This window comes from Leuconostoc sp. UCMA20149 (genome assembly GCF_030400235.1).
Taxonomy (GTDB): Bacteria; Bacillota; Bacilli; order Lactobacillales; family Lactobacillaceae; genus Leuconostoc; species Leuconostoc pseudomesenteroides.
Genome location: NZ_VJYC01000007.1, coordinates 1 through 57671, shown reverse-complemented (window position 1 = coordinate 57671; position 57671 = coordinate 1). Strand labels below are relative to the sequence as shown.

Below are 57671 nucleotides of genomic sequence, written 5' to 3'. Positions count from 1 at the left end.
ACGTCGGTGGTATCGGCTTCAAATCAGCACCAGTTTTATGACCACGCTGTGAAATGATTAAACCATTCATAAAAGATTCCAACATTGTGATTGAAACTTTTTCATCTCGCTTAGCTTCTGGTGTCTGTTTGGTTAACAAATCATGTAATTGTTGCTCATCAATTGTGACACCGCCCAAATCAAAAATCGTGATCATATCAGCATTTTTAATATTAAGTGCGTAGCGCAATCGAATAATAATATCGTTGTTATTCATCATTTCTCCAAATTAGTAAGGATGATTATCATATTCTTCCCAAGCTTCATGCGCGTCTTGAATGCGCTTAAACATCTTTTCCATTTCATTTAATGTGAAACTTGTCAATACCGGACGTCCGTGTGGGCAATTATAAGGGTTCTCTGTCTGCGCCAATGATTGCAAAAGTGTACGTGCCTGCAAATCACTCAGATGCATATTGGCCCGAATTGAACGTTTGCAACTCATCATAATGGCTGTTCGTTCACGAAATTCTGCAATGGTTAAATGACCATCCCTTAAAATCCAGTCTACCATCTCTTTAATCGTATCTTCTTCTTGACCTTTGACAAACCACGTTGGATGTTCACGAATAATCACTGTTGTCGCCCCAAAAGGTTCTAGATGTAATCCAACCTGTTCTAAATCGGTTTCATGATCAGCAATTTTCAACATATCTGCTGCCGAATATGTAATCGTAATTGGTACTAACAAACGTTGCTTATCCTGCCCCACAAGCCCAATTTCTTCTCGATAATATTCATATTTAACACGCTCTTGAGCAGCATGTTGATCAATAAGATACAACCCTTCACTACTTTGAGCAAATAGAAATGTACCGTGCATTTGTCCAATATAATCTAATTCTGGAAAACCACTCTGGCTTTTGGGCGCGACATCAAGGATTTGTTGATCAGCAATCATCTGGGCGTGATAGCTCGGCATCTCTTCGGCAATCTGGTTGACTGGTTCACTGTCAAAAATTAATATTCCCTCTTCATGTTGATACTTCTCGGCAAAAGACTTTACTGCTGAATCCGTTAATTGACGTTTGTCCCTTATGGCAACAACCGCTTCATCATCTATTTTTGCTGGCGCAACTATCGGTGGCTTTTCACTTGACGTCCACGGTGCTAGTTGTTTAGCTTTGGGCGCTGGCTGATGAGTCTCCTGAGGTTTACCGTACAAATTTTCATAGGCATCGGGAATTAAATTTTCATCGGCCAATCTGTCTTTAATCGTTTTGATAATTAAATCAGCCAATTCAGTCTCTTTTGATAATCGTACCTCAGACTTTTGCGGGTGAACATTGACATCAATCAACAACGGACTAGTGCTGACATTTACTACACCCATTGGAAAACGACCAACCATCAATTTAGAACCATAGCCACGAATAACAGCATTCGAAACTGCAAAATTTTTAATGAATCGACCATTTATTAAAATGGTTAAATAATCTCGTGATCCTCGTGTCAATTCTGGTAATGAAATGAAGCCAGTCACGTTGAAATCATCATCTTCACCACCAATTTCAACCATTTTTTGCGCAACATCACGACCATAAATAGCAGCTACCACTTGTTGCTGGTTACCATTACCAGTTGTTTGCAACAAATTCCGACCATCGGCTGTCACAGTGAAAGCAATATTAGCATAAGACAAAGCAATACGATTCATAATGTCTGCAATACGCGCTAATTCTGTTTGTGGGCGTTTGAGATATTTCAAACGCGCTGGCGTGTTGTAAAACAAATCTCTAACCGTTACCACCGTTCCGCGACGTCCATTAGCAGGTGTTGCTGACACTTGCTTCCCGCCCTTGATATGATACATGAGCCCGGTGTTTGAAGCGGCAGTGGTTGTATTCAATGTAACGTCTGCAATTGCGGCAATTGATGGTAAGGCTTCACCTCGAAATCCCAGCGACATGATATTAAATAAATCATGGCGATCGTTAATTTTACTTGTTGCATGTCTGGTAAATGCCAGTGGCACATCTTCAGGGTCAATGCCATCACCATTATCAACGACGCGAATCATTGATTCACCGGCATCTTCAACTAAAATTTCAATTTGAGTGGCACCCGCATCTATGGCATTTTCAACCAGCTCTTTGACAACACTAGCCGGTCTCTCAATCACTTCACCCGCTGCAATTTGGTTGGCTAAAAGATTAGATAATTCATGTATACGTGTCATAATTTATGACCTCAATTTCTTCAAATCTGCTAACAAATTCAGTGCGTCCAAGGGCGTCATTGTGGCAATTGTAATCTGATCTAATTTTGCTAACAACTTTTCAGTGTTCTGATCTACCGCGTCCACATTAAACAACGCTACTTGCTGACTCGCAGGTGTTTCACTGGTAGGTTGACTGGTTATGCTGCCTTGCTCTAATCCGCTCAAAATGTTGGTAGCATTTGCAATTAATGTTTCTGGCAATCCAGCCAAGGCTGCCACGTGAATACCATATGATTTGTCAGCTGGTCCCACTTGAATTTGATGTAGAAAATGAAGCTTACCTGCTTCATCCTCAACCGCGCCAACATGAACATTAACGATACTTGCATGTTGATTGGCTAGTGCCGTTAGTTCATGATAGTGAGTGGAAAAAAGTGTTTTGGCGTGGACATGGGCATCCAAATATTCAATAATTGCTTGCGCAAGTGCCATGCCATCGTAAGTAGCCGTCCCACGACCTAACTCGTCAAATAAAATCAAGGAATGCGCAGTGGCTTCTTGCAACGCCAAATTGGCTTCAGCCATTTCCACCATGAATGTTGACTGACCCATTGCCATATCATCGTTTGCCCCGATTCGGGTAAAAATTTGATCAAACACTGGCAACACAGCGCTGTCAGCGGGGACGAAACTGCCCATTTGTGCTAACATCACAATCAACGCCAATTCTCTCATGTACGTTGATTTTCCGGCCATATTTGGTCCTGTAATTAACTGCATACTGGTATCTTGATCAAGCAAAACATCGTTGGCAACAAACTCACCAGTGGCTAATAACGATTCGACGACAGGATGACGGCCTTGTTTGATATCAATGACATTGTCATTCGTAAACGTTGGTCTAACAAAACGATGGCTGTCCGCTACATCTGCTAAACTTGCTAACACATCTAAACGCGCTACTTGGCGTGCTAAGGTCTGAAGGCGATTGATGTTAGCCTTGACCCGCTCTCGCACTGTAACAAACAATTCGTATTCACGTTCCGCTCGCTTAAGCTGAGCTTCGTTAATCAGGCTTTCGTGTTCTTTTAATTCAGGTGTGACAAAGCGTTCTGCGTTCGTCAAGGTTTGACGCCGTTCATAGCGTCCTTCAGGTAACTTAGCAACGTTGGCTCGCGACACTTCAATGAAAAAGCCAAAGTTTTTATTGTATTTCACTTTTAATGTGTTGATGCCTGTTGTAGCACGTTCATCCGTTTCTAACTGTGCTAACCATTGTTGGTTTTCTGTTAACACACGACGATAATCGTCAATTTTACTATCGAAACCTGTGTTAATCAGATCACCCTCACGAACACTAACTGGCGGATCATCAACGATTGCTTCATCAATTAAACCTGCTAAGTCAGCCATTGCATCTAATTCACCACCGGCCGAGCTCAAGATAATATCACCCTCAGCCAAAACTGATTTCATCCCCGGAATAGCAGATAACGATCGCTTCAACTGCACCAGTTCACGGGGATTCATTGTTCCCATTGCCGCACGTGCCGCCAATCGTTCCAAATCATAAACTGATTTTAAATGGTCTTGTAGCGCACCACGAACAAAAAAAGCAGATTGAAAGGCCGAAACAACATCTAATCGATGGTTAATGTCATCAATATCGCGTAATGGTTTCAATAACCATTGTTTTAATAGGCGTCCACCCATCGCCGTTTTGGTTTCATCAATTAAACCTAATAATGAACCAGATTTTTTATGGGTTCTAGCATTTTCGACCAAATCCAAATTCGTACGGGTATCTTGATTGAATTTAAGGTAGGCAAGACGCTCATAACTCTCAGCGGGGACAATATGTTCAAGATTGCGTCGTTGCGTATCAAATAAGTAGTTCAATAAAAGCGCTGTAACACTTGCTTCACTTGCATTGGCTAATCCCTTGGTTAAAAAGCTCACAGTAGCATTCGCTTCAGCCGATTCTTGAGTTGATACTACCAACCCTTCTTCACCTAATTGATTAGCCAGCTGTAAGGTGATTGTTTGTTCATCATTTTTTAACAGCACCACTTCTTTAACTTCAAGAGAACGTAACTCATCTATCACATCTTCAAAACGCTTAATCGTTGTTACTTTTAACTCACCGGTTGATAAATCAATGTAACTGAGACTGAAACGCTGGTCATCTGGTAAAATTGCTGCTAAATAGTTATTTTGCTTATCATTGCCTGCTCCACCAAGCATCTTAGTACCAGGTGTTATCAGTTGAACAACATCACGTTTCACCATACCTTGTGCAACGGCTGGATCTTCCATTTGCTCAACAATGGCGACTTTATAGCCTTGATCGACTAGAATATCAATATAATTTTGTGCCGCATGGTGGGGAATGCCAGCCATCGGCACTGGGTTTTCAGCATTTTTATTACGTGCCGTTAACGTTAATTCTAGTAATTTTGCACCCAAAACAGCGTCATCTTCAAACAACTCGTAAAAATCTCCCAAACGATAAAAAACGAATGCGTCAGGATATTGCTTTTTGATTTCATGATACTGCACCATCATCGGTGTATCAGCGGTTTTGCCCATAATCAATGCCTCTTTTCATAACTATAATTTTACCATACGATATTTTACAACTTGCTAATAAAAACGCTCACATACACCAAATGATGCCACGTGAACGATTGACTTGTCTTGTCAAATTATGATTTTACACCGCGCTTAAAGACAGTGACACTCTCAATATGCGTTGTCTGTGGAAATTGGTCGAGCGGTTGAATGTCGCCATCAATCACGTAACCATTTGCTAAAATTTCGACAGCATCACGTGCTAAAGTAGCTGGATTACAACTGATGTAAACAAAAGTCTCAGGTGCCATGGTACTAACTGCTTCAATCAATTCAGAAGTTAGCCCTTTTCGTGGTGGATCAACAAACACAACATCAGGTTTTAAGCCTTCATTTGCCCACTTTACCATTTGTTCTGGTGCATCAGCCAACACAAACTCTACATTACCAATATGATTATTATGTGCATTCTTTTCTGCATCAGCAACAGCACCTTCAATCACTTCAACACCATAAACTTTTTTCACCTGATCAGCAACTGATAAAGTAATGGTTCCAATACCAGAATATGCATCAACGACTGTATCCGTGGCTTTCAATCCGGCTTTTTTGGCCGCTAAAGTATAGAGTACAGATGTTGTCTGTGGATTAACCTGGTAGAAAGAATTTGGTCCAATCACAAAATCTTTGCCCATTAACTGATCGTGAATATCATCCGCACCCCAGATTGTTTCATTCCAATCACCCATAATCACATTAGTATCATGGTTATTAATATTATGAATAAAACTCTTTAGTTCTGGTAACTTTGCTCGTAATTTGTCGGCAATTTCTTCGGCTTCAGGCAAACGTTTGGTATTAGTAACAATAACGACCATCAATTCGTGTGAGTAATAACCACGGCGAGCCATAATGTGCCGGACGACACCTTTTTTGGTATGTTCATCATAAGCAGATACATTGTAGTCTCGCAGAATATCTCGTGTTACACGAACTGCTTCATCCACTTTTGGATCTTGAATGTAAAAATTATCAACTGGTACGAGTTTATGTGAGCCTCGCCGATAAAATCCGGTTGTCAGTTGACCATCAATCATTTGCACCGGAACCTGCGCCTTATTACGATAAGCCGTAGGATTGGTCATCCCAATAGTTGGTGCAACAGTAACTGGTACGTTAACCTTTTTGAATAATTGTTCAATTTGACGCTGTTTAAACTTAAGTTGCGCATCATACTTTAAATTGGCTAATGGCGCAATTCCTGTTGTAATTGCAACTTGATCAACGTCGGACACACGATCTGGCGAAACAGTTACACGCTTGATAACACGTCCAAATGCATAATTCTTAAGAACTTTCGTCACAACAACACGGATGGTCTCTCCAGGAATCGCGTCAACAACAAAAATTGGAAAACTATCAATTTTGATGACGCCCATGCCTTGATAAGTAATATCAATTACTTCAGCTTCAACTTCTTGGTTCTTACTAACTGGTACTTTTTTTGGATAAACTCGATTAGCTTTCGCCATGATAATAACTACTTTCTCGCGCCTTTTGATACGCACTTAAATAAAATTGCAACAGGAACACGTTTGCTAAATAATCAATTCTCTAATTTTTCTGCAGCTTCAACAAACTTGCGTTTGGCATCACTAACAACTGTCTCAGACATGCCTGAACGGTTAGCCACAAACTCGATATGTTGCTGCAAATCAGTAAATACCATCGGTGCATCTCCACCATATTCACCATCAATATTGACTTTCATTTGGGCATTATTTAGTGGCAAAATTTCAACTTTATTTGTCTTTTTATAAATCAAATTTGGGTTGTTAATATGCTTACCACCATTAATCATTTGGGCAACCATTTGTAGTATTTGTCCCAAATTTGATTCTTTAATAATGAGCAATGTGAACCGACCATCATCGAGTTGTGCATCAGGTACAATTGATTCAAATCCACCGACCGAATTGGTTAATGCCAAAAAAATCATGGAAATACTACCGGAATATTCACCGTCGTCATATTGCACCGTCGCATTAACCGGTTTGATCCGAGTCAACAATTCTGCACCTTTGACCAAATAAGCAAGATAACCATACAAAGATTTCATCAATGATGGCACTGCATAAGTCACTTCACTAATGGTCCCTAGTGCCGCAATATTCATGAAATATTTTGTCTTGTCATCTTTATCAATTTGACCAATATCCATTTTAATGGTCTCATTTTGTAAAATAACCTTGGCGGCTTCTAGTGGTTCGTCACGAGGTAATTTTAAAGCACGCGCATAATCATTAGTTGTTCCCGCTGGAATGACAGCCATCATAGGACGTTGCTTCAAGGGCGACAAGCCATTCACAACCTCGTTAATCGTACCGTCCCCACCAGCAGCAACAATCAAATCAAAGCCTTCTTCTGCAGCTCGTTTAGCTTCCTTAGCAGCACTCATCGGCTCAGGTGTTGTCGCAAAAGCAGATGTTTCGTAACCAGCCTTTTCGTAGACAGATAAAATATCTAGCATTTCACGTTTAATTGCTTCTCGACCAGAAGTCGGATTATAGATGATTCTTGCTCGTTTCATAGTTAAGCATGTTAACCGACATAGTAACGTCAGTCACATGTTTCCTTTCTGAGAAATATATGTACATGAAGCAATGCATTTGCTTCACTAAATTAACAGTTGGTTTAGCGTTTGTTTAATTCTGCCAACAATAACTTGTTCAAAACACCTGGGTTAGCCTGTCCCTTTGACATTTTCATCAATTGACCAATCAAATAACCCGTAGCACGATCTTTTCCACCCTTAAAGTCTTCGATTGATTGTGGATTGTTATCCAACACTTCAGTAATCCAAGCTAACAATACATCGGGATCACTTAGTTGCACTAAGCCATGCGCTTTTGCGAATGCCTCAGGCTCTTCACCTGTCATGATCGCTTCAAAAACTTGTTTGGCTTGTTTGGTTGAAATTGTACCATCTTCAATCAATTTCACCATGCCCGCCAAATGTTCTGGGGTCAGCTCTGTATCTTGCAATTCTACTTGATGTTTGTTCATATAAGCATTGACATCACCAATCAAATAATTCGCTGCACGTTTAGCATCAGCACCAGCGGCAATTGTATCATCATAAAAATTAGCCATAGCCAGTGTCTGCGTTAACACTTCAGCATCATACGGCTCAATACCAAGGTCGTTCACATAGTGGTCGCGGCGCTCACCAGCTGACTTGGGTAAGCTTGCTGCAACTTCATCAATCCATGTTTGATCGATAACCACTGGTGACAAATCAGGTTCTGGAAAATAGCGGTAATCATCAGCGCCTTCTTTGACACGCATTAAAATCGTTGACTTTGTAGGTTCATCATATCGTCGTGTTTCCTGACGAATTTCACCACCAGCGCGGAGCACTTCAGCTTGACGCTTTTCTTCAAATATCAATGCATTACGAACATAGTTAAACGAGTTGATATTTTTCATTTCAACCTTGGTTCCGTAAGTATCTGATCCGTATGGTCGAATTGAGATATTGACATCGGCACGCATTTGCCCCTCTTGCATTTTGGCTTCAGACACGCCTGTGAACAAAACGGCTTGACGTAATTGTTCAAGGTAAGCATATGCTTCTTCTGGTGAGGCAATATCTGGCTCAGACACAATTTCAATCAACGGTGTCCCTTGACGATTCAAATCAACATATGAATAACCGTCGCTACCGTGTGTGTTTTTTCCAGCATCCTCTTCAACGTGCATTTCTTTAATGCGAACACGTTTCACTGTACCATCGTCCAAAGTCACATCCAAATAACCATTTGTACCAATGGGGGTTTGTGACTGTGTTGTCTGATAAGCCTTGGGATTATCAGGGTAGAAATAGTTCTTACGGTCCCAACGAATAAATGGTGAAACAGTTGCGTTTAACGCCAGTGCCACACGCATACCGTATTCCAGCGCGCCTTTATTGGCAACAGGCAAAACACCTGGATAGCCAAAATCAATCACGTTCGTATTTTCATTAGGCTCATCACCATAATGTACCGGTGAGGGTGACAACAGCTTAGAGTTTGTTTGCATTTCAACGTGGACTTCAAGTCCAATTGTTGTTTCAAAATTTCCAGTTCCCATTTGTGTGCCCCTCCTTTTTAATACTTTGTCGCAATGTCAGGCTGCTGATCAAACAAGTGACTTGCTTGCTCGTAAGCATAACCAGTTTGATAAACAGTTTGTTCATCAAAAGGTTTACCAATGATTTGCAAACCGACTGGTAGCCCGTCAACAAAACCAGCGTTCACTGACAATCCTGGTAATCCTGCCAAATTAACCGGAATGGTTAATACATCTGCCAAATACATAGCTGTTGGATCGTCGACTTCCTCACCCAATCCATAGGCAACAGTTGGCGCAGTTGGTCCAACGATTACATCGTACTTTTCAAAGACTTTGTTAAAATCTTCAATTAATAACGTTCTAATCTTGGCAGCTTTTTTGAAGAAAGCGTCATAAGCACCAGCTGATAGAGAGAAAGTTCCTAACATGATACGACGCTTTACCTCATCCCCAAATCCTTCTGAACGTGTTTTAACATATAAATCTTCCAAGTTCTTAACATCATCAGCTCGGAAACCATAGCGTACACCATCATATCGTTGTAAGTTTGATGAAGCTTCTGAAGACATAATAATATAATAGGCTGCGACACCATATTTTGTGTGTGGTAGACTGACTTCATCCACCGTAGCACCTAAAGCCTCCAATTGAGCGATGGCAGCCTTAACTTGCTGTGCCACTTTAGGATCAATACCTTCTCCAAAATATTCTTTTGGTACAGCAATTTTCAAGCCCTTAACATCACCCGTTAATTTCTTAGAAAAGTCAGGTACTTCACGCTGAGATGCTGTTGAATCGTGGGCGTCAAAACCAGCAATTGCACTCAAAACAGCAGCATTGTCCTGAACTGTCCGTGTGAAAGGACCAATTTGGTCCAACGATGATGCCATTGCGAACAGTCCCCAACGTGATACGCGACCATAAGTTGGTTTCATGCCAACAATACCATTAAAGGCAGCTGGCTGGCGAATGGAACCACCAGTGTCTGAGCCTAAAGCAAATGGTACTTGTCCACCCGCAACGGCAGATGCAGAACCACCTGATGACCCACCAGGCACCTTACTATGGTCCCATGCATTCGTTGTTTTCTTGTAATAAGAAGTTTCCGTTGAGCCACCCATCGCAAACTCATCCATATTCGTTTTACCGACTGAAACGGCACCATTATTGAATAACTTTTCAACCACTGTGGCATTATAGATTGGTTTAAAGCCTTCCAAAATATGAGAGGCCCCCGTTGTTTGAATACCCTTGGTAGCCAAGTTATCTTTTAACCCAACTGGAATACCTGTCAACACATTGTCAAAATTGCCTTTTTCATCAATTAATTTTGCTTGTGCTAGCGCTTCATCAGGGTTAGTTGAAATAAATGCTTGTAATTGTTCATCTGTAGCGGCAATATTATCAAGCGTGGCTTCGGTCAACTCCGTTGCCGTGATTTCTTTATTAACCAACTGCTCATGCAATGAGGCTAAATCATGTTCAAAATAATTAAATGTCATATTTATTCACCCTCGCCATCTAGAATTGCTGGCACTTTAATTAATCCAGCTGCCGCCAAAGGCGCATTCTCCAACAGTTCTTGCTTTTGTCCCCAATTATTTGCGACATCATCTCGCAAGTGATTGACAGTCTCGGTAACAGAATAAGTCGGCTCGACATTATCCGTATTAACTTCACTCAAGGTATCAAAAATATTTAAAATATCACTCAATTGTGTCGTGAATTGGTCTAATTCAGTGTCATTAAACGCCAATTTAGCCAAACCGGCGACATGAGCAACTTCGTCACGTGTTATTGTTGTTTCAGCCATGTGTGAGATAGTTCCTTCCAAATTTATATACTGTATTATTTTACCACACTCTATCAGGTCATTGCCCTTGCATTTCAAGACACTTCATGTATAATTGAATACGTTGTATAAACAACACGACCAAATACTTTGTTTGACGTCTCACCGTCGTTTTACACAGTTTTTGGTGACATTTTAGAAAGGTGGATATGATTATGGCCCTTACACAAGAACGTAAGAACGAAATCATTAAGGAATATGCCCGCCACGAAGGCGATACAGGTTCAGCGGAAGTACAAATCGCAGTTTTGACTGCTGATATTAACGAGTTGAACGTACACATGGCAGCTCACAAACATGATTTCCACTCACAACGTGGTTTGATGAAGAAAATTGGTAGCCGTCGTAACTTATTACGTTACCTCCGCAATACTGATATTCAACGTTATCGTGAATTAATCCAACGCTTAGGCTTGCGTCGTTAATCTTCGGATTACTTGAAAGCCTCGTATCAAATTTAAGGAGAAAAGACATATGCCTGTTATTGAATCAGCAATTCAACGTGTTCGTCTTACGAAAAAGCAACATGATCGTAACGAACCCCAAATCAGTGCTTACCGTACAGCTGTTAAAAAGTTTGAAAAAGCTTCAGTTGCCGGAGCAGATAATTTGGCAGAATTATATAAGGCTGCTTCTTCAGCAATTGATCACGCCTACTCAAAAGGTTTGATTAAGAAGAACAAGGCTTCACGTGAAAAGTCACGTCTAGCTAAGTACGTTAAGTAATTAACGACCAGTCAAAAAAAGACATGACATTATTCAATGTCATGTCTTTTTTGTGTCTAACGTGTTTCCCCACGTTTTTTATTTGCTTTACGTGTTGCACGCATTTCTTGACGCTGCGCAATACGCCGATCCATTTGATCTTGACGTTTGATTGCATTTTTTATGCGCCTTTTATAACCAGGTTTAACTATTTTTTTCTTTTTCTTGACCATACCAACCATGGTTGGATCCAGTTTCTTAGTGGTTGCAACACGTTGCTTACGAGCCCGACGATCTTTCACATCAACAATTTCATTGTCTTTAATTTGTTTTGCTTTAAAATCAATGCCCAGTGACTCCAGTTCAGCCACTTCATCTTCTTCATCCGGACCATATAGTGTAATCGCCAAGCCAGGCAATCCATTTCTCCCGGTACGGCCGACGCGATGAACAAAAAATTCTAGCTCATCTGGAATATCATCATTAATAACATGAGAGACCCCTTCAATATCAATACCGCGAGCCGCCAAATCAGTAGCTACCACGTACTGATATTCTAGGTTTTGAATTGCTTTCATCACACGGCGGCGTTCACGTGGCTCAATATCACCATGTATTTCAGCTATTTTCAAACCGTGACCACGCAAATAACTTGCAATTTCCTTTGCACGCTCTTTTGTATTTGCAAACACTAATGCCAAATAGGGATTCCCTATCGTGAGAACCTGTAATAAGACATCATTTTTATCTTTTGATTTCGTCGCTAATAACCAATTATCGATTGTATCAGCAATCACTGTCGAGACTGGAATCGCTTCAAAATGCGGATTATCGAGGTATTTCTTTAAAAATGGCTTGAGCTTTTCCGGCATTGTCGCACTAAAAACAAGTGTTTGCAATGTCTCTGGCATTGCGCCTGCAATATAATCAACTTCACTCAAAAATCCCATATCAAGCGTCATGTCGGCTTCATCCACAACTAATGTACGGACTGCATGTAATTTCAAAGCACCTGATTCAACCAAATCTTTAATACGGCCAGGTGTACCAATCACAATTTGTGGCTGTTGATGTTCTAAATGCTTGATTTGTCGCTGCTTATCAGTGCCACCGACAAATTCAGAAATAGTAATATTCTGGTTGAACTGTTCAGCAAATAATTTAGTTGCAAGTGTAATTTGAGCTGCTAATTCACGCGAAGGCGTCGTAATAACAGCTTGAACATAATTTTTTTTCTGTTCCAATGCGTTGAGAATTGGAATCAAAAAAGTATGGGTTTTACCCGAACCTGTTTGTGATTGTCCAACTACATCACGTCCTTGCAAAATATCAGGTATTAACTTCGCCTGAACTGGGGTTGGTTCATAAAACCCAATCGCACTTAATGCTGTAATAATTTCGGGTTTTAAATTAAATTGTCCAAATTGGTTTGCTTTTTCAGCCATCAATCTTCCTTTTCTACACCATACTTTTCTATAAGTGCACTATCCACAATTTTCACTAGTCGCGCAATATCATTCTTATCTTGTGCCCATGCGCCCGAAGCCATTGGATGCCCACCACCATCAAATTGATTTGCAATTTGATTAATCACAATGGTTTTGGACCGTAAACGTACACGGAAATTACCTTCATCTTGTTCTTCAAAAATTGCCCACGCTTTCACACAGTCAATTTTTGAAGGCAGTGGCACAACGAATGCTGTTCCAGACTCTTGCAAATTAAATTTTTTAACCAAGTCTTTGGTCATGACAATATAAGCGAAACCTGAAGGCAAAATGGTCAAATTTTGTAATACATAACCAGACAACTTGGCCGCATTTTCGGAAATCGTCTCCATGTGATGATGAACAGTCTCATAGTCAAAATGATATTTAAATAACTCGGATACAACGCGGAACGTTTCAGAATCCATGCCGTACATAAAGCGACCAGTGTCACCAACAATACCAATATACAGCAATCGGGCTGCCTCTTGTGTCATCACAAGCCCTTGGTCCTTCAGCAACTCGTAAAACTCATAAATCATCGTACTTGTAGCAGAATGACCCTCTTTCACCCATTGCCAATCGCCATACTGATCATCATTTGGATGGTGATCGATTTTGATAATTTCTAAACCATTAGACCAACGCTGATCATCTACTCGCGGTGCATTTGCTGTATCCGTTACGATCACCAAAGCCTTATTATAGGTTGCATCAGAAATTGTGTCCATAAAAGGCTCAGTCTCACTCATCCAAGCCAATCCTGGCACAGGCTTCCCAACAGCATAAATATTTTTTTCAGGAAAACTAGCTTTCAGTATCGCTTTTAGGCCTAATTGCGAGCCAAAGGCATCTGGATCAGGTCGCTGATGTCGATGGATAATAATGGTTTCATAACGTTTAATTTGTTCTAATATTTGCTCTTCAATACGTGCCATGTCTATTCTTTCTCAAATACTATTTCCTACAATTGTATCATTAAAATAGCGACATTTCCTCAAAAGTCGCAGATTGTAGATTACTCATTGAAACGCCTAGCAAACGCACTGAAAATTCGGTACCAATATTATCTTCAAACGTTGCTTGTGAAGCCATCACCAGTGTCGCTTCATTCAATTGCCAAGGGGCATCTTGTGTAATCGCACGTGTTATTGTGTTAAATTGATCATCCCTAATTTTGATATTTAAAGTACGTCCAATCAGTTTTTGTCGTTTCAAGCTCATAATTAAGCTACTCACTAGCTTTTTGAATTCAATTTGAACGGCATTGTTGTCATGCAATGCATGGTCAAACGTTTCTTCTTTACCAATCGACTGTCGCTGTCTTTGCCATTCAACTGCACCAAAATGAACACCGCGAGCTTGCCAATACAAACGTTCGCCCATTTTGCCAAACTCAGTTTTGAGTGTTTCTTGTGACATCTGACGTAAATCTAAACCATTTTCAATACCCAATTCATCAAACTTTTCTTTTGTTTTTTTACCGACTCCGCGAAAAGCACTTATTGGTAAGTAATCTAAAAACTGAAGTTGGTTCTCATGATCAATCACAGTGACGCCATTAGGTTTATTATATTCTGATCCTAATTTGGCTAATAACTTATTGTGAGAAACCCCAATAGAACTCGTTAGTTGTGTTTCTTTTAATATCTGGTGCCTTATTTCAGCAGCCAAAGTTGCACCACTTAAAATATTTTCCGTTACATCCAAGTAGGCCTCATCAAAAGCCACAGGTTCAACTTTAGTGGTAAACCGACGAAAAATATCATGAATTTGTGCGGAAACAACTTTATATTTGGGAAAGTTTGGCGAGAGAAATATGCCATTGGGTGCCAATCGTTTTGCTTCAAAAGCACTCATCGCAGAATGAATGCCCAGCTGACGCGCAACATAATTAGCAGTAGCAACCACCCCATGTCCGTTATTTTGAGTTGGATCCCTTGCAATAATTAAGGGCTTAGAACGTAATTCTGGCTGATCTCTCATTTCAATTTGCGCATAAAATGCATCTAAATCAACATGTAATATTTTACGTTTATCAATTGTTGTCAAGAATTCTGCCATGATTATATTTTATCACGGGAACACTTGTTCTTGCAGCTTATTTAGTACAATCTTTATGCTTAGTTCAACACAAAACGTTCAAACAAGATTTCTGGGTCTTGTTGTGTGGACTTCAAGAGTCTTTCCATATTTAGCATACCTAAATAACCGGAACGTATAGTTGTTAATTGGTGATTTTTTAAGATTTGCTTTGCTAATTTGACGCGATAAGGGTGTACTTTGAGTTGTGAGGCAATTGTTGCATCATTACCAGACAAACCCGCGACCTGCAATAATAGCCGAAATTGTCCTATTAGTACAGCATTGATACGCAAAGGAATTTCATTATTGTCTATCAATTCACGATATATTGTTACAGCTGCCTTTGAATGATTTTTTATGACAGCCTCAACCAATGTAAAAGCCGTTGCTGTCAAAGTATTTGGCACAAGGTTGATGACTCCCTCTAAATCAATTATTTTAGTTTTATTAGCATACGCAATTAGTTTAGGTAATTCGTTTTGCATGTTCGAATAATGTGCATTGGTCCGCATGACCAGTTCACTAAGCGCATCGGGTGTAATCTGGTAATCACGTTGCGCCAATTCAGACACGATTGCTTGTTTTGATTGCCGTTCATCTAAGGATGGTAATTCAACTACCTCAGACATTTTCAGTACTAATTTTGTTAGTTTTTTTCGTTTATCCAATTTAATATCATTTGCAAAAAAAACAACAATGTTCTCAGACAGCGGCTTTTCAAGGAGTTGCAATAATAAATCACTATCATGGTCAGATATTTTGCCCGTTGCCGTTAAAAACAGTGGTTTGTTTACTACAATAACGCGACGTTCACCAAAAAAAGGGGCTGACATCGCGTCATTAATCACCATATCAAGCGGTTGGTCAGCGAGATTAAATTGTGAATAATTCATATCGCGATCTTCAAGTGCTACCAATTGTTTAAACGCAGCAACTGTCCTGCGTAACAGAATCTCTTCTTCACCAGTGACAACATAAAAATTTGCCATAGCATTATTATCAATTTGTTGTTGTAACTGCTTAAAATTCATGCGGTAATTTCACCTTAAAATATCCATTTTTACCTCTATAAACATATTTAATCATACCATGTATTTGCGTATTAAAAACCGACATTTGGTTTTTTTGAACTGTCTCTAAGGTTTCCTGATGTGGATGATGATAATGATTATTTCTACCAGCAGAAATAATGCCAATACTTGGTCGCCATTTGGAAAAGGTTATTGGATCGGTAGATGTTCTAGAGCCATGATGTCCTAGTTTGACCAAATCAACCCTCATTTCAGGATGTCTTTCCGCAAGCAATCGCTCCCCTGTCCGGTCCAAATCCCCAGCTGTCAAAACTCTCATGCCACCCAAAACGCCATATAATGCGATTGAGTCTTCATTGCCAGCTTGCCCAACCGTTAACGGGTGATATATGTGCAACGGTAAATCATTCACCTGGTTTGATTCAGTGACCTCAAATACTTCTGTTTTCTTTAGATAAGGTAAAATTTGGACTTTAAAACTTTGCTGTGATCTCATACCCGCGGGCATCAATATTTTTTTGACGTGCATAAGACGTAATATTTCTTTAGCATCCCCAATATGATCTTGATCATGATGTGTTAATATCAAATGATCAATCGTATCAATTCCTAAACTATGCAGATAATTAACAATCACAGTCTCACCTTTTGATCTTTCATATTGTTTGACTTGCCAAGATTGTTTCTCCCCAAATGTTACTTGGCCCCCGGTATCGACAACCGTTACTGTATGATTAAGAGGTGTTCGAATTAAGGCTGCATCACCTTGACCAATATCAAATGTCGTAAATTCACCCGTGAGCGGTCGCTTGATAATGAGTATCGTCGATGCCAATAACAAGAGCCAAATTAGTCGCGCACGAGAAACAATTATTTTTTCTCGACAGAACATGCAAAATCCAAACACAATTAGCAAGGTTGTACTTAATTCCGGTATTTTACCAATAACAATATTGCCAGGCAAAACGGCCAACCAATCGATCAATGCTGCAAAAAAATGAATGATTGCATTAGCACTATCAACAATTATTGGAAAACGCTGTCCAAAATATCCTAACATGACTAATGGCACAATAATTGTTCCAAAAACAGGAACAGCAAAAATATTCACAACTGTTTGTAAAATATGCCATGTGAGTTGCTGTTGAACAATTAATGGAAAACTGATGACACTCATTAAAAGATTAGTACGCCAAAAAGATAATTTTTTTGCAAAAGATAAACAGAACGTGAGTAAAAACGACAGTTGTCCACCCAAAGTTAATAATATTTGCGGTGAAAATATCAAACTAATTAATAAACTAATTGCCCAAATATCGTACGATTTAAATCTATGATGGTGTAAATCTTGCCATAATATTAGTTCACCAGCAACAATGGCGCGGATCAAAACCGCCGGTTCCCCAGCAAAAACAAAATAAATCATTAAAAGACCTGATAAAAGTACAATCGTAATTTCTTTAGTAATCCATAGTCGTTTTGCTAAAGCCATTATCATCATGATTAAAAAGGACACGTGAAAGCCAGAAACACTAAACAAGTGAATTAATCCTAATGTCTGTACACCAGGATTGTCGCCATATAATGCTTGTGGTGTCACGCCCAAAATCAAGGCCTGTGCATATTCGCGAAGTGGTTTAGGTAGCGACTCGGTGTCATGTATTGCCCGACTATGCCAAGCATGAAGCTGATATCGTATGCCATTTAATATATCATGTGACACCATATTTTCAACCTGCCAAGTCGTCACAGTGAATTGGTGTGTCATATTTTTCGTTTCATAGAATTCTTGCGAATCAAATTGATTAAAGTTTGTGGCTGATCGAATGCGCGTAAGATCACCAGTGGCGCTAAACGTCAAAACATGATCTTGCTTGAGCCATTCTTCTTTGCTTTGTTTATTAGGAAGCGTCCAGTACAATTTAACAGCCTCACCACTGTCTAATGTAGCAGTCGAACTCAAATTATCGCCGTCAATGCTGACGTTATCCGGAAAAATCACACCTGTTAATTGCACATTTTTTTGGTCGGGTATCTCTGCTTGGTTTTTCAAATTCCTAGCATCATGAAAAAAATAAATCATGAATGGCGTTATTAAAACAATAACCATTAGAAAAAAACGTAAATGACGTTGCCATAATATTAGAATCAACGTACCTAATAACATTATCCAACTTGACAGACATGGTCTATAGATAACGCCACCAAGAGACGCCACTAAAAGCGAAAATAATAACAACTTTGCATTTTGCATTAGATTGCCAGTTGCTCTTTAATTGCTTCAAAACGTTTTGTACCAATACCAGAAATTGATTTAAGCTCTTCAATCGATTTAAACCCACCATGTTCCTGACGATAATCAAGAATCTGATCAGCTTTTTTTTCACCAATTCCTTCCAAGTTTTGAAGTTCTTCTTTAGTAGCAGTATTAAGATTGATAGTTGTTTTGGTTTGACTTGAAGCCACTGTCTCATTGGCAAAATTTGTTGGTACTTGCTCACCCTTAATAGGAACATACAAGACCTGTCCATCAGTTAACCTCTGTGCCAAATTCACTTGGGTCATATCCGCTTCAGTGCGCTGCCCGCCAGCCTTTAAAATAGCACTTTGGACTCTATCAGATGTATCAACTTGATAAACACCTGGTTTATTAACTGCACCTTTGACATCTACCATAATAACTGCTGATGTTTGTTTGCTAGTCGATTTTACTTGGCTCTCAGACTTCGGTATTGACTGAGATGTCTGAGTACTACTGAAACTCTGAATACCTTTCTCAGATTGTTCGTGTCCTGGCCATAGTAAATAAACTGTTCCGATTACAATAATAAGAATACCGACACCTATTGGTTTAACCAAGGTTGTTTTTGTCTTAATTACCTCAAATATATCTAACATTTTTCACCTCATACTTATAGTACGAAATCAAAATAAAAAAGCTTAGTGAAGTTGGCATATCCAAGAACACTAAGTCTTTATTTAGTACTGTCAGTGGTTTTAATAATTTTACCTGATTTAAGATAATTGACAGCATCATCAAATGTTTGAACCGGAATAACTTTTAGATTTGGTGCATACTTTTTGGCCGTATCACGTGCTAACATGTAATTTGTTTTGTGCTGCTCTTCATATTTCAACAATTCTTTAGTAGGTTTAATGTATGGTGCAAAGAAAACAGTTGATCCTGCTTCCTTAGCAGCCATAATTTTCTTATCAATACCACCAATTTCGCCGACATAACCATTAGCGTTCATTGTACCAGTACCAGAAATGTTACGTCCATTCGCCAACTTATCGCCGGTCAGTTGATCATAAATTTGTAGTGTGAACATAAGACCGCCAGATGGGCCACCGATTTGACCGGGATCAACACTCACTTTAGGCGTGGTTGTCACAGCTACATTGTCAGTTAAGACAATACCAATCCCGGCTCGTCCGTTAGGATATTCAGGTGTCTTGGTGCCAGGCAGCTTAATCGTAGTGCCTTCTGCTTGACCGCTTTTACCATCACGGGTATATGAAACCGTGACGGTTGTGCCTTTTTTCTTATTAGCCAAATACTTAATAAAACCATCTGAATTTTCATAATGGTGACCATCAATTGCCGTAATCGTGTCACCAACTTTGATCGTTTTTTTAAAATGCGAAGTCTTTGAAACGCTCAACACATATATACCACGGTATTTAGTAGTAATGGGCTTACTTGCCTTATTGAAGGCAACCTGTTCAGCATTAGCTATCGCACTTTGCATATAAAAGTCCTGAACTTTACTGAAAGTAGCAGAAGACTCACCGCCCGTCACATCTGCTTCACTCGCATATGACAAATGTGGATTAATTTTGGTTTGTAAAAATTTAAAACCATTGGCTTGGGTCAAGAAGACTGACGTAATTCTGTATTGTCCTTTGGCTGTATCTTTCTTACCATCAATCGTCACAAAACGAGACAAATCATCTGCTTCACCTGGTGACTCTATATAACCGTTCAATGGCCACACACCAGCAACAATCCCAGCTAAAACTAGAACAGAAACGACGGCAACAATTATTTTATTCTTTTTGCGCATTCAGTCGCTCCTTCAAAGCTGCCACAACAACAGGTGGCACAAATTTTGCCATATTTTCGGCACCCATACTCCCAATCTCTTTGACCATCGAGCTGGATATATTTTGGTTTTCTGGTTTGGCTAACAACAGCACTGTTTCAACGTCAGCTAAAGCACTATTAACCCCTGCAATGTCACGCTCATACTCAAAATCTTTACCATTACGCAAACCACGGACAATATATTTAGCACCAATTTCAGCCATAAATTGTACCGTCAATCCTGACATAATAGCCACTTCAACATTGGGTAAATCTCTGACAGCCTCAGTGATCAAGGCCTGTTTTTCTGCTGGCGTGAACAAGGCTGACTTACTAGTGTTATTGCCAACCCCTACGACCACTTTTTCAAATAAATAACTTGCCCGTGTAATGATGTTCAAATGTCCATTCGTTAATGGATCAAAACTACCTGGAAACAGTGCAATACTCATATCTTATCCCTCATATTGATAGATTGTCACGACGGTAATACCATAATGCTTTTGCTGAATAATTCTAAACTTTTTATCTGCTTCTGGCAAGTTAGCCGCATCATTGCTTTCAGCCAAAATAACGGCATCCGTATTAAGTAAACCCATCTCAGCCATTTTTGACATATCAGAAGCAATCGTTTCCTTGGCATAGGGGGGATCCAAAAAAACTAAATCAAATTGTTTATTCTCTGTAGCAAATTTTGACAGCGCTTGTTGAGCTGGTGCTTTTAAAATTGTGAATTGATTTTCATGGTGTGTCTTTTTAACGTTTTCAGACATGACTTTGATGGCCTGAAACTGGCGGTCAACTAATGTTGCGTGCGTCATGCCACGCGAAACTGCTTCAATACTTAATCCACCAGTACCGCCATACAAATCTAGCACCTCCCCCTCATCTAGGTAGGGCATCAACATACTAAACATTGCCTCTTTAACTTTGTCTGTTGTGGGTCTAGTTTTATCACCACTAACTGCCTCTAAACGCGTACCACGAAAATTACCTGAAATGACTCGCATAATTTATCAGTCACGGACTGGCTGTGCATCGTCCGTGATTCCCCCTTCGTCATAATTTTCAAAGAAAATATCATCATGCATATCACCTAATTCAGGGTCAATATCTGGCCGCGGCGAGGTAACAACACGCTTCACAAATTTGTATTGTTGTAACTTACTGACAACTTCACCAACATTTTCTTCATTCAAATAAAGTCCGACCAAAGACATTTTCCTCGAAATATATGTAATTTGGCCAAACTTTTTAAGTTGTTGTGCATGACGGACATGACTTAAATAGACATAAACGGCTCGTCGCTCTTGTATTTGAAATGTCATTGATAATCCTTTCTAGCAACTACATCGTTTGGATGGATGTCAACTGCTTTTTTCTGATGAGCAGCAATATTGAGTGTGAGCCCGATAGCTGCACTAAAGGCAATATAAGATGATCCACCACCAGAAATGAAAGGAAAGACCACCCCTGTGATTGGCAAAACGCCAATCACACCGCCCAAGTTGACGAATGCTTGGACAAACAACAACATCGCCACACCATACAAAATTAGCCGCTGATACTGATTTTTCTGGCGAATACCTAGAAGAATCAGTCGCGTTACCAAAATTAGAATTAGCATCAATACAATAACGGTTACAACAGCTCCTAATTCTTCAGTCATCACAGCCATAATAAAGTCAGTGTTTGACTCAGGTAAGTAAGGCTTAATAAGAGAATTGCCCAATCCCACACCAAATAATCCCCCATGAGCGATAGCATAATAACCATACAAAAGCTGCCGGCTCTGATCCGGATCAGCCCAAGGATTCACAAAATTAATCAAACGTAAAATACTATAATGTGTACTACCTGTCAGGTGAAATACTTTATTAACCAGGTTAATAATGGGCTGTAGCAAAGCAAATAGTGCACTGATGCCAATAAACCAGATAACCATTATTTTTCTTGAAACACCAGACGCCAATACCATTACAAAAACGATACCAATCGCAATTAGCATATTACCATTATCCGGCATAATCAACAACAAAAACAAAGATAACACAGGTGGCCCCCATATTTTCATTTGGGCAAGTGGTTGGCGTGAAATTTTCACCCCTGCCTGCCAAGGCACTCGTGTCAGAATATGGGCACAATACAAAATTAAAATCAGTTTCAAAAATTCAGCAGGTTGCAATGTCATAAACCCTAGCGGAATCCAACCATGCGCACCATTGACGGCTGGCATGATACGGGCAATGACAAGTAATGCAATAATGCCATACATCAGTATTTTAAGCCACTGTGGTCTGCGCCAATTATTAAGATTAAGATGAAATAATGTAAACGCACCAATCCAGCCAATAATAACAAAAACTAATTGCTTATAAAAATTAAGCATTGCCGAGTTAGTTAGGCTCGCTGAAAAAACCATCACGACACCTAACGCACTCAAAATACCAAATGGGACAGCAATCCAATAATCTAATTGTCTTAATTTTTTAAACATCAATCGCCCATAATTGTCTTCATGTTAGTGTCATCCAAGCTTTGAGCTATCGCAATAACAAATGCTTTGGCTGCCTCAAAATCTTTAATTGACCATACTGTTTGATGTGTGTGAATATATCGTGAAGCAACACCCAAAGCAACTGAAGGTACACCATTTAATTCACTCTGAGCAGCCGCCGCATCTGTTCCGCCCTTGGAAACAAAATACTGATAAGGAATGTGATGATCTTCAGCAGTAGATAGCAAAAATTCTTTTAAGCGTAGTGGCATAACCACTGTTGGATCAAATACCCGCAACAAAGTACCTTGATCTAGAACACCTTGATGGCCCGTTGAACCTGCTACATCGTCAGCAGCACTAGAATCAATTGCAAAGAAAATGTCTGGCTTCATTAAATTAACCGCACCATGTGCGCCTCGTAGGCCAACTTCTTCTTGTACATCTGCGCCCATAATTAATGTGTTTGGTGTTTTAACATTTTGTAAGTCTTCTAAGGCCTCCAAAACCGTCACAACACCAAAGCGATTATCCCATGACTTTGACATCACACGTTTCTGATTTGCAGCCATAACCGTCTCAACACGTGGTACAACAAAATCACCGGGACGCACACCAAATGCCAACGCCTCATTGTTGTCAACAAAGCCAGCATCAAACAAAATATCATCAACAGTTGGCAATTTTGGTCCATTAGCACTACCCCGCAATAGATGTGGTGATACTGAACTAGAAACAACTGGGTATTGTCCTTTGCTGGTAAATAACGTAAAGCGTTGTGAACTAATTACTGCTGGATTCCAGCCACCGACAGCAGCAACCTTTAAAGCACCGGAAGGTAGGATTTCAGTTACAATAAATCCGACTTCATCTAAATGAGCTGCAAACATAACCCGCGGGCCATCACCATTTTTAACACCGTATATGCCCCCCAGACCTTCCTGTGCCACTTCATCAACCAATGGTGTCAATTCTGCTCGAAACGCCTTTCTAATTTCGTGTTCTTGTCCCGATGTTCCTTGTAGTTCTGTATACTTTTTAATTCGTTCCCATGTCGTTGTTTTCATTTGAGATAATGCCTTTCACTAAAATTCGTATCATATTCATACAATATTGGCTCGCCATTGCCAATTTCTAAACCATCAATATCGTCGTCACTAATGTCTTCAATATATTTAATCAGCGCTCGCAAAGTACTGCCATGCGCTACCATCAAAACATTTTGTCCAGCTTTAAGCTTTGGCAATATGTTGGAAGTCCAGTATGGAATTAAGCGGTCACTAGCCATTTTCAAGCTTTCACCACGAGGTTCGATATTTACTGAATATCGGCGATTAGGATTGACCTGTTCTAATAACGGCGGAATAGCCGTATAGCTTCGCCGCCATAAAGCAACCTGATTAACACCGTATTTTTCACGCGCACTATCTTTGTTCAATCCGCGTAAGGCACCATAGTGGCGTTCGTTTAAACGCCAAGTTTTGTTAATTGGTACCCACGCCTGCTGCATTTCATCCATGATGATATAAGCTGTAATAATTGCACGCTGTAAATAAGAAGTATATACATTATCCAATGTCAATTGATAACGCGACAAAACCTGACCCACTTGATGTGCCTGAGTTTTCCCTTTTGCAGTTAGTGGTACATCTGTCCAACCGGTAAATTCATTATCACGATTAGCCGTTGATTCTCCGTGACGTACCAGCACCAATTTAGCTACCATCCTGAACTCCTTTTTTTACACTTTCTATATTATAACGTTTTTGAGTTGACGTCGCTACACAGCAATCCATATATTACGAATCTCAAACCTTGATATTATCTCTACTTTTAATTACGAAATAAACACTTTTAAAAATTTCAAAAACAACGTGCAAAATGCTAGCTAATACAGCATGATTCCGTTAGAATAGATATTCAGAACATATATCAATTTTTGGAGTGATTGAGGATGAGAGATCTAACACAGGGCTCACCTGCTAAACAAATTTTATTTTTTACAATTCCTTTGGTTATTGGGAATCTGTTTCAACAACTCTATAATTTTTCTGACACGCTGATTGTCGGTCAGACACTTGGTGTCAAAGCATTAGCCGCCGTTGGTGCTACTGGTTCAATCATGTTTTTAATCTTAGGATTTGTACAAGGATTCACAGCTGGTTTATCCATTATTACAGCACAACGCTATGGTGCTCGTGATATCGCTGGTGTGCGAAAAAGTATGGCATCTACTTTACTCGTTTCAGCTATTACAACTATTGTGGTTACAATTGCTAGTTTGGTGATTGTTTATCCTTTGCTCAAGTTGATGCAAACCCCAGCAGAAATCTTAAACCAAGCTTTTATTTTTATTGCTATTATTTTAGCAGGTATTTTTGCCACAATGGGATATAACGTTACTGCCAACGCATTGCGCGCTGTTGGTGATTCACGTTCTCCTCTCATCTACCTAATTATCGGCATGATTGCCAACATTATTTTAGAATTGTGGTTTATTTTGGGGCTTAAATTAGGTGTCGGTGGTGCGGCCTTAGCGACTGTTTTAGCGCAATTAATTTCTACTGTTTTTAGTTTTTGGCATATCTACAAGTATTCACCACTACTACAAGTGTCACGCTCAGATCTCAAATGGGATAGCAAAGACATTCGCATTCATCTTCATGCGGGATTACCCATGGGCTTTCAAAGTTCCATCATCGCAATTGGCGCCCTTGTACTACAAGGGGCTCTCAATACTTTGGGAACAGATGCAGTCGCTGCAACAACTGCCGCACAACGAATTGATCAAGTAGCCACGCTACCACTGATGTCTTTTGGTATTACAATGGCAACTTTTGCAGCTCAGAATTACGGGGCTAAACAGTTTGACCGTATTTTAGTTGGGGTCAAACAGGCTCTATTCATGAGCATGGGATTTGGTCTTTTCATGGGTATTATTGAAATTCTATTTGGTGATCTCGCAGTAATGCTGTTTGTTGGTTCGGGCCAACATGAAGTTTTGAACCTAGCACAACAATATTTCTGGGCAAATGGTGCCTTTTATTACATCTTATCGGCTCTGTTTATTATCCGGTATGTATTACAGGGTCTAAACGATGCCAAAACACCAACTTATGCCGGTATTGCGGAGTTAATTATGCGCACAGTAGCTGCCGTTGTTCTTGTAGGACCCTTTGGCTTCTTTGGTGCTAGTCTCGCCAATGTTTTGGCTTGGGCCGGATCGTTAGTCGTTATGATTCCAGCCTATCGCAAAATCGTTAAAAATTTGAAGCAACAAACAAACGTCAGTATAGCCGAACAATAAATCGGTAAAGTTCGTTTTAAAAGCGTTTTCATTACTTTTTAAAATACAATGTTCGTTATTTTATGCAATTTTATTACCTTTTCTACTTTAATTGTGCGCCAATGACTGCTAGAATAAGACAGTACGTTTTACGTAACTAATTATTTGGGAGGCAATCATGTCAACGATTGCACATTATTTCAAGTTTGAGGAGCTCAATACGAACTTTCGTACTGAATTCATCGCCGGTCTCACTACCTTTGCGTCTATGGCCTATATTTTATTCGTCAACCCCACTGTTTTGGGGGCTGCTGGCATGGACAAGGGTGCAGTTTTCACAGCCACTGCCATTGCTTCAGCCGTAGCCACAATTTTCATGGGCGTTGTTGCACTTTACCCAATTGCGATAGCACCAGGATTGGGTGTCAATGCATTCTTTGCTTATTCAGTTGTGATTGGTATGGGTATTAAATGGCAAACTGCAATGGCAGGTGTCTTTGTTGCAGCAATCATCTTTGTCATTTTGACATTATTCAAGATTCGCGAAAAAATTATTAATATTATTCCAAAAAACTTAAAGCTAGCGATTGCATCTGGGATTGGGCTATTCATTGCTTTTATCGGTTTACACGACGCTGGATTAATCGTTGCCAACAAAGATACTATGGTTGCTTTAGGTCATTTAACAGCACCAACCTCCTTGTTATCAATTTTTGGTATTATTGTCACTTTTGTCTTGATGAGCCGTAAAACACCCGCAGCAATTTTCTTTGGTATGATTTTAACTTCTATTGCCGGTATTTTAACCGGCTTAATCAAATTACCGTCCGCTATTATTTCACCAGCACCATCTTTGGCACCAACTTTTGGTGAAGGTGTCATGCATATTGGTGATATCAATTCAATTCAGTTAATTACAGTCGTCATCACTTTTCTACTCGTGACATTTTTTGACACAGCCGGTACAATGATTGGTTTAGCAACACAAGCTGGTTTTATGGAAAATAACAAAATGCCTCGTGTTGGCCGTGCTTTGATGGCAGATGCCGTTGGTATGACGGTAGGTGCAGTCATTGGGACTTCACCTACCTCAGCTTATGTTGAGTCGTCTGCCGGAATTGCCGTAGGCGGTCGTTCAGGTTTAACATCTGTATTTACAGGTATCTTCTTCTTGTTTGCATTACTATTTTCGCCATTGCTTTCTGTGGTCACTTCACAAGTCACTGCGCCAGCCTTGGTTGTTGTAGGTGTATTAATGGCTGAAAACCTAAGAGAAATTGATTGGGAAGACTTAGCGATTGCTGCACCAGCATTTCTGATTGTCATTGGTATGCCACTGACTTACTCGATTTCAGATGGTATTGCACTAGGATTTATCTTATACCCTATTACAATGATCGCAACTGGTCGTGCTAAGAAAGTTCATCCTCTAATGTACATTTTAGCAGTCATTTTCATTGCATTTCTTCTCATTATTGCTAGTTAAAATCTATTCAAAGAGACCATCATGTTTGATAATTAAATCAAACATGATGGTCTCTTTTTGGTATATTATCGCAAATTTTTACGACAGTTATCAAAATCAATTTGAGATTTTCTCTCGTAAATCACGCGCATTAGCCAGAGCAGTATCGGTAACATTATCTCCCGATAACATCATTGCAATGGCATGTATACGTCCTGTTTCATCAAGCGGTGTGACTTGAGTAAGTGTGCGATCTTTTTCGGTTGTTTTTGCGATCAAAAAATGGTGAGTTGCAGCCGCTGCGACCTGTGGCAAATGAGTAATTGCTAATACTTGTGATCCTTTGGCAATTGTTTGCATTTTTTTTGCAATGGCTTGGGCCACGCGACCAGAAACACCGGTATCAGCTTCGTCAAATACAATCGAAACGATTCGTTGTTGTTTGGTGAACGTCGTTTTCAACGCCAGCATTAAACGCGCAACTTCACCACCGGACGCAATTTTGACCAATGGTGCCATGCCTTCGCCCTTGTTGGTTTGAACGTAAAAAATAACCTTGTCACTCCCAGAGGCAATAAAACCTTCAATCGGCTCAAAATGGACCGCAAATTCTGCCCCGTTCATTAATAAATCTTGTAACTGTTGGTTAACATCATGCTCAAGCCGGCGGGCTGTTTGCTGACGAACTTCGTGAAGTTTGATTGCCTTCTGTCTTAAAATCTGTCGCAAATCATTTTGTTTAATCTGCAATTGTTCCACATTGTAACTATCATCGTTCACAACACTTAGTTCTTTTTCAATTTTAGCCTGAAATGCTAGCACATCACTGACAGTGGCGCCGTATTTACGTTCAAGTGTGTGAATCAACTGCAAACGATCATCTATACGAATTAATTCTGACTCATCATAAGTTAAATCATTAAATTGTTCCGCCACATCTCGTGCAACTTCCTGTGCAGTATAATAAGCATCTGAAATAGTTTGAGATAGTTCTGCATAAACCGTATCATAGGCTGAAATATCCTGTAACTGCTGCATTGCTTCAGCCAACAAATCAACTGCACCACCTTGTTCATCGTTAAGCGCAGTTTGAACATTCTGTAAATGATCAGCTATTTTTTTGAAATTATTTAATTTGCCCCTTGCATCAAGTAATTGATTTTCCTCGTCAGGTTGAAGGTCAGCTTCTTGAAGTTCATCTTGTTGAAATTTTAATAAATCAAGTCGTTGGGTAATTTCACGTCGCGAGGATTGTAATTTCCGAATACGTGCCGTAATTGCCCTAAAGTCCTGAAAAGTACGACCATAATCTGAACGTACTTGAGACAATTTTTCGCCGCCAAATGCATCCAATAATGGCAAATGTTCATCTTGATTGAGCAACTGTTGTGTGTCATTTTGACCTTGAATGTCAACTAAGAAGCTGCCAATCATTGCCAATGTTTTTAAGTTAACAAGAACACTGTTAACGCGAATTGTGCTGCGACCATTTTGCGTTAATTCGCGATAAATAATTAATTCATTATCATCAAAATCAATGCCAGCTTCCGTCAATAATTTATAAAGCTGTTCATTTTTTGGCAAGCTGAAGATAGCTTGTAAGGTGGCCTTTTTGCTTCCATGCCGCACCATCTCAGAACTTGCTCGGCCACCGGTTAGCATCGACAAAGCATCAATAATAATTGATTTTCCGGCGCCAGTCTCACCGGTCAAAACACTCATACCTGTCTCAAACTGTAATTCAATTTTTTCTATAATAGCAAAATTTTCAATAATAAGATCTTCTAGCATAAGTTAATTGGTATCGCAGATACATTTCCTTTCTACTATTTTTCTAATAATTTTTGAACCATGCTGGTAACTTGGATTGATGGCACCCCGTCCTTTAATAATACGAGTACAGAACCGTCATCGCTTAGTGTCCCAAATATTTCTGGAAACTGAACCTGCTCAAATAAGTTTGCTACCAACTGACCATTGCCAGGTTGCACTTTTATCATGACCATACCCCGTTGCGCACTTTGGCTCAAAAAGGCTTGTTGTAATATACGACGTAATCGTTGCAAATGTGGTCGATCATCTTGTTTCGGCAAATGATATAAAAATCCACCATGTGAATTTGGCACTTTAATCAATCCTAATTCATTTATATCGCGCGAAATAGTCGCTTGGGTGACCATTTCTCCTAATGTTTCAAAATGTGCAACAATATCCTCTTGACGACCGACAGCATGTTCTTGAATGAGTTGAACCAATGCTTTTTGGCGAGCTTTTTTATTCATTGGCATCTCCTGTGTGATTTAGCTGTTGGTAAGTTGATATCAGCAATTGATCAATATCAATATCATCAGCGATTTTTGGTTCTTCTACGCGTTGCAGCACAGCCAAAAATTCAATGTTTCCCTGTCCACCTTTAATTGGTGAAAAAGTCAAGTGTTCAACTGAAAAACCTTCACGCACCATCATGGTAATTGTCTGCTGCAACACTTCGCGGTGAACTGATGAATCCTTGATAATACCATTTTTACCAACATGTTCACGTCCAGCCTCAAATTGCGGTTTGATCAGCGCGACAACCTGCCCGTTCTTCGCAATAATGTCAGCGAGTGGCGGTAAAATGAGCCCCAGAGAAATAAATGAAACGTCGATTGTAGCAAAATCTGGTTGTCCAAACGTAAAATCAGTCAATTTGGCGTAACGAAAATTAGTATTCTCCATGACTTTAACGCGCGCATCTCGACGCAATTTCCATACCAACTGATTGGTCCCAACGTCTAAAGCATAAACTAATTTAGCACCATTTTGCAACGAGACATCCGTAAAACCACCAGTTGATGAACCAATGTCTAAGACAATTTTATCTTGTACAGATAAATCGTAAGTGTTCAAAGCTTTTTCCAGTTTTAAACCACCACGGGATACATACTTCAACTTTTCACCCTTGAAATGTAGTTCGGTTGTGACTGGTATTTTTTGCCCCGCCTTATCTAAACGCTCCTCATTTTCGCCAAGAATTTCACCAGCCATAACAGCGCGTTTTGCTTGTTCACGTGATTCGAAAAGACCCTGTTGGACTAGTAATACATCGACACGTTCTTTATCAACACTCATGATTTATCTCCAATAAAAGTGATTAATTCTGATAACAACTCTGGATGAAAACGCTGGTCATTCAATTTAATGTCATTCAAAATTTTATAGGCATCATTCAAATAATCATCGCGCATCCGCTCAGCAGTCGTCACGCCAACTAGATGTGGTAACGCATTGACTGATTCAGTTGTATCTTGCTGAAAATCATCCAGATCATCCTGAATTTGAAAGGCCAATCCAAGCTTTTCTCCAAAGTCAGCTATTTTCGTTACCAAGTCAGGATTAAAAGTCTCATCATTTGCGCTACCTTTAACCAAAAGCGCGCCTGCTTGCGCAGCGTAACGCAATAAAGCCGCGGTTTTAGGTTGATAAATTAATGATAATAGACTTTCTTGGTCAAAATCACTCTCGGCACCGTCGTGATTCTGCATGTCATGTATTTGTCCAAGCACCATACCGTTTGCTCCTGCGGCTTGCGATAAATACTGTGTGATCAATACAATCGATTCCGACGCTGGCGCCCCAGACACCGTCAATGCCTGGGGAATAACAGTGAAAGCACCGGTTAACAAAGCATCCCCTACCAAAATGGCATTTGCCTCACCATATAAGGCATGTACACTAGGTTTGCCTCGCCTTAGCAGGTCATTGTCCATTGCCGGTAGATCATCATGTACTAATGAATAAGAGTGGATCCATTCCACTGCCGTAGCAATTTTGAGTTGGCTAGGTGTTATCAATTGTTCAAAACTCTCTAAAACCATCAAGGTTAGTAATGGTCTCAAACGTTTGCCGCCATTCAATACCGCATATTTCATCATGGCAACCAAATCATCATCTGAGCTAACTTGAGATAAATCGTTTTCCAGTTGCGCATTAATTTTTGGCAGCCATTCATTTTGAAATTTCTTTAAATTAGTCATTTGTTAATTCCAAATCCGATAATTCACCATTATCATCCATTACTTTAGCTAATGTTTCTTCAGCATCTTTTAGTGTTTTTTGTAGATCTTTAACCAGACCAACGCCCGTTTGAAAATCAACCAACGCTGTTTCCAGCGGTCGATCCCCTTTTTCTAGTTGACTTACGATGGTTTCTAATTGTTGTAATTTTTCTTCAAATGTCAATTGTTCACTCATGTTTTACTCCTGTAATATTTGCAACTACGCTCCCGTCAGCTAAGCGCACATTGATTTCATCATCTTTATTTAAAACGTTCACACTACGAACCACCTGTTCATTTTGAGTCACAATGGCATAACCGCGCGTTAAAATTTTTAATGGGCTAACAAGATCCAACTTAGCGCCCAATAGCTGCAACTTTTCTTGGGACGGTTGCAATAAATGCTGTTGTAATTGCTGTTGTCGATGTACAAGCGTCGTGTAGTCGTGTTGCGCGTTGATTAATCGTTGATGCGTAAGCTGCACTAATAACCTAGCTGCTTGATCCACACGTTGATTGTAACCCGTGTATAATCGATCTGGTTGTTTAAAAATGACATGCTCGGTCATTCTGTTTAAACGTTGTTTTTGGGTGGCAATAATTTGTTGGATTCTGGTTAACTGTCGGACTTGCAATTCTTGCAATCGGGATTGTATCTGGGCAAGCGTAATAGGTGTAGCCAGTTCCGCTGCCGCTGTTGGTGTTGCCGCACGGCGATCTGCCACAAAGTCAGCCAGTGTATTATCTGTCTCATGTCCAACAGAACTAATTACCGGTGTTTTGAGTGCGGCAATGGTGCGCGCTAGCTGTTCATCATTAAAGACCCACAAATCCTCAATGGAACCACCACCACGACCCACAATAATAGTGTCAAATGCCATAGCATCAATTCTGTTGAGCTGCCGAATAATTGTTGGCGCAGCTTTGTCTCCCTGCACTACTGCGGGAAATAAAATAACTTGTGCCGTTGGAAATCGACGTTGTACCGTACGGGCAATATCTTCAATAACTGCACCGGTTGGTGATGTGACAACTGCTATTTTTTTAGGAAATAACGGAATATTTTTTTTAGGTAAATCAAATAATCCTTCTGCCTGCAATCGTTTCTTCAATTGTTCATAGGCTAAAAATAATTCTCCCACACCGTCTGGTGACATCGACTCCAAAATTAATGAATACGAACCACGTGGTTCGTACAATTCCACGCGACCCACAGCATTAATTTTCATGCCTTCTTCAGGTTGAAATTTGATTCGTTTCTGATAACCAAACATCGAAGCGCTAATAACAGCGTTACCCTCTGAATCTTTAATAGAAAAATAGAGATGCGGGCCACGCCGTCGCCCCATATTGGAAATTTCACCTGTAACATAGACTTTTGCGAGATAAGGATCCGCATCAAATTTGCGTTTTAAATACGCAGAAAGCGCTGATACTGTTAAATACTTATTATTTGTTTCTGACATGGTGCCTCTCAATCGCTCATAATGATTATATACACTCATTATACCTGAAAAACTGCATAAAAAAACAACTAACCTAAAGGCTAGTTGTTTAGTTTGGCATGCCAGATGCGCTCTGACGGGCGATTACTAGTTGTCACACTAATAATAAAGTCGCGTCACCTCAGTGTTAACACTGTTAGTCATGGTGAGATGAGATAGTTCCACAACACACTCATCATCTGCATCTATACGAGATTTGTGACTTAACACGGCAGACCGCCTTCGGCGCTAATTTTTCAAGCGCTTCGACTCATCGCATAAATTAATGATAACAAATATATCAACAATAGTCAACTTAAGATGATCATCTTAAGCCCTTAATGATGCGATATTTACAGTTAGTTATGAAATCGTTATACTTATAAGCATGATAAAAATAACTAAAATAACGCAACATTTCATCCACCATCACATTGCACCTAAAAACACTAGTTTAGATGATTTGTTCGTTGCAAATGCTGATTTGAAAGACAAAAAAGCATTAGCTGCTTATGTGATTGAGACATACAGCCTTGGTCAACTGGTTAGTGTTAAATTTAATGTTGCCGATCACATTCTCGACTTTACCTACAATCAGGCTGAAAATATCGGACGAGTTGTGGCTGAAGTCGCCATAGTGGACTGATACCGTTTATATTTCAACATCAGCTTGGGCTTCTGTTTCTGCAGATGCTTGCTCTGAGACAATGTGTGCTAACTGTTCATCAAACCAACTTGCAATCTTTGCCTGTGCACTGTCAGTATCATCCTCATAAGTTGAAACCGAACTCACTAACGCAATCTTCAGTCTTGACTGACTAACAAGGGGATTCTCAACAATCATGTACAGATTGACAACAAGTGCTTCACTGTCTGGCAAAATCATTTTTCGTAACTGATTTTGATAACGCAGCGGTAAGTTGATAACATTTGTTTCAAGACTTAGTGTGGTCCCATCCGCCTCAATGCCGCCATTGATATTAAGCGTAACTTGCATAAAGTTTTCGTCGGTTACATGCTGGGCTAACTCGCTCATGAGCGCATCAATTGGCACAGTTTGTCCATCCTCGACAGTTATTGATTTGTTATAAAATGCTGCATCAGCAATGTTAGCCAACGCACGTTCACCTGTTATTTGCATAAAATTTCCTCATGTATAATATTACCATACCTACTCACTTTGCTGATTAAAAATCATTTTCAGTTAACATTATTGGGAGAAAAATATCAATGTTTGAAAAGCAAAAAATACCCGCACTTGTATCGATTGGACTATTTACTTTTATGTCAACATTAGACGGGTCAATCGTTAATGTTGCATTACCAACAATTGCGCGTGAATTAGCCATCCCTCTAAGTCAAGCTACATGGGTTGTCACTATCTATTTAGTGATTATCTCGGGTCTAATTGTTTTATTTGGACGGCTTGGCGATTTATTAGGTAAAACAACCATTTTTCGTTACGGTATGATGATTTTTACAATAGGTTCTTTATTATCTGGCATTAATTTAGGATTACCTTTTTTACTTTTTGCACGTAGTTTTCAAGCGATTGGCGCTTCAATGACCATGAGTAATTCTTTTGGTATCACATCGACTCTTTTCCCGCCAAATCAACGCGCCCGCGCTATGTCAATTATTGCAATGTTCGTTTCCTTAGGTTCAATTGCTGGCCCAGCAATTGGTGGTCTCATCTTGTCGATTGCTAACTGGTCATATATTTTTTGGATTAACGTCCCTATTGGTGCCATAGCATTTTGGGTAGGCAATCGCTATCTTCCAAAAGAAAAGCCATTAGGCACACTCAGTGAAGTTGATTGGCTAGGTGCATGTCAACTACTCATGACTATGCTATTGTTCTTTTTAGGCATGAACAGCGGTCAAAGTATAGGTTGGCATCATATCTTAGTTTGGCTTTTACTTTTGCTCAGTGGCTTAACCTTTGCTAGTTTTATTTGGCAAGAAAAGCACAGTCCTTCGCCGCTACTCAATCTACATATTTTTGATAATCATACCTTCGGCGTTAGTGTCGTTCTAAGTGCCATGTTTTTCACAGTCAACGCATACGTCAATATTTTGACACCATTTTATTTACAAAATTTTCGAGGCTGGTCTGCGGGAATGGCTGGCATCATAATGATGAGTATACCCGCATCAATGTTTGTTTTTGCACCCATTTCAGGTATTCTCTCTGATCGTTATAACAAAGAAATCATTACTTTAATTGGTATTTCAGGATTGATAGTTTCTCAAATAGGCTTTCTAATTTTTGGACAAGCAACGCCCATTTGGTTAATCGTTACCATATTACTCTTTACTGGTATGAGCGCAGGTATTTTCCAATCACCGAATAGTGCCTTGGTCATGGCCAGTGTTAACAAACAATATTTGGGCATTGCTGGATCAATCAATGCATTGGGACGTAATGTCGCTTTTGTGTTTGGTAACATTTTTGCCACAACAATTTTATTCCTCTTGATGTCACGACAAGCTGGTCACCGTGTCGCTACATACGATCCACAGCACCCATCCTTATTTATGACTGCTATGCACAACAGCCTGTATTTTTCATTGACACTCGCCATAGTTGCCTGGCTATTGACTGCCAAACGATTATTTCAAACAAAAAAGAGCTCATGAGCTCTTTTTTTACTGTTTATGTGGCATGCGTGCCCAAAAGTCAGCTTTATTCGTCTGCCTTTCACGTGCAATAGCCATCGCATGTTTCGGGACATCTTCTGTAACTGTTGAACCTGCCGCCGTAATTGCTTCATCGGCTATCGAAACAGGCGCTACTATTTTTGTGTTTGATCCAATAAATGCATGATCTCCAACTGTTGAATAAAACTTATTGACACCATCATAGTTAACAAAAATTGATCCGGCACCAATGTTGACATCTTCGCCAACTGTTGCATTACCAATATAGGTCAAGTGACCAGATTTTGTGTCGCGACCTAGTTTAGCATCTTTCACTTCAACAAAGTTACCTATATGAACATTGTCGGCCAAGTCAGTTTGTGGCCTTAAATGAGCGTATGGTCCAACGGTAACACCATTTGCCAATTGCGCTGATTCCAAATGAGATGCAGTAATGACATTGTTGTCACCAATAAGACTATTTTCAATTCGTGATCCTTGGGTAATTAAATTGCCCGTTCCAATAACTGTATCTCCTAGGATTGTGACGCCACCCTCTATCACCGTATCTGCAGCAATTTTCACTGTTTTATCAATGTAAGTACTGGTAGGATCAATCAATTCAACACCTGAAACCATTAACTCATGGTTAATGCGTCCATGCATAATTTGATTTGCAGTAGCCAATGCCACGCGGTCATTCACACCCAATGACTCTGTAAAATCATGTAAAGTATGGGCCCCGATTTGCTGACCATCATGTCTCAAAATATCTAGTGTATCTGGTAAATAGTATTCCCCTTGGGCATTGTTATTTTCAACTTTTGACAAAGCATCAAACAACAATTGATTATCAAAAACATAAACACCAGTATTTATTTCTTTAATGTGTCGTTCGGTCACACTGGCATCTTTTTGTTCGACAATTTTAATAACAGTATCATCATCACCACGCACGATTCGACCATAACCAGTGGGATCCTCAGCAATTGCAGTCAATACAGTCACAGCATTATTGCTGTTCTGATGTTCAGCCACCAATTCTGAAAGTGTTTCAGGACGAAACATCGGTGTATCACCTGACATAATTAATGTCACACCATCACTGTCTTTTAATTCTGATTGTGCTTGTTGTACTGCGTGACCTGTACCAAGTTGTACCATTTGTGAAACAAATTTACTGCGATCACCAACATGTTCCTGTACGCGTTGCGCACCAACACCAATCACTGTAATCAATTGACTAGCATGCAATGTTGAAACAGACGCCAGTACCCAGTCAATCATTGTTTGGCCAGCCACACGATGCAACACTTTTGGCGTCGCCGATTTCATGCGTGAACCTTGCCCAGCAGCTAATATTAGTACGTTAATCTCGTCTTTACTCATGTTTACATTAATCCTTATGACTATAGATTTCTTCTAAATAATTGCCCGCTGTTACTAAAATTGGGTCGCCATTTTTGAGGTTAGTATCAACATGTAATAATGACGTGAAATGATCTAACAATCGTGTCGTCGAGCGACCTTCAGCAAAAACAGCTGTCCCAACGACTGTCCCATCAAATTCACCGACCAATGTCTGCATCCCTTGAATTGTCCCACCGGCTTTCATGAAGTCATCAACCACCAAAACCCGTGAACCTGTTCGGAGTGAGCGACGGGACAATTCCATTTTCTCAACCCGCTTTGAAGAACCTGTCAAATAATTAACAGAAACCGTTGGCCCCTCTGTGACTTTGGCATCATCACGAACAATCACAAAAGGTACATTAAGCTGTTCAGCAACTGCTTGGGCTAATGGGACACCCTTTGTGGCAGCTGTCATAACAGCATCAATATCATCTCGAAGGTACTGTGTTGCAATCAATCGGCCAGCTTGGCGTAGTATGTCTGGTCTTCCCAATAAATCTGACAAATAAACATATCCGCCAGGCAAAACACGTGTTTCGTCATTAACCAATTGTCTTATTTCTTCAATAAATGTTTTGGCTTCTGCTTCAGACATTGAAGGCACAAATCGTGCCCCACCGGCAGCACCAGGAACTGTTTCAAGTAAACCAGTCCCACGCTCTTGGAAAGTCCGTTTAAGAATTGATAAATCTTCTGAAATAGACGACTTAGCTGATTCATAGCGTTTAGCAAAGTAAGATAGTGAAATTAGCTTGCGTGGGCGCTCAAGCATGTAGCGCGCCATATCGACCAAACGATCTGAGCGACGTGTTTTCATAGTATGTGACGGACTCAAGCACTAGACTAGTCCGTTTCCTCCTTGATTTTTATTAACAATTACCTCTAATTATAGCATTATTTTCTAGTAATAGTTCGGAAATTAAGCCTTTCGTTTAAACTGCCATACAGAGCCTAAATAAATCAAAACCTCAATAATTGCGATAAAAAAACTGGTTGGCAATTCAGTTAGATAGGCAACACTCAAACCAACCCAAGTTCCAAACAACGCAAAAATAATTGCCATTCCCATTAATTGTACAGTAGTGGTGGCATAATATTTAGCACTAGCAGCTGGTAGTGTAACCAGAACAAATATTAATAATGAGCCCACTAATTGGGATGAAATGCTGACAGACAAGGCAATCATGACAAGAAATACATAACGTACCCCTTGTTGTCGTCGTGTTTGCATAAACATCCCCTGCTCGTCAAAAGACAACTGCCGTAGTGTCCGATAATTAAACAATAGTGTGACCAAAACGATTGCAGCTAGCACCAAAAGCAGATACAAATCATGATGACTGATACCCAAAACTGACCCAAATAAAATACCCGTTGCAGCGCTCGATGATGTGTGCCCTAATGCTAGAAACAAAATCCCCAATCCAATTGCTAACGCAGAGATAGCGCTGGTCACATTGTCACGTTTAGTATATGTTGACTCCAATGCACCTATAGCGACTGACGAGGCAACTGTTGCGACCATCATACCAAGTAAAGCCGGCCATCCAATCCATAGACCAAAAGCAGCACCGGCAAAGCCAATTTCACTGAGGGAATGGGTTAAAAAAGCGTAATTTCGGGCAACCACAAACGTACCAATAACGCCAGCAACAATACTAACAATGGTACCAGCGACAAAAGCATTCTGCATAAAACTATATTCAAACATAATGAACCTCATTTTCAGGATGCGTAAGTGTCATATCAACCGTTATTTTTTTTAATGCTTGTGCATTTCCCTGCGTTACGTTTCCAGCATCAAACAGCAAAAAACCATCGGCAAAATCAGAAACTAAGGTCAACTCATGTGTGATGAATAAAACCGTCAATCCGGTTTCTTTTTGTAACCGTACAATTGCTGTCAGTAATTGTCGCTTGTGTTCATGGTCTAAACTGGCTGTTGATTCATCTAAAATCAGTAATTCTGGTTGCTTAACTAGTGCTTGAGCGACAAATGCTCTTTGTCTTTGCCCACCAGATATCAAACCCAGTCGTTGATCAGCAATATTAACTAAATCCATTTTTTGCAGTGCCTTATGAATAGCTACTTTTTCTGAGCGATTATTAAATAAATGCCAGCCACTATTAAAAGCCAGACCAACAAATTCCGCAACACTGAGCGGATAGTCTCGCGAAATATCTCTAAACTGCGGTACAAAGCCAATGGATTTCGTAGTGACATTCAAATTGCCAACATAATTATGATGTTGTCCAAGTATCGTTTTAATAAACGTTGTTTTGCCAGCACCGTTTTCACCCAAAATGGCGTAAAAACTGCCTGCCGGTACATCAACGTTTATTTCAGACGCAATGGCCCTATCGCCATAACGGATTGTTAGTTGGTGTGTCTCTATAATTGCATTCATTGTGCAAGCGCCTTTTGTATTAGTCGTAATTGTGATAATTGCCAAGACCAAATGTAAGCGTCTTGCGGTAAAACTTGGTTAAATGTTACAACGGGTACATTATCTTTTTTTGCTGCTGCGATTAATTGTTTATCATGATTCGTCTGATCTTGCGTTGCCGTCAACACAAAATCAATTTTTTGGTCACTCATTTTTTTCTCTAATGCTGTCATAGCATCATCATCAAGTTTGTCAACATCGTTACTTGCTGATTGATAGCCCAATTGTGTCATCATTAATTCTTGCGATTGATTAGTAGCTAAATAGGTGACATTTTTACTTTTTTTCAAATTTTGAAATACTGATGTTAATTTAGCCGTTTTTTTCAAAAGGCTTTGTTTATTGGCGACATAACTATTACGATTGCGGGGATCCATATCACTCAGTTGATCCGTAATTTTAGTCACCATGTTCAAAGTTGTTTGGGGACTCAAATAAACATTGCGATAGTTTTTACCGTCAGTAATATAGTCGCTCGCAATCACTAATCTTGCGGACACCCCCCATTGTTTGGCACGCGTTAGCAACTGGCTTTCATGCGTATCAGTGATAATCAACTCAGACTTTTTAAATTTTGTTTTTTGCGCTTGATCAGTAACATTTGAAATAAGTTCCGTTTTACCATGCTTACCAGCAATAGCCGCTGCAATCTGTTGATAAGCAATGTTATCAGTAGCAATGACAACAGGTTTGCTGTCAGGGACGCTCGTTTCACCAGCCATGTTAACAAACACTAAAAAAATCCCGATTGGAATTAGGAGGATTGTTAAAATAGCATAAATAACTTGTTTGTTCATAGTGTTTTATTTCATATTGCAGATGCCGATCATCTGCTGACAACCTGTAATTTTTTGGACGTACTATATCATGATAACACGATTTAAAACAGACAAAAACACTTGTTGATACAAAAAAAGCCCACAATTGGGCAATTAATCAGCAAATGTAATGTCGATATTTTTTGTTAATATGTCTGTATAGCTATACGAAGCACGCTCAAAATTAGCATCCTCATCTAATTCAACAACGAATAGTGATGGAAATGTTGACCTTAAAATGCCTGAACGTTCCGTAATCTTTTTGCGACCTGCTTGGGCAACTACGGTTACTTCTTGTCCAACATGTGAATCTAGTTGAACCTTGATCTCTTGCAAACTACTTGGCATTTTTATACCACCTTTCGTGTAAAAGCTTATTTCATTATACTACAAATAAACCTTTTAAGCAAGTATAACTGAATATTTCAGCGTTTTTTAGTATAAATATTCGGCTATTTCACTAATTTTTGCGTTCGTAATGCCAAATATAAGTCCGTGAAATCAGTTAAATCCACTCTTTCCGCCCTGATTGAAGGTTCAATGTTGGCTTCTTGCAAGGCCTTTTCTAATTTGGATTTTATTTCGGCCTCTTTCCCGTACGTTTGCAATAAATTATTCCACAAACTCTTGCGTCTATGCGAAAAAGTGCCCTTGATGACGCCAAAAAGTTGATTGGGTTGCTCAACAGGTACATCAGGTGTCAAAGGTGTCAGCTTAACGACTGCGCTGTCAACATTCGGCGCAGGATTAAATGATGTTGCTGGTACTTTAATTGCTAATTGTGCAGTCGCAAAATATTGTATGGTCAAAGTTAAAACCCCATATTCTTTTGTTCCCACCTGCGCATTCAAACGATCAGCAACCTCACGCTGCATCATAACAACAATGTTATCCCAAGCGATATCTGCACGCAGTAGCTGCATCAAAATCGGTGTCGTAATATAATATGGCAAATTTGCGACAATTTTAACGTTGGCATTTTCACCAAATTCTTCTGTGATCACCTGCTTTAAATTAACCTTTAAAATGTCATTTTCAATGACGTGAATATTCTGATATGGCGACAACGTATCCGAAAGAACTGCTACCATTTGAGGATCAATTTCAAATGCAACCACTTTTTTGGCTGATTTAGCTAACTGTTCTGTTAGGGCCCCAATACCGGGCCCAATTTCAATCACATTGTCTTCAGCTGTAATTTCAGAGGCTGCCACAATACCATGCAATACATTTAGATCAGTCAAAAAGTTTTGGCCAAACTTTTTCTTAGCCCTTAATCCATATTCATTTAAAATTGCTTGTGTTCTTGTTGGATTGGCAATATCAATTGTTTTTCCCACTTTGCATTTGTCCTTTCAACGCTTCTTCGATTTGTGTACGTTTGATACCAAAAGCATTTAAACGTTTAATCAACTGTTTGCCATTGGTATAACCAATGTGTAGCTTTTCACCTACCACAGCCCGACGTTCACGCGCATTTGGTCCACTTAAAAGGCCTTGTTGCAACAAAAATGATTGATCAATATCACTTGATACAGTCACACGTGGTGTCATTAAATGTCGTAAAGCATTTATAATTGTGTCTGGGCTAGCATGTTCAATGCCTAATGATTTGTGAGGATTATCATGACTCGCGCGCGCTTGATTTTGTGTGATGTATGCTTGCTTAGCGGTCGGAATAACTTTTGTTATGATATTACGGATTCGCTGCCCATTGAAATCAGGATCAGTAAAAATAATGACACCGCGTTGTTTAGCAGCTAATTTTGCTCTATCAATTGCTTCTTGACCAATAGCACTCCCGCCAGTTTCAATCGTATCAGCAATCACCGCACGAGCAATGTTTTGTGTGTCAGAGCGTCCTTCGACAATAATAACTTCATTAATATGCTGTCTATCAATCATGATTTAAAAACAGGCGATGCGCATTTTGACGCGTTACATCAGATAACGCCTTTGGCGACATGTCTAACGTTTCTGCTAGACTATCAATGACATACTTCACAAAAGCTGGTTCATTAGTTTTACCACGATAAGGCGTAGGCGCCAAATAAGGTGCATCAGTTTCAACTAAAATACGGTCTAATGGCACAACCTTGGCCGCGTCTCGTACTTCTTGAGCTTTTTTAAAGCTAACAACACCACTAAACGAAATTGACATCCCGAGGTCAACAAAAGCCAGCGCCTGTTCTGGTGTACCTGAGAAGCTATGCATCACACCTTTTTCGACACCAGATGCCTTTAAAATTTGATAAACATCATCAAACGCATCCCGGTTATGAATGATAACGGGTAGATCGTATTTCTTGGCTAGGGACAAATGCGTCACAAAAGCTGCTTTTTGAGTCTCATGAGACGTATTTTCCCAGTAATAATCTAAACCGGTCTCCCCAACACCAACAACTTTGTCCTGCTGCAACTGTTCAGCTAAAGTAGTGGCTGCTGTCTCGTCAAAGCCATCTGTATCTTCAGGTTGAAATCCTAAAACGGCGTATATATTCTCATGAGACTGAGCAATTGACAAAGCACGTTGATTCGCAATCGCATCATAACCCACAATATTCATTTCCATTACTCGGAATTCATTTGCCCGTCCAATATAGGCGTCCACATCATGATATAATTTGTCATCATTTAAATGTGCATGTGTATCGTAACTATCTGCCGGTGTCTTGGTTGGATCATAAATTGCCATTTTGGCCTCCAAATTATTATTTAAGCTAATACTTAGTATATCATGGTTCTACGTCAATAAAAAAACCGCTTTTTGCGGTTTAATTAGTTGGTGCAAAGTTTTTTAGTACACCATTAACAAACTTACGATCATCATCATCAGCGAATGTTTTAGTTAATTCCACTGCCTCATCGATGGCAACCTTATAGGGTGTTGCTTTGATTGAAACTAGCTCATAAATAGCTAAACGTAGTATGACGAGATCAGCTTTGTTGATTCGGTTAATTGCCCAACCATCAGCTAAATGAGCCGAAATTTGCTCATCTAAGTCATTTTTTGATCCCAACACTCCATTAATTAATCTCGGCAAATAATCATCAAATGTTTTACCATTCAAAACGATGTCATATAAATCATCGATTTTACTATCTTGCGGATCTTTTTCAAGTGCAAAAAGAATTTGAAATGCGGCTTGGCGAGACTCATGTCGCGTTAAACTTGCCATTAATTAGTTACCTCGTCACCAAATAAGTTATTAGGATCAATTGTACTGTCAGCCTTTTCAGGTACAATACCACTGACATGAACGTTGATTTTTTCAACATGCAAATCCGTCATAGATGCAATTTGTGATTTGATGGCGTTCTGAATATTCAAAGCAACTTTAGGCACCGCCACACCATATTGTACAAATACATAGGCATCAATCACTAATCCATCAGTCGTTTGTTGTAATTCAACACCTTTACCACGCGCATTAGAACCAAAAACGCTTGTAAAACGATCAGATAATTTGCCACGCATTGAATAAACGCCACTCACTTCCTGAGCCGCAATTTGCGCAATGATTTCAACAACTTCGGGTGTTACTTGTGTCGTACCGGACACTTCACTTTTTGTTGCTAACAATAAATTTTTGTTTGCCGTTTTACCTTGCTTGATTTCTCTGGCCATAGTGACTCCTCGACAATCTTTTTAAAATAAAAAGTTCCACAAGGGAACTTTCAGGGTTACCGTGTACAGTGGCACTTGATCGTAATGACTGCATTTTGATTTAAAAATTCAATGTTATCAAAAGCCAATTCATTCATGCCAAGCTGTAATCACGCGCGGCCCTTATATGAACCGTCTTCAGTATTAACAATAATTGTTTCACCTTCGTTAACGAAGTCAGGCACCGTGATTGTAGTACCAGTTTCAACTGTTGCAGGCTTACCTGAACCAGTAGCGGTTGCACCCTTGATGCCCGGTTGTGTTTCAGTAACTTTCAATTGAACAGTTGATGGTAATTCAGCACCCAAAATTTCGTTACCGTACATTGTAATCTTAACTTCCATACCTTCAAGCAAAAACTTCAAAGCATTAGTCAAATGTTCATCAGGAATATTAACCTGTTCGTAAGATTCAACATCCATGAATACACGACCGTCATTTTCAGCGTATAAATATGACATTGGACGTGTTGTGATGTCTGCTTGTTCAAACTTATCCCCTGGTCGGAATGTTACTTCGTTAACCGCACCTGTACGCAAGTTCTTCAACTTTGAACGTACAAAGGCACCACCCTTTCCAGGCTTAACATGTTGGAAGTCCAAAACGCGCCAAATTGAGTTTGAATATTCGATTGTCAAACCCGTCTTTAAGTCATTCATGCCGATTGCCATGATTAGTATCCTCTTTATTCAGTAATATAATTATTATAACAGAAATCCACTCTTAATAGTACAGACTTCAAACAAGTAAAAATTTTACCATATTTTCAGGCTATTTTCAATCTTTTTTGCTATTTAACTCCGGTTGCACAATCAATGCATCCAAGCGACGTAACGTTTTTAAGAATTCTTTTCCTTCAGATATGCCAAAAATATCCAGCCACTTATTGAAGCGTTGACGAACACTTTGAGCAATAATTGCTTCAACCTCAGCACCTTTAGGTGTTAGGACTAACAACACACGTCGCCTGTCATCTGGGTCTTTTTCTTGCGTTAAATACCCACGGTCAAATAACGGCTTTAGTTGCCGGGCTATTGCCCCCTTGGTTACACCACGATCTTTAGCAATCTCAGTCATAGTCAAAGGTTCCTCGCTTTGGGAAACAGCCGCCATGATTAACCATTGTTCAAATGAAGCGCCATATGGATTAGCTGGTTGTGAAATTAATTTTTCTAGATTTTTAAGTGCTGACATATAAACACTTACGAATTCACTCAATAGATCTGAATTTTTCATTTTATTCCTCACATGCTGTCAATCATGGTCATCACTTCATCAAGATTATTAACAACATGTACCCATTTCATGTCATCAATGTTCACAAAATGATCGTTAACCATTTGATTCAACCAATTTTCAAAATAATCATAAAAACCATTGATGTTGTACAAAATCAGTGATTTATGGTGCAACCCAAGCTTGGCCCAGCTAATGACTTGTGCAATTTCTTCCAGCGTGCCAAGCCCCCCTGGTAAAGCAACGAAAACATCTGAATTATCAATCAGTAGCTGTTTCCGCTCAGTCATCGATGCTACTTCAATGAACTTCGTTATTTTATCAACATCAATAGCATCTTCTGCCAAATTACGTGGTGAAATACCTAAAACCTTGCCATGATTGGCCATAACACTCGTCGCCAATGTTCCCATTAGCCCATCTTTTCCGCCACCATACACTAGGTATAAGCCTCGCTTAGCTATTTGTTTACCAAACGCTTCTGTTTGAATTTTGAAATTGGGATCACTACCAAATTGTGAGCCCATAAAAACGCCAACTGCCTTTGTTCTCATTTGTTTATCCCTTACACCAATTTACCAATTATAGTATTAATAATCAAGTGAAGTATCTTAAAATCAGTCCATGTGGTAAACTAGTAGTTAAGGTTTTCGTTCGTGACAAATTAAAATACTATTTTTGGAGGCATTTATGATTTTTAAAGTTTACTATCAAGAACACCCTGAGCGCAATCCAAAGCGCGAAACAACACAGTCACTTTATTTAGAGGCTGAAAGTTTACCTCAAGCACGTGAGTTAATTGAGGAAAACACGCAATACAATGTGGAGTATATCGAAGAATTGTCAGATAAGGCTGTAACCTACGAAAAGGCCTACCCTCACTTCGAAATCACAACATTCTAATGACATATTCAGTAGATATTAAACCTAATGAAGTCGCAGTTTATGCGCTAGGCGGTTTAGGCGAAATCGGTAAAAACACGTACGGTATTGAGTATCAAAATGAAATTATTGTCGTCGACGCAGGCATTAAGTTCCCCGAAGACGAATTACTTGGTATTGATTATGTTATTCCAGACTATACTTATTTAGTTGACAATATCGATCGCGTTAAAGCACTGGTAATCACTCACGGACACGAAGACCATATCGGTGCTATCGCCTACTTTTTACAAGCTGTTAATGTACCAGTTTATGCTGGCCCATTAGCCATGGCACTCATCAAAAATAAACTCGAAGAGAAACAACTACTTAACCGTGTCGAGTTACACGAAATTACTGATGGTTCCGTATTAGAATTTGATAAAATGAGTGTCGAATTTTTCCGAACAACCCACTCAATTCCCGATGTGTTTGGTGTTGCAGTACACACACCAGTTGGCACAATTGTGGAAACTGGTGACTTCAAATTTGATCTCACCCCAACTACTAAGCAGCCGCCTAACCTTTGGTCAATGGCACGCATCGGCGAAAATGGCGTTTTGCTCATGATGAGTGATTCAACCAACGCTGAACGTCCTGAGTGGACTAAGTCAGAAGCTTGGGTTGCAAAATCCGTTAATCGCATTTTTGACAAAATCGAGCACGGACGCATTATCTTTGCCACTTTTGCCTCAAATATGAACCGTGTACGAATGGCGACAGATGCCGCAATTGCACGTGGTCGTAAAATTGCAGTGTTTGGTCGTTCTATGGAGTCTGCCGTGACAAACGGTCGTGCGCTGGGATATCTCAATATTCCTGATGACATGCTCGTTGAACAGTCAGACATTAAACATATTCCTGATGACGAGCTTTTGATTTTATCAACTGGTTCTCAGGGTGAGCCAATGGCTGCACTAGCTCGAATTGCCGAAGGTACTCATAAGCAAATTCGTCTTAAGCCCAAAGACAATGTCATATTTTCATCTTCTCCCATTCCTGGTAACACCGCTTCTGTTAACGCTGTTATCAATAAATTAGAAGAAGGCGGTGCAAATGTTATTTATGGTAAGGTAAATAACATTCACACTTCTGGTCACGGTGGTCAAGAAGAAGAAAAGCTCATGCTAGCACTAATGAAGCCCAAGTTTTTCATGCCAGTTCACGGTGAATATCGTATGTTAAAAGTTCACGCTTCTTTAGCGCATGAATTAGATATTCCTGATGATCACACTTTCATCCTTGAAAATGGTGATGTTCTGGCATTAGATGGTGAAAATGCGCGTGTTGCTGGTCACTTCCCTGGTGAAGATACTTATATTGATGGATCAGGGATTGGCGATATTGGTTCGGTTGTCTTACATGATCGTCAAAAGCTATCACAAGATGGTTTAGTGGTCGTCACTGCAACCATCAATCTCAGCAAAAAAGAAATCCTTTCCGGTCCAGACATTTTATCACGTGGTTTCGTTTATATGCGTGAATCTGGCGACTTAATCAATGAAGGCCGTCGTGTCATTTTTGGTACAATTCGTCGTGTGATGAACAACGCCAACGCAAGTGAATCAGATATTCGTCAAGCTGTTATTGACGAATTGTCACGCTTTTTGTACAAAGAGACTGCTCGAAAGCCAATGATTTTACCTATGTTAATTATGATGTAATACAAACCACTAAATTTTAATAATTTGGTGGTTTTTGATTTCCTTTTTTCGAGCATTATGTCTATCGCCATATACTCACCTCCAAACGTTACATGCTATATCATGACAAAATACAGACATTACAAAAATAAATTCGTAATTATTCGGAAAAAACATAACATATTCTCAAAACACCTAGAACGCAATATGTTACAATACTGTAAGTAAAACATTAAGGAGCTATCATGACAACACGTAAAATTCCTACAATCATGGGTACACAGCATCCCGATAACGCTAATGCACCTTTCTGGGACAGTTCTCAGCAACCATTCATCAGCGCTTATCGCGAGACCAGCGAAGCATTTGAAAACTTTAGTGAATTAAATGTTGACGAATACATGTGGGATTGGGAAGGTAAACATGCCGATGCCGCCGTCATTGATCGCTTATTTAGCTCAGAGTATGACTATTTCAAAGAACATCAAATTGGTCGCGACAAGTTTTTAACTTTCCGATTCCCGAATATTTGGGAAGAAAAGGGTTATAACTTGATGCAAGCCATGACAGCTTTTTTGAGTTCCGAAGATTTCGCACATGATCTTGGCTTCACCCGACCTCTATTTGAAGCTATTTTGCCAATGGCACAACGTGCAGACCAAATTTTAAAAATGCAACTCCTGTTTGAAAAATTAGCAAATTTCAAAACAGCAGAGTTCACGCGTTCTGATAAGAATACACCTTATATCGAAATGATTCCGCTATTTGAAGATTTTGATACGCAATTGCATGCACCAGAAATTTTAAAAGAATACTTGACACTCCATGAAGAACACTTTGGTTTCCGTCCAAAGTATCTACGTGTTTTCTTGGCAGGGTCTGATTCAGCCTTGACTGCCGGATTTATGAGTTCGATTACAGGAAACAAATTAGCAATTGCAAGATTACATGAATTTGCCGAGCAAGAAAATATTGAAATCTATCCTATTTCTGGAACAGGGTCAGCCATTTTTAGAGGTGGTCTTTCGCCTCGTCGTATTGATCGCTATGTCAAAGAATTTCCCGGTGTCAGAACAGCAACGGTCCAATCGGCCTTTCGTTATGATTTCCCCTTAGAAGAGGTTCAATCAGCTATTGCCAAATTAAAGGCTGAGTTGCCAGTTGCCAAACCACTCAAAATTAGTATTGAAGATCAGAATGTACTAGCAGAAGTTGCTGAAATTTCAGCCAAATATTACTCAAATACACTAGACAACTTAGTACCAAGTATGCAACCAATTTTCAAGGCGTTCCCCAAGCGTCGTGACCGTCGTCAACACGTTGGTGTTCTTGGTTACTCTCGCTCTGTTGATGGCATCGAGTTACCTCGGGCAATTAACTTCACCGGTGCGTTCTATTCTGTGGGTGTTCCCCCCGAATTTATTGGTTTCGGGCGTGCTCTTAAACAACTTAATGCTGATCATCTTGGTGTTTTTGTGAGACACTATCCAAGTATGAAACAAGACTTCCGAGAGTTGGCTCGCTATGTCAACATGGATGCCCTACAAATCTTAAAAACTCAGAGTCCAGCTTGGGCTGAAGTGGAAGAAGATATTTTGATTTTGCAAGATATCTTTGGTTTCGAACTCCAACCTCTAACTAGAGAAGAAAAACAGCATGCAGAAATTGCGCTACAAGTTGTGCAAATTAAGGATGGCGCACCAATTGCGGTAACAGCGCTCATCAATCGTATGGCCCAGTTACGTCATTTCCTAGGTTAAAAAAATTCTAAAAAATGTACTTATCGTTTGATAAATAGCCTTAACAGGCTTTTTTTGTTACAATAAAATTAATTTGTTTGAAAGTTTGAGCGTGTCAATGCCACAATTCTATGTTATTAACAATCCTCTTGCTGGCAGTGGACGCCACCAAGAAAAAATTTCAAAAATTAAATCTCAACTCACTTTTGCATCGTGGCAAGACACAACTTTTGCTGGTCAAGCAACCCGTTTTGCAAAAAAATTAGCCAAGGATTTGCCTGATGTCCCTTCAGAAAATGTTATTCTAGCGATTGGTGGTGATGGTACTTTAAATGAAGTTCTGAACGGACTGCTTAAATTTAAGCGACATAACCCTATACCAATTGCTTACATCCCCAATGGCTCTGGTAATGACTTTGCTCGTGCTGCACAATTAGGTGATGCCAATGAATCTTTATCACGACTAGCAAAAATTAGATCCTCGCAATTGCTGACAGTTGGCAAAATTGTCGGTGATGCACCCAAAAAACAAACAAGGTACTTTGTTAATAATTTAGGCATTGGTTTCGATGCGGCAGTTGTTTCACAAACAAATCATGATAAATGGAAAGCACGCCTTAACAAATTTGGTCTGGGATCATTGAGCTATCTTTTTTCAGTTCTCAAGGTATTTGCGAATCAAAATAGTTTTCCTGTCACGATTAATTCCGGTGACGACTATCTCAATTTCCCGCGCGTTTTTCTACTCACTTTAACTAATCAAGCTTATTTTGGTGGTGGTATCGCACTTTTGCCTGAAGCTAAGCTTACAACCTATGGATTAGATTTGGTTATCGCAGAAAAAATGAGTTTCGTTGAATTTTTAGGCATGTTTCTAGCTTTGAAAAAAAATGGTGGACATCTCAAGTTCAAAAAGGTTCATCATCTTAAAATGTCACAAAATGCTACCATTCACGTTCGTGATATACAACCTGGTCAAGCTGACGGAGAAGAATTAGGTAACGGAAGTTACGACTTTCAGTTAACATTTGAACATTACCCATTTTGGATTTAAACAAAAAACGCCAAGTCTTGAGATGTCATCTCCATTAGACTTGGCGTTTTTGACTTTTAACTAAAACGAGCAGAGCGTTCAGCTTGTGAAACAATTGTCGCTAATAGACGTCGTGCTACGAAATTTTGGCTGAGACGCAATACCATATCATCGCGATAATAAACTGCCGCTATTGCAGCAACCAATGTTGGAACAACACTATTGGCATGACCATGAACTAATGAATTTTTAATTGCTTCAGTATAATTGTGACTGTTAAGCAAACTCCAAATAACTGCCTCTAAAGTAGAAGCGGCCTTACCATCTAATACTATTTTATCGGCTGGAATATTTCTAAAATCAGGCAAATTAAGCTCATCAAACGCTGAAAGCTCAGAAACAAAGACTTGATGACGTGAGTAATACTCAAACCCAAAAGCTAACCCATTTTCAACGGCATCTGATAAATTATTACCGTCTAAAATTTGACTCAGAATGAGGCTCATCATCCCCACCGTCACCAAAGCACCCTCATCGTTGTGCGTCAATCCAGCAATACGATGAAGTAGCATCATTGCAGTTTCATCATTAACAAATGAGGTCCCATACTGATGATGCAAATAAAGTGCCACTGGTAACATACGTGCCAAGATGTTATCACTATCTGCTGCATCGTCTGATACACCTGCCGAAAGCATATCACGGTTTTTAATATAATTATCTAATGCTTTTTTTGTGACGTCATCGATACTTTGATGTGTACCAACAGGCGCATACTGCCGCCTTTGATACCAGTTTTGTAAGTGAGCCATTACATCTGCCAACTGATAGCCGCGTGTTAAACTTGCTGTTGTTGCTAATGACAAGCTAACTTGCGTTCCCCACTCTAACTGTCTATCAAATTGTTGATTTAACACCTTATCTTGATCATTAGCAGGTAAAGACGCGATACTTTCACCAATAGCCATGCCAAATATCAAAAATTGAATTGTTGATTGCTTTTTACTCATACAATCATTTTAACATGAATTAGAGCAAGCTTTTAATTTCTTCAACTTTATCCAAAGCTTCCCATGGTAAATCAATATCCGTTCTACCAAAATGACCAAAAGCAGCTGTTTGCTTATAAATTGGCCGGCGCAAATCTAAATGATTAATAATTGCTAATGGTCTGAAATCAAATAATTGTGTGATAATTTCAGTGATTTTATTATCACTAATTTTAGCAGTGCCAAATGTTTCGACATTGAGTGAAACAGGTTCCGCTACACCAATGGCATATGCAACTTGTAATTCAAGTCGATCAGCTACACCTGCGGCAACCATGTTTTTAGCCACATAGCGGGCAAAATAAGCGGCCGAACGATCCACCTTTGTCGCATCTTTTCCAGAAAAAGCACCACCACCATGGTGCGCCGCACCACCATATGTATCAACAATAATTTTACGACCTGTTAACCCAGAATCAGCTTGCGGACCACCCAAAACAAATCGACCTGATGGATTGATATAATATTTTGTCTGATCATCAACTAATTCTTGTGGCAAAACCTTATCGATTACTAACTCACGGACATCTTTACGAAGTGTTTCAAGTGATACTGCATCATTATGTTGTGTTGATATGACCACAGCAGCAATCCGTTGAACTTGATTGTCATCATTTAATTCAACGGTTACTTCACCTTTCGCATCTGGACGGAGGTAACTTAGCTGATTGGATTCGCGTACATCACGAATACGACGCATTAAACGATGTGACAATGCCAAAGTCAATGGTAAATAACTATCTGTTTCATTAGTTGCGTAGCCAAACACCATGCCTTGATCGCCAGCTCCTAATTGCTCAGGATCATCGTCAGCATTATCCACTGCCTGCGCAATATCAGATGATTGCTCAACAATCTTATTTGAAACGTTAACAGAATCTGCTGTAAATCCTAATTCTGCTTTATCATAACCGATTTCTCTAATTGTGTCTGTGGCAATTTGGCGAATATTAACATACGCGTTTGTCGACAGCTCCCCAAAAATTGACACATCTCCAGTTGATGTTGTCACCTCGACAGCTGAGCGTGCATATGGATCTTGGGTCAAAACAGCGTCCAAAATTGCATCCGCAATTTGATCTGCAATTTTATCAGGATGTCCAGCTGAGACAGACTCTGAAGTGAAAAATTTTGTCATTGATATTCTCCTGCGTAAGGTCGCCACCAGTTTTGCAAAATAAAAAGCTAAAGCCGAAATTAAAAAGCGCGCTCGACATCGTCGAACGCGCTAACGTGACGACTATCTGTACAGAATTACCACCGTACACTGCAAGCCGTTAAGCTTAACGCCGGTTGGTGCAGGGTCAAAGTGCTGTATCACTCGCCTGCTCTTGATAGCTGTTTTAAATTGTAATGACAATTGTAACAAACTTCCACGTACAATTCAACCATTTTAAATGGATTTCTGTACCTTATCAATTGTTAATTCGCTGGTATTGATACAATTCTGTCATAAAAATGATACGTCAGTTGTCCATTTTTAAGGTAAAATATTAGCTATGGATCAAGACTACTACCAACAATCAAACCTGTCTCAACGAATGCCAGATGGCACTATTTTACCACGTCGTTTGAGCACAGATGCCAGAGACAAAAGAAGTCTCGAAAGCTTTTCACCGGCAAAATTGAAAGATTGGCGTTTTGGGGTGCCTTTGATTGTGATAGTTATCTCGCTCAACCTCGTTTGGTGGCGATTACCACTACTACATACGCAAGACCTCGAAGGCGAGTTAACGTGGTCTTTAGCGCCCTTATTTGGCTATACGGTCACAATAGCTGCTGGTATGGCCCTTATGATAACGCAAAATTTTCGTAGTTTGTTAAGTTATCTGTTTTTTGCTATTAGCATTTTGTTCACCTTTAACTCACTCATTCAGGCACGTCGAGAAATTTGGTTATTATTACTTATCTTGGCCGCTTTCTTTATTGCCATTCAACAATTGTGGCTTGGTTTACAAAACATTTTAGGTTTAATTTTGCTGAGTTTTTTGGCGACCTTTACAATTCCAATTGCTATTTTTTACAGTGAAAATAATTATTTAACGCAGAAATTTATTCTACAATTATTACCAATGCTCTTCGCCTTCTTTTTTTACTTCACACCAGTCATTATGCCAAACCCAGATGGCAGAAAACTGAGTTTGTTGTCAATTGGTCTCTTTTGGGCCGCTTTGCTAAGTCACCATGTCGGTGCGACAACAATTGTTATCTTTATACTTAGTATATTTGCTTTTGTTCTACAATTTGTCAAAGCCCGCATTGGCAACTGGCAAAATATGATTTACGTTCTGCTTCTAGCGCTTTCAATGCTGTTAGTTTACCAATGAAAAATGATTCAAAACTGTTTTATAGCCAGTTTTGAATCATTTTTTTCAAATCAAGTATCACGCTTTTGCCATTTATCCATATTAATCCAGGTAATTGATGACGTAAATACGTTAGTTGCCGCTTAGCATAGCGTCTGGAGTCTTGTTGCAATTTTTTTATGGCTTCCTCAACCATTTCCTCACCTCTTAGGTAGCCGAAAAACTCTTTGTAGCCAATAGCCTTGCCAGCTTGTAATTCTTCTCCACCAGCGTTTAAAACCGCTTGTGCTTCATTTAAAACGCCTTCACTGACCATATTAGTGACCCGTTGGTTAATGCGCTGATACAGGATTTCGCGTGGCCAATCTAGTCCAACTACCAACGCGTCATATGTCGGTCGCTTTACTGTTGTCTGTTGTTTATGTCCTTGGTGTGCTATTTGAATTGCTCGAATCACGCGTTGCCTATTATTCAAATCAATTCGTTTAGCAAGAACATCATCTATTTTTATTAATTCGTCAACTAATTGTGGTAGTGTTTTGTCGGCCAATTTCAATGACAAATTAGGATCATTGGGACTGTATTCCAATGCTTGTAACCCAAGCAACGCTTTCAGATAAAAACCAGTTCCACCAACGATAATTGGTAACTTGCCACGTTTGGTAATATCTTCGATGATTTCGTCCGCCAGTGCAACAAATTCAGCTACAGAAAAATTATCAGTCATATTCACAACATCGATGAGATGATGTGGTATTTTTTTTTGTTCACGAATAGTTGGTTTAGCTGTCCCTACATCCAAGCCACGATAAATTTGCATTGAATCTGCTGACACAATTTCACCATTAAATTGCTCTGCTATTTGAATTGCTGCGTCTGTCTTGCCCGAAGCTGTCGGACCGGTAATGACTAATATTTTACTCATGCTCTTGTATTTCCTTACGCATTTTAACCGCCAAGGCTACTTGGTTAGTAATAATTCCCGGAATATTAGCCTCAAAAACACGTCTCATATCAGCTTCTTTGTCAACCGTCCAAGGTCGTATGTGTGCTTTCTTTCGCCAAAAAAGAGCTGGCTTCTTGTTTAGTATTCTAATATCTGGATGGATATAATCAAAAACACCACGTAGTTTAAGCCATACCACTTTGGGCGTCATCCAAAATACAAGTGCTGCTATTTCGGCATCGGGCTTTAACTTTCTGATTATTTCTAATGATTTCAAGTTAAAACTTTGATAAATAATAGGATAATTTGGTTTAAATGTCGCAACCATATCTAAAATTTCGGATTCAATGCCAGGATACATCACGTGATCGGTTTTAACCTCAATTAAAAGTGTTTGATTAAATTGCTTTTCTTTTAGAAAAGTTAAAAACTCAAATAAAGTTGGCACAGTTACGTTTGCCATTTTAGGCTCTTTATAACTACCAGCATCTAACATCTTAATTTCAGCTAGTGTCAAATCTTTGATGTATCCTGTTCCATTAGTCGTTCTATCTACTTTTTCATCATGAATAACTACTAATTTGCCGTCCAATGTTCTATGGACATCCATTTCAATCATATCAGGATGAAATGCCAAAGCGGCCTCAAATGCAGGCAATGTATTTTCTGGTGCGACTAGACGATAGCCACGATGTGCAATAATTTCTGTCATCATTTATCCAATCTTTTTTATTTACAAATTAAAGAAAATAGTCGATAATAGTATTTAAGAAGTCTTAAGAATTTAAGGAAGTGTTTAGAATATGAAATCATTCAGATTAGGTGTTATTGTTGGCGTAATTGGTTCTGCCGTCGTTGCAGCTGGTACGGCATTGGGTTATCGCCAAACTGTTATTAAGCCACAAGAGAAAGCTGAAGAAACTTACAACCAAGTGTCAAAAGCTGCTATTCGTCGTAGCGTTGCAGCACATCAATCACGTTACTAAAAAGAACCGCTTCTCAAGCGCGGTTCTTTTTTATTTTGTCTTTTTCCCTTCGTAACGACTGAAACCACCACGCAAGATAAAAATTTTTTCCTTAGCATAGCCCTGCTTTTTAAGTGATCTGGCAACACGGACCACATCCCGTAAATTATCATCGTAAAGAAAAATGTCACGATCCTGTCGCAATCCAGATTTACCCTGTAAAAAGTTCATGGCACTGATATTTCGGGCCCCCATAATATGCGAGCGCTTATATGGTTCACTCTCACGCACATCAATAATTTGACCATTATCCGAATCAATTTTAGATGCAAAATCTTCAGGCTTTAAAAGTTTGCCATTTTGTTTTGCTGACAAAAAGATCCATAACCAACCACCAAACGCAAACAAAATCCATAGCACAACAACAGTTGCAATCATCATTAAAATATTAGTCATAATACATCCTCTAAATCAATCTTATACCATTGTATCAAAAAAAGGCGCAAGCGCCTAATTAAAATAGTCGATTCAATCGATCTAGAGCATTTTTTAACATGATTGGTTCACCATGCTCTTTAAGTACGTCATTATTAACGTCGCTTAAATTGCCATACTCAAATACAATTGCCAAACGATCTTTCAGTTCTTCCCAACTTAAATCACTGTTACTTTGGGTCAACTGTAAGAAAAAAATGCTATTATAACGATACAAATCTGAAAGGAAATTGTTAGCATCAAAGTTTTTAGCAATTGCAATACCTGATTCAAAATCAAATAATTTAATTGTAATTGTCTTCGCAATGCTGCTAGAATCTTGTTTAACTAATCTAGACTTAGGTGGATTCACAGTGTGATTGACACTGCCATCATCGGATTGGCGCAATTCAGTACGACGTTCATCAGAAATATCATCAATTTCTGAATTTTTTTTATTAGCAAAATCCATAATATTATTAAGAATATCACCAACTTGATTTTCCGAATCTAATCTAGAAATAAACAATTCCAATCCATTACGATTGGGTAATATCTGGAATGAAACTTGATCGTCATCATCAAAATCATGCTCTGTATCAACTTCAGAAAGTATGTTGTAAAAGAAGGATTCGATTTTATCATGGTTGCCAAGCAATTCCATCACAGAAATACCACGATCTTCAAGATCAGAATTATTGATCATCACACGAATTGTATTTTCGTTTATACGCTCTCGTTCCATATTCACACTACCTTTCTAATTGAATTTTAAAATAATAGTTTCAAAGGACAGCGAACATTAACTCTCCTCAACAACTAAGTCTTTTGCTGCTTCTTCAAAATCCGCTTTATACGTTGCACGGAAAAGTTCACGTTGACGAACATCTCGAGGTAAGAATCGACGAATCTCATCTTCATTATAACCTACCTGTATTCTGCGGTCATCCATAATTATTGGTCGTTTCAAGAGTGAAGGATATTCAACAATTAAATCGATTAAAGTATTAATTGATATATCATCCAAGTTAACCTCTAACTTTGAGAAAATTTTGGATCGGGTCGAAATTAATTCTTCAGTACCATCTTCAGTCAAACGAAGCATTTCTTTCACCTCATTAGCGTTAATGGGGTTCTTGTTCAGATTTCTCTCAATATAAGGAATATTGTGATCTTCTAACCATTGCTTAGCTTTTCTGCAAGAGGTGCAACTAGGCGATGAAAAAAGTGTAACCATACATCGTTGCCCTCCAAATTCATAAGATATATCTATTATACCGTATTTACTTACTAAAGTACATTGACTATAGTATAGCAAAAAGAGCAACCAATTCATCATTAGATTGCTCTCGTTCTTCTTATGTACGGCACCGCATCGTCCTATCCTCGCAGGAAGCGATCCTCCAACTACTTTCGGCGCTATAGAGCTTAACTTCTGTGTTCGGTATGGGAACAGGTGTGTCCTCTATGC

61 protein-coding genes, 1 rRNA gene and 1 riboswitch (1 of these 63 running past the window's edge) are annotated in these 57671 nt (G+C 39.4%); of the genes, 12 read left to right on the top strand and 50 right to left on the bottom strand.

All coding sequences use genetic code 11. The features are described 5' to 3' along the window. From FF105_RS07035 to gatC, 8 genes are all read right to left on the bottom strand, one after another. Positions 1–256, bottom strand: the 5' end (the start) of a protein-coding gene (locus FF105_RS07035) for a DUF1456 family protein (RefSeq protein WP_010275787.1). Its footprint begins 263 nt before the window's first position; the window shows 256 of its 519 coding nt (coding positions 1–256); it begins with the start codon at positions 254–256; its stop codon lies off the left edge, out of view. Positions 257–268: 12 nt separating this feature from the next. Continuing rightward, positions 269–2218, bottom strand: a complete 1950-nt coding sequence (gene mutL, locus FF105_RS07030; protein WP_010275781.1) for a DNA mismatch repair endonuclease MutL — start codon at positions 2216–2218, stop codon at positions 269–271. 3 nt (positions 2219–2221) lie between these two features. Next, a complete protein-coding gene (gene mutS / locus FF105_RS07025; protein WP_010275777.1) occupies positions 2222–4789 on the bottom strand; it encodes a DNA mismatch repair protein MutS in 2568 nt (855 codons plus the stop codon). Between the two features lie 116 nt (positions 4790–4905). After that, complete coding sequence (gene rlmD, locus FF105_RS07020; protein WP_010275773.1) at positions 4906–6303, bottom strand: 23S rRNA (uracil(1939)-C(5))-methyltransferase RlmD; 1398 nt, start codon at positions 6301–6303, stop codon at positions 4906–4908. Positions 6304–6377: 74 nt separating this feature from the next. Beyond that, on the bottom strand, positions 6378–7361 hold the full coding sequence (locus tag FF105_RS07015) for a diacylglycerol kinase family lipid kinase (protein ID WP_004910532.1): 984 nt from the start codon (positions 7359–7361) through the stop codon (positions 6378–6380). A gap of 104 nt (positions 7362–7465) precedes the next feature. Next, positions 7466–8905, bottom strand: a complete 1440-nt coding sequence (gene gatB / locus FF105_RS07010; protein WP_010275767.1) for an Asp-tRNA(Asn)/Glu-tRNA(Gln) amidotransferase subunit GatB — start codon at positions 8903–8905, stop codon at positions 7466–7468. 17 nt (positions 8906–8922) lie between these two features. After that, on the bottom strand, positions 8923–10389 hold the full coding sequence (gene gatA, locus FF105_RS07005) for an Asp-tRNA(Asn)/Glu-tRNA(Gln) amidotransferase subunit GatA (protein WP_010275762.1): 1467 nt from the start codon (positions 10387–10389) through the stop codon (positions 8923–8925). Between the two features lie 2 nt (positions 10390–10391). Next, on the bottom strand, positions 10392–10700 hold the full coding sequence (gene gatC, locus FF105_RS07000) for an Asp-tRNA(Asn)/Glu-tRNA(Gln) amidotransferase subunit GatC (protein WP_010275758.1): 309 nt from the start codon (positions 10698–10700) through the stop codon (positions 10392–10394). A gap of 194 nt (positions 10701–10894) precedes the next feature. On the opposite strand from gatC, the gene rpsO reads away from it, so the two are divergent. Together rpsO and rpsT are read left to right on the top strand one after the other, a co-directional pair. Next, complete coding sequence (gene rpsO / locus FF105_RS06995; protein ID WP_004902545.1) at positions 10895–11164, top strand: 30S ribosomal protein S15; 270 nt, start codon at positions 10895–10897, stop codon at positions 11162–11164. Positions 11165–11213: 49 nt separating this feature from the next. Next, complete coding sequence (rpsT, locus tag FF105_RS06990) at positions 11214–11465, top strand: 30S ribosomal protein S20 (protein WP_004910538.1); 252 nt, start codon at positions 11214–11216, stop codon at positions 11463–11465. A 56-nt stretch (positions 11466–11521) separates the two neighbouring features. Here the strand turns inward: rpsT and FF105_RS06985 are convergent, their stop codons facing one another. The 13 genes from FF105_RS06985 to FF105_RS06925 form a co-directional block, all read right to left on the bottom strand. Then, the gene (locus FF105_RS06985; protein ID WP_010275708.1) at positions 11522–12889 is read right to left on the bottom strand and encodes a DEAD/DEAH box helicase; all 1368 of its coding nucleotides are present in this window, start codon (positions 12887–12889) and stop codon (positions 11522–11524) included. After that, positions 12889–13869 carry a DHH family phosphoesterase gene (locus FF105_RS06980; protein WP_010275705.1) on the bottom strand — a complete coding sequence of 327 codons (981 nt, stop codon included), beginning with the start codon at positions 13867–13869 and terminating at the stop codon, positions 12889–12891. The genes FF105_RS06985 and FF105_RS06980 overlap by 1 nt, the downstream gene beginning before the upstream one ends. Positions 13870–13909: 40 nt before the next feature. Next, positions 13910–14995, bottom strand: coding sequence for a DNA polymerase IV (gene dinB / locus FF105_RS06975; RefSeq protein ID WP_010275702.1), 1086 nt, complete (start codon positions 14993–14995; stop codon positions 13910–13912). A gap of 59 nt (positions 14996–15054) precedes the next feature. Beyond that, complete coding sequence (gene holA, locus FF105_RS06970) at positions 15055–16047, bottom strand: DNA polymerase III subunit delta (RefSeq protein WP_010275700.1); 993 nt, start codon at positions 16045–16047, stop codon at positions 15055–15057. Continuing rightward, a complete protein-coding gene (locus FF105_RS06965; protein ID WP_147651933.1) occupies positions 16037–18301 on the bottom strand; it encodes a DNA internalization-related competence protein ComEC/Rec2 in 2265 nt (754 codons plus the stop codon). Before FF105_RS06965 ends, holA begins: the two co-directional genes overlap by 11 nt. Beyond that, positions 18301–18945: a helix-hairpin-helix domain-containing protein gene (locus tag FF105_RS06960; RefSeq protein WP_010275695.1), complete on the bottom strand. Its 645-nt coding sequence runs from the start codon at positions 18943–18945 to the stop codon at positions 18301–18303. Before FF105_RS06960 ends, FF105_RS06965 begins: the two co-directional genes overlap by 1 nt. A gap of 77 nt (positions 18946–19022) precedes the next feature. Continuing rightward, positions 19023–20114: a SepM family pheromone-processing serine protease gene (locus FF105_RS06955; RefSeq protein ID WP_290046512.1), complete on the bottom strand. Its 1092-nt coding sequence runs from the start codon at positions 20112–20114 to the stop codon at positions 19023–19025. After that, a complete protein-coding gene (gene coaD, locus FF105_RS06950; RefSeq protein ID WP_010275689.1) occupies positions 20098–20586 on the bottom strand; it encodes a pantetheine-phosphate adenylyltransferase in 489 nt (162 codons plus the stop codon). The genes FF105_RS06955 and coaD overlap by 17 nt, the downstream gene beginning before the upstream one ends. A gap of 3 nt (positions 20587–20589) precedes the next feature. Further along, positions 20590–21144: a 16S rRNA (guanine(966)-N(2))-methyltransferase RsmD gene (gene rsmD, locus FF105_RS06945; protein WP_010275685.1), complete on the bottom strand. Its 555-nt coding sequence runs from the start codon at positions 21142–21144 to the stop codon at positions 20590–20592. 6 nt (positions 21145–21150) lie between these two features. Beyond that, on the bottom strand, positions 21151–21462 hold the full coding sequence (locus FF105_RS06940) for a YlbG family protein (protein WP_010275682.1): 312 nt from the start codon (positions 21460–21462) through the stop codon (positions 21151–21153). Further along, the gene (locus FF105_RS06935) at positions 21459–22631 is read right to left on the bottom strand and encodes an FtsW/RodA/SpoVE family cell cycle protein (RefSeq protein ID WP_010275680.1); all 1173 of its coding nucleotides are present in this window, start codon (positions 22629–22631) and stop codon (positions 21459–21461) included. The genes FF105_RS06940 and FF105_RS06935 overlap by 4 nt, the downstream gene beginning before the upstream one ends. Continuing rightward, positions 22631–23698, bottom strand: a complete 1068-nt coding sequence (pepA, locus tag FF105_RS06930) for a glutamyl aminopeptidase (RefSeq protein ID WP_010275678.1) — start codon at positions 23696–23698, stop codon at positions 22631–22633. Before pepA ends, FF105_RS06935 begins: the two co-directional genes overlap by 1 nt. Then, positions 23695–24357, bottom strand: a complete 663-nt coding sequence (locus FF105_RS06925) for a 2,3-bisphosphoglycerate-dependent phosphoglycerate mutase (RefSeq protein ID WP_010275673.1) — start codon at positions 24355–24357, stop codon at positions 23695–23697. Before FF105_RS06925 ends, pepA begins: the two co-directional genes overlap by 4 nt. 228 nt (positions 24358–24585) lie before the next feature. Here FF105_RS06925 and FF105_RS06920 point away from each other — a divergent pair, with 228 nt between their 5' ends. After that, positions 24586–25938 carry an MATE family efflux transporter gene (locus tag FF105_RS06920; RefSeq protein ID WP_010275670.1) on the top strand — a complete coding sequence of 451 codons (1353 nt, stop codon included), beginning with the start codon at positions 24586–24588 and terminating at the stop codon, positions 25936–25938. Between the two features lie 157 nt (positions 25939–26095). Next, complete coding sequence (locus FF105_RS06915; RefSeq protein WP_010275667.1) at positions 26096–27403, top strand: NCS2 family permease; 1308 nt, start codon at positions 26096–26098, stop codon at positions 27401–27403. Positions 27404–27499: 96 nt separating this feature from the next. Here the strand turns inward: FF105_RS06915 and recN are convergent, their stop codons facing one another. From recN to xseA, 6 genes are read right to left on the bottom strand one after another with little or no spacing between them, the layout of a single operon-like run. Then, positions 27500–29173 (bottom strand): DNA repair protein RecN, encoded by a 1674-nt coding sequence (gene recN, locus FF105_RS06910; RefSeq protein WP_010275664.1) that lies wholly within the window; start codon positions 29171–29173, stop codon positions 27500–27502. A gap of 35 nt (positions 29174–29208) precedes the next feature. Beyond that, positions 29209–29664: an arginine repressor gene (locus FF105_RS06905; RefSeq protein WP_010275659.1), complete on the bottom strand. Its 456-nt coding sequence runs from the start codon at positions 29662–29664 to the stop codon at positions 29209–29211. Then, a complete protein-coding gene (locus FF105_RS06900; RefSeq protein ID WP_010275655.1) occupies positions 29657–30493 on the bottom strand; it encodes a TlyA family RNA methyltransferase in 837 nt (278 codons plus the stop codon). The genes FF105_RS06905 and FF105_RS06900 overlap by 8 nt, the downstream gene beginning before the upstream one ends. After that, a complete protein-coding gene (locus FF105_RS06895; protein ID WP_010275650.1) occupies positions 30490–31398 on the bottom strand; it encodes a polyprenyl synthetase family protein in 909 nt (302 codons plus the stop codon). Before FF105_RS06895 ends, FF105_RS06900 begins: the two co-directional genes overlap by 4 nt. Further along, positions 31391–31615, bottom strand: coding sequence for an exodeoxyribonuclease VII small subunit (locus FF105_RS06890; protein ID WP_010275647.1), 225 nt, complete (start codon positions 31613–31615; stop codon positions 31391–31393). Before FF105_RS06890 ends, FF105_RS06895 begins: the two co-directional genes overlap by 8 nt. After that, the gene (xseA, locus tag FF105_RS06885; RefSeq protein WP_290046510.1) at positions 31608–32885 is read right to left on the bottom strand and encodes an exodeoxyribonuclease VII large subunit; all 1278 of its coding nucleotides are present in this window, start codon (positions 32883–32885) and stop codon (positions 31608–31610) included. Before xseA ends, FF105_RS06890 begins: the two co-directional genes overlap by 8 nt. A gap of 406 nt (positions 32886–33291) precedes the next feature. Here xseA and FF105_RS06880 point away from each other — a divergent pair, with 406 nt between their 5' ends. After that, positions 33292–33549 (top strand): hypothetical protein, encoded by a 258-nt coding sequence (locus FF105_RS06880; RefSeq protein WP_010275643.1) that lies wholly within the window; start codon positions 33292–33294, stop codon positions 33547–33549. A 6-nt stretch (positions 33550–33555) separates the two neighbouring features. Here the strand turns inward: FF105_RS06880 and FF105_RS06875 are convergent, their stop codons facing one another. Then, positions 33556–34044, bottom strand: a complete 489-nt coding sequence (locus tag FF105_RS06875; protein WP_010275640.1) for a hypothetical protein — start codon at positions 34042–34044, stop codon at positions 33556–33558. 89 nt (positions 34045–34133) lie between these two features. Between FF105_RS06875 and FF105_RS06870 the strand changes: the two genes are divergently transcribed. After that, positions 34134–35543, top strand: a complete 1410-nt coding sequence (locus FF105_RS06870) for an MFS transporter (protein WP_147651939.1) — start codon at positions 34134–34136, stop codon at positions 35541–35543. Between the two features lie 9 nt (positions 35544–35552). Here FF105_RS06870 and glmU read toward each other — a convergent pair whose 3' ends face one another. From glmU to FF105_RS06800, 14 genes are all read right to left on the bottom strand, one after another. Then, positions 35553–36932, bottom strand: a complete 1380-nt coding sequence (glmU, locus tag FF105_RS06865; protein WP_010275635.1) for a bifunctional UDP-N-acetylglucosamine diphosphorylase/glucosamine-1-phosphate N-acetyltransferase GlmU — start codon at positions 36930–36932, stop codon at positions 35553–35555. A 7-nt stretch (positions 36933–36939) separates the two neighbouring features. Further along, positions 36940–37773: a pur operon repressor gene (purR, locus tag FF105_RS06860; RefSeq protein WP_010275630.1), complete on the bottom strand. Its 834-nt coding sequence runs from the start codon at positions 37771–37773 to the stop codon at positions 36940–36942. 102 nt (positions 37774–37875) lie between these two features. After that, complete coding sequence (locus tag FF105_RS06855; protein WP_010275627.1) at positions 37876–38667, bottom strand: metal ABC transporter permease; 792 nt, start codon at positions 38665–38667, stop codon at positions 37876–37878. Then, a complete protein-coding gene (locus FF105_RS06850) occupies positions 38660–39364 on the bottom strand; it encodes an ATP-binding cassette domain-containing protein (protein WP_010275625.1) in 705 nt (234 codons plus the stop codon). Before FF105_RS06850 ends, FF105_RS06855 begins: the two co-directional genes overlap by 8 nt. Next, the gene (locus FF105_RS06845; protein ID WP_147651941.1) at positions 39361–40200 is read right to left on the bottom strand and encodes a metal ABC transporter solute-binding protein, Zn/Mn family; all 840 of its coding nucleotides are present in this window, start codon (positions 40198–40200) and stop codon (positions 39361–39363) included. The genes FF105_RS06850 and FF105_RS06845 overlap by 4 nt, the downstream gene beginning before the upstream one ends. Positions 40201–40335: 135 nt before the next feature. After that, a complete protein-coding gene (locus tag FF105_RS06840) occupies positions 40336–40569 on the bottom strand; it encodes a Veg family protein (protein ID WP_010275621.1) in 234 nt (77 codons plus the stop codon). A 104-nt stretch (positions 40570–40673) separates the two neighbouring features. Beyond that, positions 40674–41561 (bottom strand): 16S rRNA (adenine(1518)-N(6)/adenine(1519)-N(6))-dimethyltransferase RsmA, encoded by an 888-nt coding sequence (gene rsmA / locus FF105_RS06835; protein WP_290046506.1) that lies wholly within the window; start codon positions 41559–41561, stop codon positions 40674–40676. Then, positions 41545–42126 (bottom strand): ribonuclease M5, encoded by a 582-nt coding sequence (rnmV, locus tag FF105_RS06830; RefSeq protein ID WP_010275616.1) that lies wholly within the window; start codon positions 42124–42126, stop codon positions 41545–41547. Before rnmV ends, rsmA begins: the two co-directional genes overlap by 17 nt. Continuing rightward, positions 42119–42916, bottom strand: coding sequence for a TatD family hydrolase (locus FF105_RS06825; RefSeq protein WP_290046503.1), 798 nt, complete (start codon positions 42914–42916; stop codon positions 42119–42121). Before FF105_RS06825 ends, rnmV begins: the two co-directional genes overlap by 8 nt. A gap of 79 nt (positions 42917–42995) precedes the next feature. Next, the gene (nusB, locus tag FF105_RS06820) at positions 42996–43400 is read right to left on the bottom strand and encodes a transcription antitermination factor NusB (RefSeq protein WP_010275609.1); all 405 of its coding nucleotides are present in this window, start codon (positions 43398–43400) and stop codon (positions 42996–42998) included. Then, positions 43400–43849, bottom strand: a complete 450-nt coding sequence (locus tag FF105_RS06815; protein ID WP_139967338.1) for an Asp23/Gls24 family envelope stress response protein — start codon at positions 43847–43849, stop codon at positions 43400–43402. Before FF105_RS06815 ends, nusB begins: the two co-directional genes overlap by 1 nt. 149 nt (positions 43850–43998) lie before the next feature. Then, positions 43999–44559 carry an elongation factor P gene (efp, locus tag FF105_RS06810; protein WP_010275602.1) on the bottom strand — a complete coding sequence of 187 codons (561 nt, stop codon included), beginning with the start codon at positions 44557–44559 and terminating at the stop codon, positions 43999–44001. A gap of 106 nt (positions 44560–44665) precedes the next feature. Beyond that, positions 44666–45124: a MarR family winged helix-turn-helix transcriptional regulator gene (locus tag FF105_RS06805; protein WP_139967337.1), complete on the bottom strand. Its 459-nt coding sequence runs from the start codon at positions 45122–45124 to the stop codon at positions 44666–44668. Positions 45125–45132: 8 nt separating this feature from the next. Then, the gene (locus FF105_RS06800) at positions 45133–45678 is read right to left on the bottom strand and encodes a TIGR00730 family Rossman fold protein (RefSeq protein WP_010275595.1); all 546 of its coding nucleotides are present in this window, start codon (positions 45676–45678) and stop codon (positions 45133–45135) included. A gap of 136 nt (positions 45679–45814) precedes the next feature. Between FF105_RS06800 and FF105_RS06795 the strand changes: the two genes are divergently transcribed. The 4 genes from FF105_RS06795 to FF105_RS06780 all read left to right on the top strand — a co-directional run bounded on the left by FF105_RS06795 (position 45815) and on the right by FF105_RS06780 (position 50481). After that, positions 45815–46027, top strand: a complete 213-nt coding sequence (locus FF105_RS06795) for a DNA-dependent RNA polymerase subunit epsilon (protein WP_010275590.1) — start codon at positions 45815–45817, stop codon at positions 46025–46027. Then, on the top strand, positions 46027–47709 hold the full coding sequence (gene rnjA / locus FF105_RS06790) for a ribonuclease J1 (RefSeq protein ID WP_010275587.1): 1683 nt from the start codon (positions 46027–46029) through the stop codon (positions 47707–47709). Before FF105_RS06795 ends, rnjA begins: the two co-directional genes overlap by 1 nt. A 224-nt stretch (positions 47710–47933) precedes the next feature. Further along, positions 47934–49448, top strand: coding sequence for a phosphoenolpyruvate carboxylase (ppcA, locus tag FF105_RS06785; protein WP_010275585.1), 1515 nt, complete (start codon positions 47934–47936; stop codon positions 49446–49448). Between the two features lie 97 nt (positions 49449–49545). Beyond that, positions 49546–50481: a diacylglycerol/lipid kinase family protein gene (locus FF105_RS06780; protein ID WP_010275582.1), complete on the top strand. Its 936-nt coding sequence runs from the start codon at positions 49546–49548 to the stop codon at positions 50479–50481. Between the two features lie 56 nt (positions 50482–50537). Here the strand turns inward: FF105_RS06780 and FF105_RS06775 are convergent, their stop codons facing one another. Both FF105_RS06775 and metK read right to left on the bottom strand, forming a co-directional pair. Beyond that, the gene (locus FF105_RS06775) at positions 50538–51470 is read right to left on the bottom strand and encodes an ADP-ribosylglycohydrolase family protein (RefSeq protein ID WP_010275580.1); all 933 of its coding nucleotides are present in this window, start codon (positions 51468–51470) and stop codon (positions 50538–50540) included. A 19-nt stretch (positions 51471–51489) separates the two neighbouring features. Then, a complete protein-coding gene (metK, locus tag FF105_RS06770; RefSeq protein WP_010275576.1) occupies positions 51490–52647 on the bottom strand; it encodes a methionine adenosyltransferase in 1158 nt (385 codons plus the stop codon). 99 nt (positions 52648–52746) lie between these two features. Next, positions 52747–52850: riboswitch (SAM riboswitch) on the bottom strand. A gap of 158 nt (positions 52851–53008) precedes the next feature. On the opposite strand from metK, the gene FF105_RS06765 reads away from it, so the two are divergent. Beyond that, positions 53009–53836, top strand: a complete 828-nt coding sequence (locus tag FF105_RS06765) for a hypothetical protein (protein WP_010275572.1) — start codon at positions 53009–53011, stop codon at positions 53834–53836. A gap of 19 nt (positions 53837–53855) precedes the next feature. On the opposite strand, the gene miaA is transcribed toward FF105_RS06765, so the two are convergent. Both miaA and FF105_RS06755 read right to left on the bottom strand, forming a co-directional pair. Then, positions 53856–54740 carry a tRNA (adenosine(37)-N6)-dimethylallyltransferase MiaA gene (gene miaA, locus FF105_RS06760; protein WP_168441539.1) on the bottom strand — a complete coding sequence of 295 codons (885 nt, stop codon included), beginning with the start codon at positions 54738–54740 and terminating at the stop codon, positions 53856–53858. Next, positions 54733–55473, bottom strand: coding sequence for a glycerophosphodiester phosphodiesterase family protein (locus tag FF105_RS06755; RefSeq protein ID WP_010275568.1), 741 nt, complete (start codon positions 55471–55473; stop codon positions 54733–54735). Before FF105_RS06755 ends, miaA begins: the two co-directional genes overlap by 8 nt. Positions 55474–55564: 91 nt before the next feature. Between FF105_RS06755 and FF105_RS06750 the strand changes: the two genes are divergently transcribed. After that, complete coding sequence (locus FF105_RS06750; protein ID WP_010275563.1) at positions 55565–55747, top strand: DUF3042 family protein; 183 nt, start codon at positions 55565–55567, stop codon at positions 55745–55747. Positions 55748–55777: 30 nt separating this feature from the next. Here FF105_RS06750 and FF105_RS06745 read toward each other — a convergent pair whose 3' ends face one another. From FF105_RS06745 to rrf, 4 genes are all read right to left on the bottom strand, one after another. Beyond that, complete coding sequence (locus FF105_RS06745) at positions 55778–56182, bottom strand: rhodanese-like domain-containing protein (protein WP_010275559.1); 405 nt, start codon at positions 56180–56182, stop codon at positions 55778–55780. Positions 56183–56240: 58 nt separating this feature from the next. Further along, on the bottom strand, positions 56241–56945 hold the full coding sequence (locus FF105_RS06740; RefSeq protein WP_010275557.1) for an adaptor protein MecA: 705 nt from the start codon (positions 56943–56945) through the stop codon (positions 56241–56243). Between the two features lie 57 nt (positions 56946–57002). After that, positions 57003–57437, bottom strand: a complete 435-nt coding sequence (gene spx / locus FF105_RS06735) for a transcriptional regulator Spx (RefSeq protein ID WP_031940956.1) — start codon at positions 57435–57437, stop codon at positions 57003–57005. Between the two features lie 130 nt (positions 57438–57567). Continuing rightward, positions 57568–57671 (bottom strand): 5S ribosomal RNA (gene rrf / locus FF105_RS06730); the annotation flags it as partial.

Coding starts and splice junctions, on each gene's coding strand:
- mutL (WP_010275781.1), bottom strand. CDS start 2,218: ATGACACGTATACATGAATTATCTAATCTTTTAGCCAACCAAATTGCA.
- mutS (WP_010275777.1), bottom strand. CDS start 4,789: ATGGGCAAAACCGCTGATACACCGATGATGGTGCAGTATCATGAAATC.
- rlmD (WP_010275773.1), bottom strand. CDS start 6,303: ATGGCGAAAGCTAATCGAGTTTATCCAAAAAAAGTACCAGTTAGTAAG.
- FF105_RS07015 (WP_004910532.1), bottom strand. CDS start 7,361: ATGAAACGAGCAAGAATCATCTATAATCCGACTTCTGGTCGAGAAGCA.
- gatB (WP_010275767.1), bottom strand. CDS start 8,905: ATGGGAACTGGAAATTTTGAAACAACAATTGGACTTGAAGTCCACGTT.
- gatA (WP_010275762.1), bottom strand. CDS start 10,389: ATGACATTTAATTATTTTGAACATGATTTAGCCTCATTGCATGAGCAG.
- gatC (WP_010275758.1), bottom strand. CDS start 10,700: ATGGCTGAAACAACAATAACACGTGACGAAGTTGCTCATGTCGCCGGT.
- rpsO (WP_004902545.1), top strand. CDS start 10,895: ATGGCCCTTACACAAGAACGTAAGAACGAAATCATTAAGGAATATGCC.
- rpsT (WP_004910538.1), top strand. CDS start 11,214: ATGCCTGTTATTGAATCAGCAATTCAACGTGTTCGTCTTACGAAAAAG.
- FF105_RS06985 (WP_010275708.1), bottom strand. CDS start 12,889: ATGGCTGAAAAAGCAAACCAATTTGGACAATTTAATTTAAAACCCGAA.
- FF105_RS06980 (WP_010275705.1), bottom strand. CDS start 13,869: ATGGCACGTATTGAAGAGCAAATATTAGAACAAATTAAACGTTATGAA.
- dinB (WP_010275702.1), bottom strand. CDS start 14,995: ATGGCAGAATTCTTGACAACAATTGATAAACGTAAAATATTACATGTT.
- holA (WP_010275700.1), bottom strand. CDS start 16,047: ATGAATTTTAAGCAGTTACAACAACAAATTGATAATAATGCTATGGCA.
- FF105_RS06965 (WP_147651933.1), bottom strand. CDS start 18,301: ATGCAAAATGCAAAGTTGTTATTATTTTCGCTTTTAGTGGCGTCTCTT.
- FF105_RS06960 (WP_010275695.1), bottom strand. CDS start 18,945: ATGTTAGATATATTTGAGGTAATTAAGACAAAAACAACCTTGGTTAAA.
- FF105_RS06955 (WP_290046512.1), bottom strand. CDS start 20,114: ATGCGCAAAAAGAATAAAATAATTGTTGCCGTCGTTTCTGTTCTAGTT.
- coaD (WP_010275689.1), bottom strand. CDS start 20,586: ATGAGTATTGCACTGTTTCCAGGTAGTTTTGATCCATTAACGAATGGA.
- rsmD (WP_010275685.1), bottom strand. CDS start 21,144: ATGCGAGTCATTTCAGGTAATTTTCGTGGTACGCGTTTAGAGGCAGTT.
- FF105_RS06940 (WP_010275682.1), bottom strand. CDS start 21,462: ATGACATTTCAAATACAAGAGCGACGAGCCGTTTATGTCTATTTAAGT.
- FF105_RS06935 (WP_010275680.1), bottom strand. CDS start 22,631: ATGTTTAAAAAATTAAGACAATTAGATTATTGGATTGCTGTCCCATTT.
- pepA (WP_010275678.1), bottom strand. CDS start 23,698: ATGAAAACAACGACATGGGAACGAATTAAAAAGTATACAGAACTACAA.
- FF105_RS06925 (WP_010275673.1), bottom strand. CDS start 24,357: ATGGTAGCTAAATTGGTGCTGGTACGTCACGGAGAATCAACGGCTAAT.
- FF105_RS06920 (WP_010275670.1), top strand. CDS start 24,586: ATGAGAGATCTAACACAGGGCTCACCTGCTAAACAAATTTTATTTTTT.
- FF105_RS06915 (WP_010275667.1), top strand. CDS start 26,096: ATGTCAACGATTGCACATTATTTCAAGTTTGAGGAGCTCAATACGAAC.
- recN (WP_010275664.1), bottom strand. CDS start 29,173: ATGCTAGAAGATCTTATTATTGAAAATTTTGCTATTATAGAAAAAATT.
- FF105_RS06905 (WP_010275659.1), bottom strand. CDS start 29,664: ATGAATAAAAAAGCTCGCCAAAAAGCATTGGTTCAACTCATTCAAGAA.
- FF105_RS06900 (WP_010275655.1), bottom strand. CDS start 30,493: ATGAGTGTTGATAAAGAACGTGTCGATGTATTACTAGTCCAACAGGGT.
- FF105_RS06895 (WP_010275650.1), bottom strand. CDS start 31,398: ATGACTAATTTAAAGAAATTTCAAAATGAATGGCTGCCAAAAATTAAT.
- FF105_RS06890 (WP_010275647.1), bottom strand. CDS start 31,615: ATGAGTGAACAATTGACATTTGAAGAAAAATTACAACAATTAGAAACC.
- xseA (WP_290046510.1), bottom strand. CDS start 32,885: ATGTCAGAAACAAATAATAAGTATTTAACAGTATCAGCGCTTTCTGCG.
- FF105_RS06880 (WP_010275643.1), top strand. CDS start 33,292: ATGATAAAAATAACTAAAATAACGCAACATTTCATCCACCATCACATT.
- FF105_RS06875 (WP_010275640.1), bottom strand. CDS start 34,044: ATGCAAATAACAGGTGAACGTGCGTTGGCTAACATTGCTGATGCAGCA.
- FF105_RS06870 (WP_147651939.1), top strand. CDS start 34,134: ATGTTTGAAAAGCAAAAAATACCCGCACTTGTATCGATTGGACTATTT.
- glmU (WP_010275635.1), bottom strand. CDS start 36,932: ATGAGTAAAGACGAGATTAACGTACTAATATTAGCTGCTGGGCAAGGT.
- purR (WP_010275630.1), bottom strand. CDS start 37,773: ATGAAAACACGTCGCTCAGATCGTTTGGTCGATATGGCGCGCTACATG.
- FF105_RS06855 (WP_010275627.1), bottom strand. CDS start 38,667: ATGTTTGAATATAGTTTTATGCAGAATGCTTTTGTCGCTGGTACCATT.
- FF105_RS06850 (WP_010275625.1), bottom strand. CDS start 39,364: ATGAATGCAATTATAGAGACACACCAACTAACAATCCGTTATGGCGAT.
- FF105_RS06845 (WP_147651941.1), bottom strand. CDS start 40,200: ATGAACAAACAAGTTATTTATGCTATTTTAACAATCCTCCTAATTCCA.
- FF105_RS06840 (WP_010275621.1), bottom strand. CDS start 40,569: ATGCCAAGTAGTTTGCAAGAGATCAAGGTTCAACTAGATTCACATGTT.
- rnmV (WP_010275616.1), bottom strand. CDS start 42,126: ATGATTGATAGACAGCATATTAATGAAGTTATTATTGTCGAAGGACGC.
- FF105_RS06825 (WP_290046503.1), bottom strand. CDS start 42,916: ATGGCAATTTATGATCCAACCAAGACACCGGCAGATAGTTACGATACA.
- nusB (WP_010275609.1), bottom strand. CDS start 43,400: ATGGCAAGTTTAACGCGACATGAGTCTCGCCAAGCCGCATTTCAAATT.
- FF105_RS06815 (WP_139967338.1), bottom strand. CDS start 43,849: ATGGCCAGAGAAATCAAGCAAGGTAAAACGGCAAACAAAAATTTATTG.
- efp (WP_010275602.1), bottom strand. CDS start 44,559: ATGGCAATCGGCATGAATGACTTAAAGACGGGTTTGACAATCGAATAT.
- FF105_RS06805 (WP_139967337.1), bottom strand. CDS start 45,124: ATGAAAAATTCAGATCTATTGAGTGAATTCGTAAGTGTTTATATGTCA.
- FF105_RS06800 (WP_010275595.1), bottom strand. CDS start 45,678: ATGAGAACAAAGGCAGTTGGCGTTTTTATGGGCTCACAATTTGGTAGT.
- FF105_RS06795 (WP_010275590.1), top strand. CDS start 45,815: ATGATTTTTAAAGTTTACTATCAAGAACACCCTGAGCGCAATCCAAAG.
- rnjA (WP_010275587.1), top strand. CDS start 46,027: ATGACATATTCAGTAGATATTAAACCTAATGAAGTCGCAGTTTATGCG.
- ppcA (WP_010275585.1), top strand. CDS start 47,934: ATGACAACACGTAAAATTCCTACAATCATGGGTACACAGCATCCCGAT.
- FF105_RS06780 (WP_010275582.1), top strand. CDS start 49,546: ATGCCACAATTCTATGTTATTAACAATCCTCTTGCTGGCAGTGGACGC.
- FF105_RS06775 (WP_010275580.1), bottom strand. CDS start 51,470: ATGAGTAAAAAGCAATCAACAATTCAATTTTTGATATTTGGCATGGCT.
- metK (WP_010275576.1), bottom strand. CDS start 52,647: ATGACAAAATTTTTCACTTCAGAGTCTGTCTCAGCTGGACATCCTGAT.
- FF105_RS06765 (WP_010275572.1), top strand. CDS start 53,009: ATGGATCAAGACTACTACCAACAATCAAACCTGTCTCAACGAATGCCA.
- miaA (WP_168441539.1), bottom strand. CDS start 54,740: ATGAGTAAAATATTAGTCATTACCGGTCCGACAGCTTCGGGCAAGACA.
- FF105_RS06755 (WP_010275568.1), bottom strand. CDS start 55,473: ATGACAGAAATTATTGCACATCGTGGCTATCGTCTAGTCGCACCAGAA.
- FF105_RS06750 (WP_010275563.1), top strand. CDS start 55,565: ATGAAATCATTCAGATTAGGTGTTATTGTTGGCGTAATTGGTTCTGCC.
- FF105_RS06745 (WP_010275559.1), bottom strand. CDS start 56,182: ATGACTAATATTTTAATGATGATTGCAACTGTTGTTGTGCTATGGATT.
- FF105_RS06740 (WP_010275557.1), bottom strand. CDS start 56,945: ATGGAACGAGAGCGTATAAACGAAAATACAATTCGTGTGATGATCAAT.
- spx (WP_031940956.1), bottom strand. CDS start 57,437: ATGGTTACACTTTTTTCATCGCCTAGTTGCACCTCTTGCAGAAAAGCT.